Below are 57,671 nucleotides of genomic sequence, written 5' to 3'. Positions count from 1 at the left end.
AATAAATATACCCTGAAAGGGGACTCGTATGTACCGCCTTCTAATGAAACAGAAGCTGCTTTGGTGCATGTATTTCAGCAAATTCTGCAAAAAGAAAGCATAGGTATAGAAGATGACTTTTTTGCTTTGGGAGGAGATTCGATAAAAGCGATACAAATTATCTCCAAATTAAAACAACTTGGATTCGTATTAACGGTACAGGATGTTATGCAATATACTGCCATACAGGAATTAGCGCTTCATGTAAAACTGGCAAAGCAGGAGATAGATCAAAACGCAGTAGAAGGAACCATTCCGCTTACGCCAATTCAGAAGTATTTCTTTGAGGTGACTTCGCAGAATAAAAATCATTTCAACCAATCGATCTTGCTAAAATCATCGAAGTCTTTGTCGGAAAAAGGATTGACACAAATTTTTCAAAAGCTAACGGTACAGCACGATGCTTTAAGAGCGGTATTTAAAGAGGAAGGCAACGAATGGATTCAGGAAATTAAAAATGAGGGATTTGAATTTCAATTGTACGTTCACTCTGATGTTGCAGCTTCTGAATTTGAAACTATTTGTGATGCTTATCAGGCTTCTTTCGACTTAGAAAAAGGTCCCTTGTTTAAAGCAGTTTTGTTAAAAAGAGAAGATGCTGATTATTTGCTGCTGCTTTCTCATCACCTGGTGATTGACGGTGTTTCGTGGAGAATTATTTTGGAGGATTTAATGACTTTGTACGCGCAGTACGAAGCAGGAACAGCATTAGAATTGCCTCAAAAAACACATTCCTTAAAATACTGGCAGGAAAAACAATTGGAATATGCCAATTCAATGACCATGATGGAAGAGGAAGTTTATTGGTCTTCTATAAACGAAGCAACGCAGTTCAGTACCTCCGAACTCCCTAAGGATTTTGATTATGAAGGCAATAATTTTTATAAAGATTTTGAAACAAAAATATTTCAGCTCGATCAAAGCTTTACCGAAAAATTATTGACAGAAGCACACAAAGCTTATAAAACCAATATAAACGATGTTTTAATTGCAGGTTTATCGCTTGCAATTGGTAAAAATTTCGATATCGATAAGGTAGCGATTCAGCTCGAGGGTCACGGAAGAGAAGATATTAATTCAGAAATAGACATCACCAGAACGGTGGGCTGGTTTACCACAATATATCCCGTACTCATCACGCTAAAAAAGAAACAGGATAACATTGGTCAATTAATAGAAGTAAAAGAAACGCTGCATCGAATTCCGAATAAAGGCATCGGGTTCGGGATTTTGAAATACTTAAATGACTGCGATTTAAATGTAAAAGCAGATGTTTCCTTTAACTACCTGGGGGATTTTGATTTAGGACAATCGAACAAAGAAGATCAAATCTTTCAGTTCACAGATGTTGCTAAAGGAAGAGAAATAGCTGCCAATACCGAAAGAACGGGAACACTGGATGTATCGGGAATTTTAGTCAATGGCCAGTTACAGATTATGCTTTCGTTTAATACCAACTATTTCAGAAATGAAACCATAGAAAACTTAAAAGAAGCGTATCAATACGAATTGGAATCTTTGATTTCCAGTCTTTCCGAAGAAAAAGAAACCCATTTAACCCCTGTTGATTTTACCTATAAAGGTTTAGACCTAAGCAGTCTGGAAGAATTAAACAAAATGCTGTAACCGTACGACTAAAAAAGCTATGAAAATTAAAGATATATACCCGTTAACACCATTGCAGGAAGGAATTTATTTCCATTGGAAACTTTCTAAATCAATGTATTTTGAGCAGTCCTCTTATAAAATAGAAGCTGAATTGAATATCAATTATCTTAAAGAAAGTTACGATCAGCTGATTGCAAGACATGATGTGCTGAGAACTTGTTTTCGGGATAATGTGGGTGAAGATCTTTTGCAGATTGTTCAAAACGAAGTGCCTTCCAACTTTACTTTTCTGGACATTACCGGAAATACAAGCGAGACCATAGCCTCAATAAAAGAGCAGGATATTGCAAAAAGCTTTGATCTGACTGTAGGTTCACAAATGCGTCTCACCGTTGTAAAAACGAGTGAAAACCAGTATGAATTAATCTGGAGTCATCATCACATTATCATGGACGGTTGGTGTATCGGTATTTTGATTGGCGAGTTTTTTGCGCTTTATGAAGGTTTACTTCAGGGGAAAAGAAACATTTTACCTAAAGCTACTTCGTATTCAGATTATGTGAAATGGCTGATGAAAAATGACAAAGAAAAATCATTGCAATACTGGAACCATTATCTGGAAGATTTTCAGGGCTTAAGCACATTGCCCTTTCCAAAACAGCATACAGAAACCTTTACTCCCGGAGAAATTTTCTATACCATTAGTGGAAGTTTAAGAGAAAAACTAGCCGTTTTCTGTCAGGAGAATAGTAGTACTGAAAATGTCTTTTTTCAGACGATCTGGGGAATTTTATTAGCCAAATACAACAATACAAATGATGTGGTTTTTGGTGGAGTAGTATCGGGCAGACCTGCAGAAATTCACGATGTAGCCAATATTATCGGGCTTTTTATCAATACAATTCCGGTTAGGATTTCATTTGACGATCAGACAACTGTAAAGCAAATCTTGCTGCAGACACAGGAGCAGGGCATAAAAAGTCTGCCTTACCATTATCAGGCCATTAGTGACATACAGCGCAGTGTAAACAACGGTCAGTCACTGTTTGATCATATCATTGTTTTTGAAAACTATATAGCCGCCGAAGGTATAGGCGAAAGTGAAAAAACAACTATTAAACTATTAGAAACGACAGCTTATGAGGGAGAAAACTATGATTTTTCACTGGCAATTGTACCGGGAAAAGACATCAGTATCCGTTTTACGTTTAATGCCAAAAAATATGATGAAAGTGATATTGCAGCGCTTAAAAATCATTTTGAACAAGTCGTAAATACTGTAGCAGAAAATTTTGATATTCCGGTTTCCGAAATTGAACTTTTGCAAGAATCAGAAAAAGAAGCCGTATTGTCTTTGTCCGGTCATGACATGCTGAAAGAAGCTTCTCCTGAATACACTTTGGTACAGTTGTTTGAAAATGTAGCGCAGGAGAATCAGGACGATATTGCTCTGGTTTATGGAGAAGAGCAGTACAGCTTTACCGAATTAAATTCAATTGCAGATCAGTTTGCAGGCTTTCTTATTTCAGAATATAAAGTACAGTCCGGAGATTTTATTGCCATGCAGCTGGATCGAAATGATTGGCTGGTTATTGCGCTGTTGGGAATCTTAAAAGCAGGAGCCGTATACGTTCCGCTGCATATTAATTTGCCACAGGACAGAGTAGATTACATACTGAAAGATAGTAACAGTTCGATTATTATTGATGAGGACTTTATCAATCGTTTCAAAGTACATCCTAAAGTAAATACGACGATTTCATATACCACAATTTCCCCGTCCGATTTGGCCTATCTTATTTATACTTCAGGATCGACAGGAAAACCAAAAGGAGTGCTTGTCGAGCATAGAAGTATCTGTGCTTTGCTGGTCAATACAAAAAACAGTTTTGTGATTTCTCAAAAGCCCGTGCTGCCTTTGCTGGCCTCCAATTCGTTTGATATTTTTCTTTTCGAATTATTTCATCCCCTGTTGGCAGGAGGAAAAGTAGTGATGGTATCCAATGATGAAATAAAAGACATGGAGGAGCTCTCCAAAATTCTCAGACAAGCCAATAGCTTTCACGCTGTACCAACGCTGATGCGAGCGGTTATTGATCATATAAAAACGAACAATATCCAGCAATCCTACCAGCATATAGAATCGATTTTTATCGGAGGTGATAAAATACCTGTCGGGATTCTCGAAGAAATAAGAGAAGTATTTACCAATGCAGTTATAAACGTACTGTACGGTCCAACCGAAGGATCGATTTTTATTACATCTGAAAGTTATTTGCCTAACATTAAACAATTTCCAAACGCAGTAATAGGACAAAGCAATGCCTATAATGCAACTTATGTACTGGACGATCATTTAAAACTATGTCCGGTTTACAGCATAGGTGAATTGTGTATTTCCGGAAATCAGGTAACAAGAGGGTATTTGAATCAGGAAGAAATAACAGCCGAAAAGTTTGTCGTAAACCCATTTAAGACCGATGAAAAACTGTACAGAACAGGTGATATGGTCAAAAGACTTCCAAATGGTAAAATAGAATTTGTCGGACGTAAAGACAATCAGGTTAAAGTAAGAGGATATCGAATCGAATTGGAGGAAATAGAAAATGCGCTATTGTCAAATGAATACGTAGATTTCACCATTGCCAAAACCATTACAGTCTCAGGTGACGAGAAAGAAATTGTAGTCTATTTAAAGGCCACAAAACCAATGGATGCACAAGAGCTGGTACATTTTCTGAAAGGGATATTGCCATCTTTTATGATTCCGGATTATTACGTACAACTAAAAGAGATTCCATTAACGGTAAACGGAAAAGTAGATGCCAAAAAACTGCCGCATCCTTTGGATACCAATGCCGTAAGAAAAACAGATTACGTTAAGCCCGTAACAGAGACCGAAATAAAACTAGCCGAAATATGGCAGCGCATTCTGGATCGCAAAGCGGTTGGAATTCAGGACAATTTCTTCCATTTAGGCGGACATAGTTTAAAAATGATCAAGCTGTCCAATCAGATTTTTGTGAATTTCGGCATGCACCTCAACATAAAAGAAATATATATTCATCCTACTATAGAAGAACAGGCTGCTTATATTGATCGTTCTTTAAACCGCTACACCCTAACAATTCCGCGTGCAGAAATAGCACCAGGTTATCCTTTATCCTCTTCTCAGTATCGAATGTACAATATATGTTCTATAGATGCTCAGGTGAATAAAGCTTACAATATCAGAATAATAGATATTAAAAAGGAAGCTGTAAACTTAGAATTCTTTACTAAAGCAGTATACGATTTAATAGAACGACATGAAATCTTAAGAACCGCTTTTGTTACAAATGAATATGGTGAACCTGGACAGATCATTGTTCCGATCGAGAAAACGGAACCTTTAAAAATTCAATATTTGGATTTGCGTAACAGCGAAACCTTAGAAAAAGAGTTACAAAAAGTGCTTATCGAAACAGGTGATGTGTCTTTTAATTTAGAAACGCCTCCTTTGATGAAAGCAGCGCTGATAAGCGTTAAAGAAGACAAATGGATCATCAGTATTCTTTTTCATCATATCATTTTTGACGGATGGTCAACCGATGTTTTTGTGAAAGAACTTTACGCTTTATATGAAAAGCACAGCAAGAACGCAGAAATTACTTTACCACCTCTAGCCATACAGTTCAAGGATTATGCGGCTTGGGAGCAAAGTATCGTTAAAAGTGATGCTATTGAAGCAGATAAAAAGTACTGGCTGAAACAATTTGAAGGCAGTTTGCCAATCGTAAGTGAATTGGGAGATCAAAAAAGACCCAACATCAAAACACATAACGGCGCAGTACGCTCAAAAGTTTTAGAAGGCAGCATTTTGAAAGACCTGAACAGCTTATGTGAGAACGAAGAAGTTTCGCGTTTTATGGTCTTTTTAGCCGTAACCAATATTTTAATCTATAAAAATACCGGCGATCAGGATATCATCACAGGAAGTCCAATCGTAAACCGCGACTATCCGGAACTGTTTGATCAGATTGGTTTTTATGCCAATACCATTCCGTTGCGAACACATTTAAATGAAAACGCTTCTTTTACAGAAACTTTAAAACAAGTAAAAGAGAATGTAATCAATGCCAAAGAACATCAAAAATTTCCGCTTGACGAATTAATTAAACTTTTAGACATTAAATACGATGCAGGCAGAAATCCATTGTTTGATATCATCGTTACCGCCAGAGAAGAAAACAATCCAACATCAGATTTAGAGTCTTATGATGCGATTATCGACGCTGTGGGTAATGGGATCACTGCCAAATTTGATTTGACATTTGATTTTTTAGTGACCGATTCGACACTTACCCTGGCATTAGAATACAACACCGATATATTCTCTTCAGAAAAAATTACGGCATTGCTTAATCATTTAGAGCAGATACTATTGCAGGTGACCCAAAACGGAGCTCAAAAAATAAGTGCGATCGATTGTTTGACAGAAGCAGAGAAAAAACATTTACTGGAAGAATTGAGCGGTCATCAAACCGGGTATCCGAAAGATTCATCGATTATCGAATTGTTTGAAAAGCAGGTTGCCCTGACACCCGAAAAAACAGCTCTGGTATACAAAAAACAAAAGTACACTTATCACGAACTCAATAATGTTGCCAATCAGCTGGCCAATTATTTAGAAGAGAATTACAAAGTAACAGGCGAATTGGCGGCAATTTATTTGCCAAAAAATGAATGGCAGATCATAAGCATCTTAGCCTTGTTAAAATCGGGTTGTGCTTATGTACCCATTTCGGCTGATTATCCTCAGGAACGAATCAGTTACATCATTAAAGATGCTAATGCAGAATGTTTGATTGCAGTGGATCTAATCGAAGATTTTGTACAATCACAGGCCGATTATTCGTCTAAGTTTGAAAGTACTTATGCGAAAGCAAGCGATCTGGCTTATGTCATGTACACCTCAGGTTCTACCGGAGAACCAAAAGGCGTTTTAATAGAGCAGCAAAGTGTTGTCAGACTAGTAAAGAACAACAATTTCCTAAACCTCACCGGAGAAGAAGTATTACTGGCTACAGGAGCTTTTTCGTTTGATGCCAGTACTTTCGAGTATTGGGGAATGCTTTTAAACGGAGGTACTCTGGTCATTTGCGACGAAAATACACTATTGTCCGTAAGAGGAATGAACGAAGTGGTTGCAAACGAAAAAGTTACCATGATGTGGTTTACCGCAGGCTGGCTGCATCAGTTGGTAGACGAGAACCTAATCTTATTCAAAAACTTAAAAACAATACTTTGCGGAGGAGATGTTTTGTCTCCACACCATATTACGAAACTGAAAAGTACTTATCCTGAATTAGTAGTTGTCAATGGTTATGGGCCTACCGAAAACACAACATTTTCCATAACCCATACCATTGACTTACCGATAAAAACATCCGTTTCCATTGGTGTTCCTATAAGTAATAGTACTGTTTATATTTTGGATAAAAACCATCAGCTGGTACCTAAAGGAGCCATTGGTGAAATATGCGTAGGAGGTGACGGTCTGGCAAGAGGCTATCTGAACAATTCCGAACTGACTCATTCCAAATTCATCACAAACCCTTATAAAAAAGAGGAAAGACTTTACAAAACAGGTGATTTAGGCAGGTGGACTTCTAACAATACAATAGAATTTATTGGAAGAAAAGACAATCAGGTAAAATTACGAGGTTACCGAATCGAACTTGGAGAAATTGAAAATATATTATGTACGCACCAATTAATATTTTCATCATTGGTGGTCATAACAGAAGGTACGGCAGCGGAAAAGAAATTAATTGCCTATTTGGTTACTGATGAAGATCTCGAAAGTAATACTTTGAAAAACTGGCTCAGAACCCAATTGCCGAAATATATGATCCCCAATCATTTTGTCTTTTTACGAGAGTTCCCGTTAAACATCAACGGAAAAGTAGACAGAGCTAAACTTCCTGAAATAACCGATCTGGAAACAGAACGTGCAGTCTATACTGAACCCGTAACACCTACTGAAAAAACACTGGCGAAGATATGGGAAGCTGTTTTAGAAATAGAGAAAATAGGACTCGCAGACAACTTCTTTGATCTGGGCGGACACAGTTTAAAAGCAGTAAAAATGTTCAACCTGATCAACAATCAGTTAGAGGTGAGACTTACAATATCTGATTTGTTCAACAATCCAACTATAGAGAATCTGGCTAACGAAATAGACAATGTCATTTGGGCCAATAACGAAGAACTGGAAGATGTTGAAAGCGAAAACATCACAATCTAATGTAATAACAATAACAATAACAATAACAATAACAATAACAATAACAATAACAATAAAACCTAAAGCCCCCTTAAAATCGAACCGTATTTAATCTATGAAAATAAAAGAAATATATGCACTGAATCCTTTACAGGAAGGAATTTTTTTTCGCTGGCAAATATCAGAAAATGAATATTTTGAACAATCCTGTTACCACATTTATGGGAAAGTTGAGGTGGAGTTATTACAGAAAACATTTGATTTTTTGGTGTCAAGACACGATACATTAAGAACCTGTTTTAACAACACTACCGTAAATGATATTCTGCAAGTGGTTTTGGATAGTGTTCCTTCCGGTTTTTATTACCGGGATGAGAGTGCCAATGAAAATTTTTCTTTGGAGAATTTTAAAAAATCAGACAGAGATAAAGGATTTAATCTTTACAAAGGCTCACAAATAAGATTAACGGTTATCAAGCTTCGGGAAAATGTATTTGAGTTTATCTGGAGTTATCATCATATTATTTTGGATGGCTGGAGTATTGAACTCTTAATAAAAGATTTTTTCTACGTATACAAATGTTTATTGGCAGGTCAGGAGATTAAGCTGTCTGCACCGCCAAGTTATTCCGCCTACAGCAAGTGGCTTTCACAATTGGATAAAAAAAGTATAGCGGCTTATTGGGAAGAATATCTTTTCGGATTTGAAACTAATACCGGCATACCATTTTTTAACCCCGACAATCAAAATCGTCAGGAAACAGAAGCGAAAGTATTTCACACCCTGTCCGGAAAAAATAAAGGGACTGTTACAGCACTTTGTAGGGAATTGGGAATTACCGAAAATATCTTTTTTCAGACCATTTGGGGAATACTGCTTGCCAAATACAATGATACCGATGATATTGTTTTTGGGAGTGTAGTGTCAGGCAGACCTTCAGAAGTAGATCGAATAGAAGAAATGTTGGGACTTTTTATTAATACGATTCCCGTTAGGATAAAATTTAATTCAGAAGAAACCATAAAGAATATCCTGATCGATACCCAAAAAGAAGCCATAAGAAGTATTCCAAATCATTATATTCAACTGGCAGAAATACAATCAAAGAGTAACTTAGGACAGCAGTTATTTGACACTTTGGTAGTTTATGAAAATTATCCGTCACAGGAATATGCAGAAGATGAGTTGATTAATTCGGCTCAGGACACTTTAGAAGTAGTCGCGACAGAAGCATTTGAAAAAACAAATTATAATTTTTCACTGGCCATAGTTCCGGGGATTGATACCGTGTTGAGGTTTACCTATAATGCTCAAAAATACAGTTCGGAATTTATAGAAAACCTGAAAAAATCTTTTGAGTACATCTACATTCAGGTACTTGAAAACCCGGACCGTTTATTTTCTGAAATTGATTTAGTTGCAGGAGAAGAAAGAAACAGATTATTTTTTGATTTCAACAGAGAGACTTTTGATATTAAAGCAAACCATACTGTCATTGGTTATTTTTCTAAACAAGTATTTAAAAATCCAAATAAAACAGCTGTAAAGTATAAGGAAGAATCTCTTAGCTATCAGGAATTAGACGAAAAAAGTAATAAACTGGCGCATTATCTCATTCAAAATTATGATATACAAGAGAGTGATTTTGTTGCAGTAGCTTTAGAAAGATCAGAAATGTTAATCGTAACTATTTTGGCCATTTTTAAACTGGGTGCCGTTTATGTTCCAATTGACATTCATTTTCCGGAAGAAAGAAAAAAAGTCATCACAGAAAGCAGTCAATGTGTAGTAGTAGTCAATGAAGATACGATCAGAGAATTTGAAAACTCGACTCAGAAGGACACTGCGATCAACAGAGAAATAGAAGCTTCTCAAATTGCTTATGCGATCTATACCTCAGGGTCTACAGGAAAGCCCAAGGGAGTTATGGTGACACATCGCAATTTCAGTGTACTTTTGGCCAATTGCAGAAAAAAATTCGGAACAGATGTTAAAACACATTTTCCGGTTTTAGCCTCAAATTCCTTTGATATTTTTTTCTTCGAAGTTTTTTATCCTTTAACGATAGGGGGTACCATAACAATATTAAGTTCTGAGACCATACAAGATCTTGCGCTTTTGAGCAAAGAAATTGAAAAAATCAATGGCTTTCATGCCGTACCGGTTTTAATGAGACAGTTATTGGATTATAGCATTGATTTTGACCTTGCAGATCGTTTTTCACAGGTCACAAAAGTATTTATGGGAGGAGAAGCTTCTTCAAACGAAACTTTGGAAGATTTGTCAAAGATATTTCCTAATGCATCTATTCATGTACTGTACGGGCCTACTGAGGGAACCATTTTTATAACGGGACAAGCTTATGTGCAGAAACAGAAAAGTTATAATCCGCAATTGATAGGTACACCTAACAGAGGTTCAAAAATATACCTAGTGGATACCGCAAATAATCTGGTGCCAATAGGAGTTCCGGGAGAAATTTGCATTGCGGGGGAGCAAGTTGCAAATGGATATGTAAACGATGAAAGCATTGGAAGAGAAGTTTTTATGACTGATTTTTTCTCCAGAAAGAAACTCTATAAAACGGGTGATTTAGCCCGTTGGCATTTCAATGGAGTTATTGAATTCATTGGCCGAAAAGACAGTCAGATTAAATTAAACGGGTATCGTATCGAACTTGGTGAAATTGAAACGGCACTTCAGGAAGAGGAGACAATTAAGAAGGCCATCGTTTTAGTGGACAACCAAAAGGTTGATCAGAAAAGAATCGTTGCTTTTTACACCGGAGCTGAAGAACTGGACGAAAAGTCATTAAAAAAACAGCTGCAGCAAAAATTGCCGTCGTACATGATTCCTTCAAAGATCGTTTGGGTCGAGGCCTTTCCAATTCTGATCAACGGAAAAACAAATGTTAAAGCCTTATTGACTTTAGGACAACAAACGACCAAAAGTGAACAATATACGTTGCCTAAAACCGAGTTGGAAGCCAAAATACTAAACATTTGGAAAGAGATTCTGTGTAATGAGAATATTGGCATACAGGATAACTTTTTTGAAATAGGAGGTAACTCTATTTCCCTCATGAAAATGGTACGGCTCGTTAACAAAGAATTGGATATCAACTTAAAAGTACTCAATGCATTTAAGTTTAGCAATATTGAGGCACTTACCCATCATATTACGCAAGATGTAGAGCCAGGTCTTGAGCTGGTAGACGAAAAGAACTCCAAGTCTGTTGATATCGCCAATCAGACCCTGTCAATTTTAAAAAAGAAGCAGCAAATAAATTAAGAAGTATCTCAATAAAGTAAAATCAAATGGCAACAAACGATAATACAGGTTTAGAAATTGCGATAATAGGAATGTCATGTCACGTGCCGGGAGCAAATGACTGGAGAACGTTTTGGAACAACATTTCAAAAGGAGAAGAGTCTGTTTATACCTTATCAGAAGAAGAACTTCTTAAAAGAGGCTTTGTTAAGAATGAAACCGGCAAAAACAGCCACATTCCGGTCATAGCAGAAGTAGGGCATAAAGGAAGTTTTGATGCCGCTTTTTTCGGATTTACACCTTATGAGGCAGCGTTAATGAGCCCGGTACATCGCATGTTTTTACAATCAGCCTGGGAAGCTCTGGAAGATGCCGGATGCCTGTCAGAATCGGCAATTAGTATTTATGCCGGCAGTGGTGGTGATTTGCCCTGGAAAGCACATGTTGTTCTAAATAGTGACGGCAGTAAATTAGATCCTCTTACGCTTGATTTTATAACAAACAAAGATCATTTGCCTACTTTAACATCATATAAATTAAATCTGACAGGCCCTTCATTTTCAATCAATACGGCTTGTTCGACTTCACTTTCAGCCGTTCATCTGGCTTGCCGCGGACTCTTATTCGGAGAAGCAAAAGTAGCTTTGGCAGGAGGTATTTCTTTAATGCTGGAGCCCAGATCCGGTTACGAATACAAAGAAGGATCTATTTATTCAAAAGACGGACATTGCAGAGCATTTGATAAAGAAGCAACAGGAACCATCGGCAGTGAAGGCGTTGGGATCGTGATACTTAAACGACTGGAAGAAGCCATAGAAGATAAAGATCATATTTATGCCGTAATTAAAGGAAGTGCCGCCACTAACGACGGAAACAGAAAAGTAGGATATACAGCCCCAAGTATTGAAGGCGAAATGGAATGCATAAGATTGGCACATAAAATGGCCGGAATATCGCCTGATACCGTGAGTTATGTCGAAGCACACGGAACAGGTACCACTTTAGGTGATCCAATTGAAGTAGAAGCACTTAATATGGCTTTTGAAAATAATAAAGAACACAACTGTTTACTGGGGTCGGTAAAAAACAATATTGGGCATACCGATACAGCAGCCGGAGTTATAGGTTTAATAAAAACAGCTCTTAGTTTAAAATACCGCCAGATACCGGGAACCATAAATTACAGCAATCCAAACCCGAAAATCAATTTTAACGAAGGCCCTTTTTATGTTCAAAAAGAGCTTCAGAAATGGGAATCGGTAAATAATGCGCCTCTTAGAGCCGGGGTAAGTTCTTTTGGAATAGGAGGAACAAACGTGCATTTAGTTTTAGAAGAAGCTCCGCAAAAAGATAAAAATGAGACAAAAGAAACATCCCATCTTTTTCTTTTTTCGGCCAAATCAAAGAGTTCACTTCAAAATTACCTTTTAAAATTTAAAGAGTTTCTAAAAAATGAAAACGACATTGCTCTGGAGGAAGTTGCTTACACGCTGCAGACCGGAAAAAGACATTTTGATTACAGAGCCGCAATAAGCTGTACTAACAAAGAAGAGTTATTACTGTATACCGATATTTTAAGCAATGAAGAAAATATTGGGAAGGTTGACGAAAAGAAAAAAACGATACTCTTATTTTTTCCTCATACCAACGATACTGATATTCAATTCTATAGTAAGCTTTATAAAGAAAATGCAGGCTTTAGGAATAAAATAGATCAAAGCATTGCAACACTGGAGCTTGGCAGTCATGATCTTAAAAAATGGATCAATGAGACAGCGGTTAGCGGTAAATCAACAGATAAAGTACTTGACAAAGTGTTTGTGGTATTATCCGGTTATACTTTGGCCAATTTACTGAAAGGATATGGAATCCGTATCAATTTTACTTCAGGTGTTGGAACAGGAGAATATACCGCAGCCTGTGTTTCCGGAATATTGCAGCTGAAAGAAGTAATCGGGATGATACTGTATGATGAAAAGGAACTAAGCATACAACCCGCCCAGATTCCTTTTGTACAAGCAGCCAAAGACATCATTATAAAAGAAGGAATTCTAACTCCTCAAAAATATTGGGTAAATGGCAGAAGTCTCGAAATTAACGCGTTGAAATCCTTCAGTGATATTGTGCAAAACAATTCAGCGGTTCTTTTGGAAATGGGTGACAGCACAAATCTGACACAGTTTTTAAGTACCACTTTGGCTGAAATTTTCGAGGAAAATAGCCATGTCTCTATTTCCTTATCACAAACGGAGAAAGTAATTCATGCGGATGAAATCTTAAAAAATACTTTAAGAAAATTATGGCTTGCAGGAGAAAATATAAACTGGGAAGAAACGTATGAGGACAATCATCCTGCAAAAACCACCCTGCCGGTTTATGAATTCGATAAAAACGAATACCCGCATGTGGTCAGTTTGACCCCTGGAAATTTTGAATTTTTCACTAAAAAAGAGGAAAAAATCAAGATTGAAGAGAAACCGAATATTCCACAGAAAAAAAAGGAAACTACTTCAGAAATTATTCAGTCCGTGTTTGTGGAATTTCTTGGAGAGGAAAAATTTGATTTGGATAAAGACCTTTTCGAAATAGGCTGTGATTCTCTGAAAGGAATGTTAATCCTCAACAAAATTAAAAATGAATTGCAGGTCGAGTTGTCTCTGATGGATTTTATGGAGAATAGTTCCGTAAGAGAAGTAATCGAAACTGTTGAGGAAATTAAGAACAAATCCCACCAACAAGTAAAAACAATTACCATTTAGCCCCATTATTCTGAATCAAAGAATCGTAAAATATTCTTAGAACCATTTACTCTACTTACTTAAATCGAATTGATTATGGATACACTACAGTTTTTGAGTTATTTAACGGAAGAAAATATTATTATTCAGTTATCTGAAGATAATCTTAAAATTTCTTATACAAGTGAAGAGATTTCAGAGGCCGTTATGGAAGAAATAAAAGTGCGAAAATCTGAAATCGTAGAATTTTTAAAACAGCAGCAGGAAACCAGGATTGAAGCAAGCATACCATTGGCACCAGCAGACCTGACGTACTATCCGCTAACACCTTCTCAGACAAGATCATGGATTGTAAGTCATAACTGGGGTGATAATTATGCTTACAACATGTCAAAAAGCTTTCGGTTTGAAGGAGAATTAGACATCGCGGCACTTGAAAATGCCAGTCAGGAATTGATTTCCAGACACGAAAGCCTTCGAACTGTTTTTGCCGAAAATGAAAGCGGTGAAATATGCCAGTGGATCAAAAGCCCGGAAGCCTTAAATTTTAAGATCAGTCACATCGATTTTAGAGGACAGGATACCTCTGAAGAAAGATTAAGCAAGTTCATTAAAGAGGAAAGAGGAATACCTTTTGACCTGCAGACCGGTCCTTTATTGAAATTTTACTTAATTCGTTTAGAGGCAGATAAATGGTTGTTTTATATCATCATTCATCATATCATTTGCGACAGCAGATCATTCAACATTCTGATACGCGATTTATTCTTTTTCTATAAAGCCGGAGTAATGCAAATTGATGCTTCACTACCGGAGCTCAGAATACAGTATAAAGATGTGGCGGTATGGAAAAGCAAACGTTTTGAGGATATAAATTTTAGTAAAGAAAAAGAATATTGGATCAATCAGCTGGGAGGTGAATTACCTCTGTTGCAATTGCCTGAAGATTATACCAGACCGGTGATTAGAAATTCTGAAGTTGGGATGCTAAGACGCACTATTAAAGCCGAGTCAGTAAAAGAGTTTAAGACGTATTGCAGAAACGAAGGCGGAACCTTGTTTACAGGACTGATGACTTTGTTTAATTTATTGTTCTATAAGTTTAGTGAGCAGAAAGATATTATTTTAGGATTTCCTGTATATGGGAGAGATTTTTCCGAATTGGAAGATCAGATCGGTTTTTACGCAGATACAATTGCTTTGCGAACCCGTTTTGAAGCGGAGAATACCTTTAAAGAACTTTTTAATATTGTAAACACCAATGCTTTCAATGCCTATGAAAACAGAGAGTATCCCTTTGAAGAGATCGTAAATCAGCTTCAGGTAGAAAGAAATCCGGGCAGAAATACCATATTTGATGTATTTGTTGTATTGCAAAATTTTGACGCCGATTCTTTAGAAAACGATTCTCTTCCGGGAGGATTGAAAGTGGCTGAATTTGCAGAGCTTAAGGAAGGGTATTCAGCTTATGATCTTACATTTAATTTTGCGGAATCAAAAGACGGAAGCCTTTTTTACGAAATCGAATACAACTCAGCAATCTATCGTGAGGAAACTATAAAACGTCTGACCGATCATTTAGAGTATTTAATGACGGAAACGATCATAAACGATAGAATTGCTATAAGCACTCTGGAGAGTATCGATTCTAATGAGCGCAAAAGAATTACAGACTGGAGCAGAAATCAATCTAATGTTATTCTTTCCGATAAATCACTAGGAGATAGTCCTCAAACGTTAGATTTCGGTCTTTATTATTTCGGAAATACCGGAACAGAAGAAAATCAGTATGAAATACTAATGATTGGAGCGGCCTATGCAGATTTAAATGGCTATAGTGCAATCTGGACACCTGAACGACATTTTAATGAATTTGGCGGGCCTTTTCCAAATCCAAGTGTCTTAGGAGCAGCGGTAGCAGCAAGAACCAAAAATATAGGCATCAGATCAGGAAGCGTTGTTGCAGGACTTCATCATCCCATCAGAATAGCCGAAGAATGGTCGGTGGTTGATAATATTTCAGGAGGAAGAGCAGGTATCTGTTTTGCTTCGGGATGGAATGCTAATGATTTTGTTTTTTATCCTGAAAATTACAAAGACAGAAAGGATATTTTAATTCAGACCATAAAAGATGTCCGTTCTCTTTGGATCGGAAATTCGGTCAATTTTAAAGGAATTGATTCGATAGAGAAACCTTTTAAAATATTACCAAAGCCCGTTCAGAAAGAAGTGTCTGTTTGGATTGCCTGTACCGGAAATATAGAAACCTATAAAAGAGCAGGAGAAATAGGAGCAGGAATTTTGACAGGATTGTTAAATCTTAGTTTTGATGAACTGGAAGAAAAAATTGCGGTATACAGAAAGGCCTACAAAGAAAATAATCATAAAGAAGGCGGTGACAGAGTAGTACTCATGTTGCACACCTATCTGGATGAAACGGTAGAAAAAGCGCAGAAAAAAGCAAGACCATCCATGAAGAAATACTTGCTAAAATCTCTTGAAATGAATGGAAAAGAAGCTTTGGAACAGAGCAATGATCCCTCACTTCAAAAAATAACAGAAAAGTCAGTTGACGAAATGCTGGATTTTTCGGTTAGCAAATATTTTAAAGAAGGCAGCCTTATCGGAAATGTAGAAAGCAGTTTACCGATCTTAAATAAAGTGGTAAAAGCAGGAGTAAATGAGATTGCCTGTTTAATCGATTTTGGCATTGATAAAACAAGTGTGCTGGAAGGGTTACCTTATATCACAAAATTAAAAGATTCTTTCAACGCGGTACAAAAAGAGATTGGTGCAACTAAAAAGGAGGACAGCGGTAAGCGTATAGAGACTTCGGTACTAAAACTTTTTAAAGAACAATATCTTTTACATTCAAATAAAACCGCAGTTTCAGACGGTACTGATTCGCTAACCTATGAAGCGCTTTACCGGAAATCAGAGAATCTGGCCCGATACTTACAATCCAAAGGAGCTAAAAAAGGAATGATCATCCCGTTGTGCATCAATCGTTCTGTTGATCAATTAGTGGGGATTTTAGGCATCCTGTTAACCGGAGCCGCTTTTTTACCAATTGATTCCGGTTTTCCTAACAAAAGAATTACTCAGATTATAGATGAGGTAAATCCAGAACTACTGGTTACTCAGAAAGAAAATAGCAGTCTTTTTTCTTCCGAAACAGAAAAAATAGATATCCATGAAGTTCCCAATGTAACCGACGGTATTTTCGAAGCTGTAGAAATAAATCCTACTGATTTAGCTTATGTCATTTTTACTTCAGGGTCAACAGGAAAGCCAAAAGGAGTAATGATCAGTCATCATTCGCTTGAGAATGTAATCGTTTCATTGTCTGAGAAATTAGAATTGGATCAAACCATAAAATTTGTGGCAGTAACTCCTCTGATATTTGATATTTCGTTACTGGAAATTTTCCTTCCCTTAATTACCGGAGGACAGGTTGTAATGACAAACGAAAAGGAAGGAAAAGACATTTATCATCTGAATAATTTTCTAAAAGAGAATACAGTGACTCACATGCTTACAACGCCAACAAGATGGAAAATGCTTTTGGATACCGGTTGGAAAAATACAGAAAATCTGGTGGTTATGGCTGCCGGAGAAGATCTGGATCAACAACTGAAAAATGATTTGGCAGCACTTACCGGTACTGGTATCTGGAACCTTTATGGACCAACAGAAACGGCGATCATCTCCAGTTTGCAATTTTTGAAACAAGACGATATCGTAAACATCGGAAAACCAATTGACAAAACGGGACTGTATGTTTTGTCTGAAGAAAAAATGTTAATGCCACTGGGCGCTGTAGGAGAGCTTCACATTGCAGGAAGCGGACTTGCTTTGGGTTATTTTAAGGATAAAGCACTTTCAGACGAGGCGTTTGTTGCCAATACTATTGATCCGGAAATGGGTGATTTGTTGTACAAAACAGGTGATTTAGTCAAATGGCTTCCGGATGGGACTTTGAAATATATGGGACGAAAAAATAGTCAGATAAAAATCAGAGGCTATCGCATTGATTTAAAAGAAATCGAAAATGTCCTGGAACAATACCAATCCGTAAAAAAAGCAATACTGTCGCTGAATGAAGCTGAAAATGGTGAAAAAGAACTGACAGCCTATCTGCACAGCAATGAAAAAATAGATTATGTGTCACTAAGAATATTTCTGAAAGGCTATTTACCGGATTATATGATTCCCGAAAAATTTATGACTGTAAAGGAAATCCCGGTAACCGTAAACGGGAAAGCAGATCTCAAAAAATTACACCTTCTTAAAAACAATTATAACATAAGCAATCAAAAGACTTTTGTATTAGCAAGAAATGAGACGGAAAAGCAGTTAACGGAGATTTGGAAAGACTTACTAAAATTGGAAGAAATAAGCGTAAACGATAATTTCTTTTTTCTGGGAGGAAGCAGTTTGAAACTTGCAAAAATGAAGAATGAAATCTATAAACGATTCGGTATACCGCCAGTTTCTTTAACCTTATTGCATCAGCTTACCATAGCCTCTTTCTCGGTTGAGGTAGAAAAATTAGTCAGACAGACGGAGGAAGTTGACGAAGTGGAATACGAGAAATTCAATATTTAAGATACTCTTTTACTTTTCTAAAATTAAAACCAAATAACCCTTTAAAAATTCAGAAATGATCGAAAAAATAATTTCGCAACCGTCAATTGATGTTGTAAACCCATTATTATTTTCTATGGGCGAAGATGTAATGGGATTTCTAAACGAAGTTCAGTTGCAATATCCTGAGGCAATTTCATTTGCATCTGGCAGACCAGACGCTAAATATTTTAATATGGAGCAATTTTCTGAATGTTTGGACTATTTTGTACAGAATAATGTTCGTGAAAAAGGGATTGACGAAAATATAGTTTTAGAAAATCTGGGGCAGTACAACCGAACCAAAGGAATTATAAATACAGAAGTTGCAAAATATCTGTTTATTGATGAGTTTATAAAAGTAAATCCGGAAGATATCCTTATCACAGTAGGTGCGCAAGAAGCCATCGCCATTGGAATAACAACGCTTTGCGATCGGGAAAATGATGTTATTCTGGTAGAAGATCCCGCTTATATTGGGATCACACATTTTGCAAAAATCAATGATTACAAAATTGAAAGTATTCCGGTTATTGCAAATGAATCTTCCATAAAAGCAATTGAAGATAAAATTTTGGAGTATCAGGAGAAGGGTAAAAAAGTAAAAGTGGTTTACGTAATTCCCGATTTCCAAAATCCAACCGGAAACAGCATGTCTTTGTCCAATCGGCATAAACTTCTGGCATTAGCACGTTTGTATGATTTTGTGATATTTGAAGACAATGCTTATGGTGATTTTTATTATGAAAACGAAAAAATGCCTACCCTAAAATCATTGGATGAAGATGATAATGTAATCTACTTGCGATCCCTTTCAAAAACGATATATCCTTCTTTACGACTTTGCTTAATGGTGGTTACACAAAAAGTAAAAGTGCAGGATAAAATTTTCGCACTGAGCGATTTAATGGCCAAAACGAAAGGATATGTCACTGTAAACACCCCATCAATAATGCAGGCCATGTTTGGCGGTTTATTACTGAAGAACAAATTTTCACTCGAATCTTTAAATGCTGAAAAAAGGGCAGGAATGAAAGAAAAAAGAGATCAGCTTTTAGAAAGTCTGAATCATTTCTTTAATAAGGAAACACAATCCTGGGCAGAAAATATCAGTTGGAATTTACCTGCAGGAGGTTTTTTTCTGATCCTCAAAGTGCCTTTTAAAGTGACCAGGGAAGACGTTATAAGATGCGCAGAAGTCAATAAAGTAATTTTTACCCCCATGTCTTTTTTCTATATGAATGAGGGAGGAGAAAATGAGCTGAGACTGGCTTTTAGTAATGTCACCAAAGAAGAAATTATAAACGGAGTGGAAAGATTGTCCGAGTTTATAAAATCAAAAGTAAAAAACCAATAAAAACTATAAAAATGGAAAACAACAATGAAATAATCGTATCCGATTTTTTTAATATGGAGTACGATTTTGTCGAGTATTATGTGGGTATGGCCAAAATGGTAGTATTCTGGCATGTTAAAGCATTAGGTTTTGAAGTGATAGCTTACGCCGGACCGGAAACAGGTGTTTTAGACAGATGCTCATATTACATCGTAAAAAATGATATAAAACTGGTGATCACCTCAGCATCACAGCCTAGTTCGTATAAGATTGTTTCTTTTGTAGATCTTCACGGGAATGGTATCAAGAGACTGGCCATAAACGTTGATAATGTTAAGGACTTCTTTGAAAGAGCCATGAAAAACGGGGCAATACCGGTTGAACATCCGCATCTAACCTCAGATGAAAATGGATTTGTAGAACAGGCATCTTTAAAAATGTTTGACGATAATGAAATTGTACTCATCAACTACGATAATTACAATGGAGATTTTCTTCCGGGATATAAAAATGTACAGAGTGAATGGAACTTTGAAGGAGAAGATACAGGTTTACAAAAAATTGACCACGTAGCCTGTGCTTTAAGACTTAACGAAATCAATTTATGGGAGAAGTATTTTAACAACATCTTCCTTTCTAAAACCGTGGTTGAATTTGACGAGAGAAAAGTAAAAGGCGAAAAGAAAATCGGGATGTTATTGAAAGTACTTCAATCCGGTAATAAAAGCATTAATAACGTTTTGGTTGAACCGGAACACGGGGTAAAAAATCAGGTACAATTGTTTATCGATCAAAACTACGGAACCGGAATACAGCATATCGCTTTTGAATCAAACAACATTATTAAATCAGTAAAAGCATTGAGAGAGTCCGGGGTGAAATTTACCAGATATCCGGATTCTTATTATGAAAAATTAGCTTCGAAATATCCAGAATTGGATGTAGAACCTTTAAAAAAGCACGGGATATTGTGTGATGTTTTAGAGGGAGCCTTACTCTTTCAAATTTTTACCACACCTATAGGAGACAGAGCTACATTTTTCTATGAAATTGTACAAAGAGTAAATGATTATCAGGGCTTTGGTCTGGATAATATCTACGCTCTGTTTGAAGCAATGGAAGAAGAACTAACACTTTCCAATAAAATTTAACGAGAATGACAGGCTGCAAGACCGATATTATAAATGCTATAATTGAAATAGTGGGGCATGACTATGTAGTAACGAATGCAGAGTTATTGTACAATTATTCCAGAGACTGTACCTCTGATGAAGAGATTATACCCTCGGCGGTAATCTTACCTAAAGATGAAAAAGAGATTTCGAAAATTCTTAAAATCTGTAATGAAACCAAGACTAGTATCACCGTGAGAGGCGGTGGTACCGGAGTCAGCAGAGGAGCATTATCTCATACAAACGGTCTGATACTTTCACTGGAACGGTTGAATAAAATCATCGAGATTAATAAAATCGACAGAATTGTTACAGCAGAGTCGGGAGTGATCACTCAGGATTTGCGTGCTGCCGTTTTAAAAGAAGGTTTAAATTTTCCGCAAAACATCAGCAGTGCCAATGCATGCTTTATAGGCGGAAATATAGCAGTATCGAGCGGCAGCCCAAAATCATTGAAATATGGTACGACTAAAGATTATGTCATCAATTTAGAAATTGTTTTACCTGATGGAAGTATCATATGGACAGGGAAAAATGTAACTAAAAATGCAACCGGTTATAATCTTACCCAATTGTTTACCGGAAGCGAAGGAACACTGGGCATTATTACTAAAGTAGTATTAAAACTAGTTCCTCCCGTAAAAGAACTGCTTCTCATGATTCCCTTTACTAAAATAGAGAAGCTGTTTGAAGGCGTACAGCAATTTTTTGTAAAAGGATATGACGCTTCAAGTATTGAATTTATTGATCAGAAAGGAGTAGAGCTGGCCTCGAAATTTCTGGATAAAAAACAATGGAATTCTAAATTTATTGAAGGGATTTTATGGATTGAACTTGAAGGAACAGATTCAGAAAAACTAATGCAGCAAGCGATTGAAATCAGTGAATTTATCAGTGCTTATACACCGGAAGAAATTAGCATAGCAGATACCCAAAATGAAGTTAAAGTATTGTGGGAAATGCGGTCTAAAATTGGAGAAGCGGTGATTCATCATGTATTTTTTAGAGACATCGACATTGTAGTACCCCGTTCTAAAATTGATGAAATGTACCAATCAATTGCTGGGATAGCCCAAAAATATGATTTTGAATACACGGTTTTTGGACATGTTGGGAATGGAAATTTTCATGTCAATATTTTTCAGGACAAACAAAGCAGTAAAAAGCAGTGGGAAGACCATCTGGCAATTTGGGTGAAAGCCATTTTCCTGAAAGCATTAGAACTGGGAGGAACCATTTCAGGAGAACACGGAGTCGGTAAAATTAATCTTCCCTATTTAGAAGATGCTATGACCAACCATCAGATCACTATAATGAACGGCATCAGGGAGCTATTCGATAAAAACAGAATCATAAATTAGTCCGTTGGGTGAAATTGTTTTAACACATAGATACATAGGTTATTATGTGCAGAAAAGAATGTCTAGAAGAAATATATTTCCTTCACATAGGCTATACGTTTTATTAGAAGTGAAACGCCTTATTTAGACCAGAAAATCTATGTTTCTATGTGTTTAAAAAAATAAATACTACGGATCAATCAACTAAAATCTTTACACAGGACCATTTAACTAACATACACTAAGCCGTTTAGTGTACACGAAAAAATATTATTATGGGTTACGATTTATTTACAAAGCTGAAAAAACTTAAAGTTACTGTCAAAGTAATAAACAATAATCTGGATGTTAAAGCTCCCAAAGGTGTTTTAAATGAAGAACTCTTAAAGGAAATCAAATCAAAAAAGGAAGAATTAATTGATCTGGTTAATAAGTATGCCAAAGATCAGGTTAATGAAAACCATGCTATTCCCGTCGCACGAAAAAGCGAACATTACCCGTTATCTTCTTCTCAGCTTCGATTATGGGTACTAAGTCAGATTGATAAAGCAAACTTCTCTTATAATATTCCCGGAATTCAGGTTATTGATGAAGCGTTGGACACTAATGCTTTTATGCTGGCCATTCGTGATTTGATCCATCGTCATGAAGTTTTAAGAACTGTTTTTAAAACTGTAGAAGAGGAAGAAGTACGACAGTTTATTATAGCTGCGGAAGACTTTGAATTTCCTTTTCAGCAAATAGAGGTAAATGGTGATGAAGAAAAATTAAATGAAATCCTGACCGATATAAGTAATACTTTTTTTGATCTTGAAAAAGGTCCTTTATTCAAGGGAGCCCTAGTAAAGGTTACTGATGACCGATTCGTTTTTGGATATAACATGCACCATATTATCAGTGATGGCTGGTCTATTGGTATCATGATTAATGAGTTGCTTAAAAACTATGATGCCAGACGAAAAGGAGAAACAGTACAGAGTCATCCTTTGCAAATACATTATAAAGATTATGCTGTGTGGCAGCAAAAGCAATTAGCAGACGAAGTGTTCAATAAAGAGAGAAACTATTGGCTGACTCATTTGGAAGGCGATTTACCAATACTATCGCATTTTGGAGATCACCCCCGTCCGGCAATTATGAGTTACAACGGAAATGTAACAAGACAGGATATACCTGCAGCTTTGTATCAAAAGTTTAAATCTTTTTGCAGAGAAAATTCAGGCACTTTGTTTACAGGCTGTCTCAGTCTTATCAATGTACTATTGCACAAATACACCGAACAGGAAGATTTTATTGTTGGGAGTCCGGTTTCAGGCAGAACACATAAGGATATGGCCGACCAGATTGGGTTTTATGTAAATACCCTGGCACTTCGAACACAATTCGGAGCCGCTAATTCTTTTGAAGAGGTTTTCCAGAAAAATAAAAATGTAACCTTAAATGCAATTGAAAATCAGAATTATCCTTTTGATGAATTAGTGAATCACCTTAATCTCAAAAGAGATCTTAGCCGCAGTGCTTTATTTGATGTTATGATTGATATTCAGAATGAAAATCAGGGTGACAATCAAAAAGCAGGTGCGTCCTATAACGAATTATTAAACGGAGGGGTTAGTAAGTATGATTTAACTTTTACGTTCATAGAAAAGTCTGATTCACTAACGGTTGAATTGGAATACAATACAGACATTTTTACTGGAGAAACAGCAGTCGGATTCTTAAAAGATTTAGAAAATATAGTAGAAGCAGTAGTTCAAAATCCGGTGCAGAAAATTGGCTCTCTTCCTTTGAATATAAGCAAAAGAACAGCTCATTCTAAATTAGAATCTCCTGAAGAAATTGTGACAAACGAAGAGATAACCTATACGCTTCCGTCAACGCCGCTTGAAAAAGCATTGGCCGGGTTATGGGAGGAAGTTTTAGGAATTTCGCACATCAGTATGGAAGATAACTTTTTTGATTTGGGAGGACACAGTTTAAAAGCTTCCAGGTTAATTAGTAAAATTCATAAAGAGTTTCGTGTAAAACTACAGCTAAAAGATTTGTTCATTCACACAAGTTTAGCTTCTCAATACGATTTAATAACCAAAGAACAAGAGGTTGATTATAGTGAAATTCCTGTATTAGAGAAACAAAATGGTTACCCGCTTTCAATAATGCAGCGTCGTTTGTGGATCCTGAGCCAGCATGAAGCAGCCAATATCGCCTACAACATGTCCGGGGCTTATGTATTTGAAGGTGAGCTGGATTTTGATGCTTTAGAGAATGCATTCGTACAACTCATAGAGCGTCATGAAATTTTAAGAACCAGCTTTAAAGAAAACGATCAAAAAGAAGTGCTGCAGTACGTTACACCAATTGAAGACATTCTGTTTACAATAAAAAATACAGATCTGAGCCATACCAACGAAACAGTTCTCGAAAAACATTTGTTTGAAGATTTGTCAGCTCCTTTTGATTTGTCTTCAGGAACTTTGTTAAAAGCCAGTATCTACAAACAATCTCAAAATCGTTGGGTATTCAGTACCGTAATTCATCATATTATTAGTGATGCCTGGTCTATAGAAATCATTGTCAATGAGTTGTTGCAGCTTTACAACAGTCTGGTAACCGGAGTTCCGTCAGCATTAACACAGTTGCCTATTCAATACAAAGACTATTCCTCATGGCAGCTTACTGAGCTAAGCGGTTTTAGACTGGAATTACATAAAAACTATTGGCTGAATCAGTTTAAAGGGGATTTACCTACTTTAGATTTATCAGCAGGAAAGCAGCGTCCGCTTATAAAAACATATAATGGAGGACTGTATACTAAGATGATTCCCCGTTCTTTAAGTGACAGATTTGAGGAACTTCTTAAAAATCAGGAAACTACTCTGTTCATGGGATTATTAAGTGTAGTCAATGTACTGTTCTATCACTATACACATCAGGAAGACATTGTGATCGGAAGCCCTGTTGCAGGGAGAGACCACGCAGATTTGGAAAATCAGATTGGTTTTTATGTAAATACGTTGGCACTTAGAACTCAGTTTTCGAAAAAGGACAGTTTCAATGATATCCTGGCTAATGTGAAAAAAGTAGTTCTGGGAGCACATGAACATCAGTTATATCCATTTGATGATCTGGTTTCTTCACTGGATATTCCAAGAGACATGAGCCGCAATCCTTTGTTTGATGTACAGGTTATTGTTCAAAACCAACAAGTGTCAAACTCCAAAGGAATGGAGAATTTATCGGTTAACGAATATCAGGGAAAATTACCGGATTCCAGTGTGTTCGATTTGGTTTTTAATTTTGCTGATTCAGGAAATGGTTTAGCGACAAGTATCATTTACAATAGCGATGTTTTTGACTCAGAGAGAATAGAACAATTTGGAAATCATCTGGAAAATTTATTAGAAGCCTTATTGCAAAATGCAGAATTGCCGGTACAGGAATTGAAATGGTTGCCAAAAGAAGAAGAACAGTTTTTACTTGATTTCAATTCAGAAACATTGGACTATGATCAGTCTAAGAACGTCTTAGATATGATTAGAGAGCAGGTTGAAAAAAATCCGAAAGCCATCGCGGTATCTTTTGAAGGAAATCAATTGACTTACTCCGAATTGGATAAACGTTCCAATCAACTGGCTCATTATTTATTAGAAGAGTATCAGATACAACCTGATGATTTTGTTGGAATGATGCTGGATCGTTCCGAAGCGATCTTCATAGGTATTTTAGGAATATTAAAGACAGGAGCTGCTTATGTTCCTATCGATCCTGATTATCCGGTTTCGCGAAAAGAATACATCCTGAAAGATACAAAGGTAAAGACCCTGCTCACACAATCTGATTATATGTTTGATCTGTCGTATTATGAGGGTGGAATATTTGCCATGGATGTACAGTTAGACAGTTTGACAAATCCAACAACTGCCCCTGAAATAATAGTTTTACCGGATCATTTGGTTTATATCATTTATACTTCGGGATCTACAGGAAATCCGAAAGGGGTTATGGTAACTCATGGCAACCTTCAGCATTCTTTGGCACCACGAGGCAATACTTACTCCCCAATAAAATGCTTTTTGTTACTGTCTTCAGTTGCTTTTGATAGTTCAGTGGCGGGAATATTCAGTACGTTGACTACGGGAGGAACATTATGTATCACCGGCAGCTCAGATATTGCTAATGTTAGTTTGATCGCAGATCTTATTGTTACTCAAAAAGTAAGTCATTTGTTAACCGTGCCTTCATACTATAAGCTGCTTTTGAATGCTTTAGCAGATAAAGAATCTTCTATTGAACAGGTTACTGTCGCAGGAGAAACTTGTCCTATAAGTTTGATCGAAGACCATTTTAAAAGCAAAATAGGTCAATCAGGCTGTGATTTGTTTAACGAGTATGGTCCAACAGAATGTTCGGTTTGGAGCAGCGTTCACCAATATGAAGAAGGAAAACCGGTAACCGCTACTATCGGGAAACCTATTGCCAACAGCCGTATTTACATCTTAAACGAAAAAGAAGATTTAGTTCCGCTTGGTGTAATTGGTGAATTGCACATTGGAGGTAATGGCGTAACCAAAGGATACCTGAACAATCCGGAATTGACTGCCCAAAAGTTTGTCAAAGATCCTTTTACTGAAACAGGTTTAATGTATAAAACAGGTGATTTAGGGAGATGGAATGCAGCCGGGGAAATCGAATTTTTAGGCAGAAAAGACAATCAGGTAAAAGTTAGAGGATATCGTATCGAACTGGGCGAAATACAATATGCGGTTGAACAGTACAACCTTGTAGAAGCAGCGGTCGTTTTAGTAAAAGAAAACAAAACTGGTGATAACGAACTGTATGCTTATTTGTTAGAAAAAGAAGTAATCAACACTTCAGACTTAAAACACCATTTAAAAGATTTGCTGCCTTCTTATGCCGTACCTGCTCATTTTATTACTCTGGATGCATTTCCGTTAACACCAAACGGGAAAATAGATACCAGGGCATTACTAGAAATTGGCGGTTCAGAAACAGGAAGAGGAGCAGAATATGCAGCTCCGCAAACAGCAGAAGAAATAGCCTTAGTAAACATATGGGAAACCGTTCTGGACAAGAAAAAAATTGGTATAAACGATCGATTTTTTGATTTAGGAGGAGACTCTATTAAAGTGTTGAAAATTGTGAATGGTATTTATAATGAAATGCAGTTGGAAATTACAATTTCAGATATCTATACCCATGATTGTATCTCGCAATTATCAGATTTTATAAGAAACAACAGGGCATCAATTGATGTTAAAAAAGCCGCTTTTACAGGAACCGGGAATCAGGGATTACAAGCTATTGATTTCATAAAGAACAGCGTTTTAGCCTCTTTAAACGAAAACAATGCCGATGCTGTTGAAGACGTTTACCCAATGAGCGACATTCAAAAAGGAATGATCTATGAGTCATTGAAATATGAAGGAGCGAGCATATATCACGATCAGATGATCAATCACCGTGAATTTAAAGATTTTGATGTTTCGCTTTTCAGAAAAGCCATTCAATTAATGACTGAAAAGCATGAAATTCTAAGAACAGGATTTAATTTACAGGATTACGATCAGGAAGTTCAAATCCTATACAAACAAGCTGAAATACCTGTTGTGTATGAAGATTTGTCTCAGTTACCGTCCTTAAAAGAACAGGAAAAAGTTATCGCAGCCTTTCTTCAGTCAGAATTGCTCAATCCGTTTGATGTGACTCAGGCACCATTATTTCGTATGGCTGCTTTCAATCTGGGCAACGATACAATCGTTTTTGTTTCGCAATGTCACCACGCCATTATAGACGGCTGGAGTGATTCATTATTACTGACGGAAATCAATAATGTATACCTTAAATTGCTTGAAAATCCTTCATTTAAACCTGCTAAATTACAATCAAGTCATAAAGATTATATGCTGTATCAATTGCAGGACAAACGAAAGGAAGAGACTGCAGCATTTTGGACTAATGAATTAAACGATTACAACAGACTGGATCTATTTGCCGAAAAAGAAACCGATGATTTTAAATTGTTCAGCTTTGAAAAAGAAGAGTTAGCAAAAATTGAAAGTCTAAAAAAGGCGTATGGTGTCCGATTAAAAGAACTGGCGCTGAGTGCCTTTGTGTATACTTTAAAATTATACTCGTACAGCAACGACATCACAATTGGTCTGGTGGTAAATACAAGACCTGCCTTACCGGATGCTGATGAAATGTTAGGCTGTTTTCTGAATACGATACCTTTCAGATTGGAAGTAAACAGAGATTTAAGCGGCGAAGATTTACTGTTGTTAGTAAAGCAAAAACTGATCGAAGTAAGTAATTTTTCGGATATGAGTTTGGCCAGTATCGCTTCTGTAACGAATGAGATTAAAGGCATGAACAATCCTTTCTTTGATATCATTTTCAATTATGTTGATTTTTATTCTTATGATGCGTTAGAAGAACAATCTAAGGAAAAAGAAGAATCCTATCTGGAGAATCAGGAATTAACCTTAAACGGAAAAGGAGTTACCAATACGTATCTCGATTTTACAGTTAACAATACTAATAGCGCAGCATTGTTTGACTTTGCACAAACGAGAGAGTTCGTTAACCAAATCGAATTGTCTGAAATAGAGTCTGTTTATAAAAAAGTTTTCAGATACATTGTGGAACATCCGGAATCTTCTTTAAAAGAACTGGATCATTTATCCGATGAAGAAAAGAAAATCTATGAGAATAAAAAAGAGAATGGCGCTGTAACCGAAAAAGAAGATCAGACCGTATTGGATTTATTTAACAGACAGGTTCTTTTAAACCCAGACTATCCGGCGCTGCATCACAATGGTATAAATATCAGTTATGCAGAATTAGATCAGAAATCAAATCAATTAGGAAACTATCTTAAAAAACAAGGTATAGGTAATGAAGATTTTGTTGCAATACTGCTGGATCGTTCAGTAGAAATGCTGATTTCAATTTTTGGAATATTTAAAGCAGGTGCAGCTTATGTTCCTTTAGACGAAGGCTATCCGCAGCAACGAATTGATTTTATTTTAAAAGATACAGCCGCAAAAGCTATAATCTCAAAATCGTATCTCTTAGAAAACTTTTCAGAAGAAGCTTTTCCAAAAACGATATTAATCGACACAGACTGGAATACAATCTCTCAGGAAAATGGAGCAGAAACGGATCATAATCTTACTCCAAATTCTCTAATATACAGTATATATACTTCCGGAACAACCGGAAACCCAAAAGGGGTTTTTATTGAACACAAGGGAGTAGTAAATCTGGCAAAATCGTTAATTAAAAGATATAAAATACAGAAAGAAGAGAAAGTTTTAGCCTTTTCTAATTATGTATTTGATGCTTCAGTAGAGCAAATTTTTATTGCACTAACCAGTGGGGCAACTCTGGTGTTATGTGATAAAGAGGATTTACTGGATAATGAAAAATTTGCGGACCTATTGATGGAAAAGGAGATCACACATATAGATGTAACACCAACCTACCTCGAAAATGTGATCCCAAATAAATACCATCTGAACAGAGTTGTGGTTGGAGGTGAAGAGTGCTCCATAAGTCTAGCCAGGAAATGGGCAGCTCACACTGACTTCTACAACTCTTATGGTCCTACCGAAACCACAGTATCTTCGACGATATATGCCTATGACAAAGAGAAGGATAAAGATCTAAATCGCCTGCCAATTGGAAAACCAATTGATAATACTACGATTTATATTTTAGACAATGCTTTGCAAATTGCAAAAAACGGAGTAGTCGGTGAAATGTATATTGGAGGTATCGGAGTTTCCAGAGGATATATCAATCAGGAAGCACTTACCAAAGAGCGTTTTGTGACCAATCCTTTTGCCAAAGAAGAAACCTTATATCGAACTGGTGATTTGTGCTGCAGGTTATCAGACGGGAATATTCAGTTTTTTGGCAGAGCCGATGATCAGGTAAAAATCAGAGGCTACAGAATTGAGTTGGGCGAGATCGAAAATGCATTTCTTCAGCAAAAAATAACAACTTCTGTTGCGGTACTGGCCAAAGAAAACAAGTTAGGAGAAAAAGAAATTGTAGCTTATCTGGTACCTGATGAACATTATGATGTAAAAAATATCCGAACCAGGCTAAAAAGCATTTTGCCTTATTTCATGATTCCGTCCTATTTTGTTCCGATAGAAGAAATTCCGTTAACAAAAAGTAGAAAAGTAGACCGAAATAAATTATTAGCCATAGAAATACACAAAACAGACAGTCTGAAATCACTTGTTCCGCCGGAAAATGAAACCGAAAATACGATCCTTCAAATATGGCAGGACATCTTAGAAAAAAGAGACATCAGCGTTACTGACAATTTTTTTGAAATTGGAGGTTATAGTCTGAAGGCGATTAAGCTAAAAGCAATGCTAAGACGAAAATTAGGCTTAAATATTTCGATAAAAGATCTTTATAATGCCCCAACGATCAGAGAATTGGCTCAGGGTAAAAAAACATCCGATGCGGCGGTGATCCATTTACATGCAGGAGATCCTCAAAATACAATTTACTTCATACCGCCAATTTTAGGTAATTCTATAATGTATCATTCTTTGGCAAAAGTATTAGGGGATGCGTTTAATTCGATTGGTTTGCAATACAAAGGATTAGAACCTGATGAAGAACTTTCTCAGTCTGTTCAACAAATGGCCAGTTATTTCAGCGAAGAAATTAAAAAACGTCAAAGCAATCAGCCGTTTGTGGTTTTGGGATATTCAATGGGCGCTTCGATTGCTTTTGAAGTAGTAAAAGAACTGGAAAAACACTATGATGCTATTGAACTGGTTTTGGTAGACAGACCAACGTCTCTAAATGAAATTAGCGATACGAAGAATATTGACGAACAAGCCAATTGGCTGCTCAATGAATATCAGAAGATTACGGATTTAAGTAAAGACCAGCAAAAAAGTGTTTTGTCTTTTATGAAAAACAATCTACAGATAGACAATCAATATACACTTCAGGGTAAAATTTCCAGTACGATACAGGTTCTTGAATCTTCTGAAAATGAATTGAAAAGCAATATGAAAGACTGGCAGGATTATACCAATGGGGAGTTAGTGCACCATTACCTGTCAGGGACGCACTGGGAAGCTTTCGATGAGAGCAATTTTGACAAGTACGTAGAAATTTTTAAAAGTATCATTCAAAAAACAAGTATAGAAACCAACTAAAACTATAAAACTAAATAATCAAACAGAATGGAAAACACAGAAAAGTATTATTTTAAACCAAATGTAATTATCGGACCATTAGTAGATAAATGGTATGCATGGACACACTTAATTTCTCCTGCCACAGCAGCAATGAACATTGTCGAAAGACATTTAAAAATAATGAACTCCTATATTCAGGCTCCTGCAATTCATGAGGCTGCCGTAAAAAATCCTAAAATGTTAGGAGGCCCTTTTATGGATTATGAAACCAGAAGAGTAGAAGAAGTAAAAGAATTAAAAGCTGAAATTCTCGAAAAACAGGCAAACGCAATACAATTATCAGATGCAATAAAAGAATTGGATCAGTTGCTGAAAACCAAAGCAAAAGGAGCATCTTTAGAGCCTTTGTACAAAGAAGTTCCGGAAATATTAAAAGGATATGTAGAATTGGTTTACGATTTAAACAACCATCCGTCGTATCGTTTTTTTGAGTCCTTATTGTACAACAGCCCTTTTTATTCCAAACATTCTCAATCCATTTCTCTGTGGGAAACACTAAATGATGAGCGTCCTTTTTGTTTGAGTACCCCACAATTAGAAGATCCTAAAGTATTACAATTGGATATTCCGTTTGACCATAAAGGAATCGATACTTTGAGTAGAATGAAGAGAAACCCAGGATCTATTGAAGCCGTTGCCGAAGAATTGGGAGTGCGCGAAGATCAAATGGAACTGTTTAAAACTTTCTTCACCAAAAAAGAACATCCCGTTTATCAAAAGTATACGGGAGACAAAGCCAGAATGCGTTATTTGGGACATGCCTGTATTTTAATTGAAACCAAAGACGTTAGTATTCTTGTAGATCCTTTAATCAGTTATTACGGCTACGAATCTACAGTAGAGCATTTCTCAGATATTGACCTTCCGGACGTTATCGATTATGTATTGATTACACACAATCATCAGGACCATATTGTATTAGAAACTTTATTGCCGTTAAGACATAAAATCAAAAATCTAATAGTTCCTGTGACCACCAGCGGAGCACTTCAGGATCCAAGTATCAAATTGGCATTTCAAAGTATGGGATTTAACAATGTCGTAGAAATTGATGAAATGGAAGAAATAAAATTTGAAAATTGTACCATTACCGGACTTCCGTTTACAGGAGAACACAGTGATCTTAATATCAGAGCAAAATCATGTTTCCATGTTGCGATCAATGAGCTAAGCTTCTTGTTTGTTGCCGATTCCAGAGTAATGGAACCTAGATTGTACGAACATATTCATAGAGTTAAAGGCGACGTAGATGTATTGTTTTTAGGAATGGAATGTGCCGGAGCACCATTAAGCTGGTTATACGGTTGTTTAATGACGGAAGCGATTAACAGAGAAGACGATCAGTCTAGACGACTGGCGGGCTGCGATAGCGAAAGAGGGTTATCGTTAGTTGACATTTTTAATCCGAAAGAAGCCTATGTCTATGCCATGGGGATGGAGCCTTGGTTAGAATTCATCAGCAGTATCAAATACACCGAAGAATCTCTTGCCATTATTGAATCTAACCGATTGATAAACCACTGTGCAGCTAAAGGAATCATCGCCGAAAGATTATTTGGAGAGAAAGAATTGTTATACGATTATGAATTAAAAAATGAATTAGTGACCAGTTAATTTTAAATGGAAATCTAACAGCATAACCCATGTGAGACCTTCTTTGGATTTTTTTAAAGAAGGCTCTCACTAACCAAATTATAATAAGCAGATGAATAAAAAGCAACTATTCTTATTACACTTCGCCGGTGGCAGTATATACTCCTTTGAGTTTCTGAGATCATTGTGCACCGATTTTGAAATGATTCCACTGGAACTTCCCGGAAGAGGAAAAAGAATCAAAGAAAAACTATTGACTTCCTATCCGGACGCTATTAAGGACCTGTTTTTACAGATAACCGATAAGCTTAACGGGAGTCCGTTTATCGTTTACGGGCACAGTTTAGGTTCGTCTCTGGGTTTGGGAGTAACCGATTTATTAGAGAAAAACAACACTCCGCCTCAATGTCTGATTGTAAGCGGTAATGCCGGACCCGGAATTGCAACAGAAAACAACAGGTCTGACCTGGAGCGTGACGATTTCATCAGCATGCTTACCGAATTAGGCGGGATACCGGATGAGTTATTAAAAAGCAAAGAACTGCTCGATTTTGTATTACCCATACTTAAGGCCGATTTTAAAATAGTAGAAGAAGATTTTTTCATTGAAAATACCATTGTAAAAGCTCCGATTGTGGCCGTAATGGGGAACTCAGAGAAATATGTAGACCGGATAAACAATTGGAGAAAGCACACGTTTTCCGGTTTTAACTCCTACGTACTAAAAGGAAATCATTTTTTTATACTCGATCATGGTGATAAATTGAAAGAAATTTTTGATATTAGTTTTAAGGAATGTACGAGTCTTAATTATAATAATGTACAATAGCCTTGCTAAAAACCAAATCAATTATGAAAACAACCAAAACCCTGATTACCGCTGTGATGATACTATTAATTTCAATTGGCAGTATGGCACAAAACAAGAAAAAAGAACAGACGGAAAATCAATTAACGATTACAGGAATTACCGGACAATCTATCAAAGAATCTGCTGATGTGAACAATGTTGAAAAGCTAATAGCGGCAATCAGCAATCAAATAGTAAAAGAAAAGCTGGCGCCGGCCAATACGACCGGTTTGTCTTATATGCTCAACAGCAAAGATTTTATAATAAACGGAGTGAAGCAGAAGCCGGATGTACAGTTGAAATATAAAAATAAATATATCGGAAACAATACCAAGTGGAATATTTGTAAAAACTTCAAAGCAAAATAAAATTTATCACTAGCTGAGTTTCTGTTTTAGTATGCGCTCTCATTTTACAAGTCAGAGCGATTATCCTATTCTTCAAATATTGCTATTCTTTAAATTTCTTAAATTTTATCAATTCAAAAGAGCTTGAGTTTACATATTGTATTCCTCACAGGCAATCTTATTTAATACATAAAAAAAATAATGAAGTATAATTATATGCATTTAAATTATATCGCTTTACTATGTGTGTTTGTTTTTCTGGGTAATTCAGTATACGGACAAGGTTCAAAAGTAGCGGGTAATGAAATATACAACCAAGTATCAACAGCATCCATTTCAGGAACCATTATTGATGCTGAAAATAAAGAGCCTGTTATTTTTGCAACCATTCTTTTGCTGAACGAGGAGCAGGGAACATTAGTAAAAAGCGAATTGTCTGAAACGAAAGGAGAATTTAATTTTAAAAACCTGAAAAGCGGGAACTATAAAATTAAAATTACCCATGACGACTATAAAACGTTTAGTACAGGAATTATAACCATTAAAACAGACAATCAAAAAGAAGTACTGCCGATAGAATTGTTTAAAATCACAAAAAAGGAGAGTTTAAAAGAAGTCGTAATACTTAAAAAGAAAAAGTTCGTTGAGACTAAAATCGATCGTACCATTTTAAATGTTGACGCTTTAGAATCTAACACGGGAATTACCGCTTTAGAATTGTTAAAGAAAGCTCCGGGAACCAGTATAAGCGATCAGGGAGTGGTAAGTCTGAATGGAAAAGCAAATGCGACTATTTTTATCGATGACCGTCCAACCTATCTGTCAGGCGCCCAATTGGAAAGCTATTTAAGCGGATTAGCTTCAGATAATGTAGACAAAATTGAAATCATGACCAATCCGCCTGCGAAATATGAAGCAGCAGGAAATGGAGGAGTGATAAACATCAAACTAAAAAAGAGCAAAAAAGAAGGAGAAAACGGAAGTGTTATTTTGGGCTTAAGACAGCATAAATTTACAGAATACAATGCCACTTTTGCTCTGAACAAAAAAAAGGAGAATTACAATATCTTTCTGAATGGAAATGCAGGTTACAAAAAACGCTTTCAGGATCTTTATATCAGCAGAAACTATACCGATACAGGCAGCTACAGCAAACAGGAAAACAATAATGTAGGAGATGCTATTGCAACAAATCTTAGATTTGGTGCAGACTATAATCTGTCAAAAAATACGGTGATCGGAGTATCCGCAGACGGTTCAATCTGGAATGGAAATGATCTTGATAATAGTCTGAATTACCTTTATAACAGAAACCAAACGACAGATTCTATTGTAAAAACATTGGGCAGCTCAGATGCTAAATCTGTAAACAGCGGAATAAATCTGAACATTAATCACAAGCTTAACGAAAAAAGCGATGTGAGTGCCAATTTAGATTATTTGCTATACGATTCTTTTCCCTATCAGGAGTTTAAAAATTCGATCATTTTTTCGGATGCAAGTAAAAATTATTCCGACATGCTGGTAGGAGGAGCGGCTTCTAAGGTGTATATTTATTCAGGAAAAGCAGATTATTCCAATCAGTTGACCAAAAAAACAAACCTGCAGACCGGATTCAAATACAGTAATATCAAGACCAACAATAAGAGTGAGTATTTCGATATTGTAAATGATATTTCGACTCCAAACTTAAATCAGAATAATAAGTTCTTATACAATGAGAAAATAACAGCTTTATACGTAAGCTCCAATACAACCTTAGACCGACTTTCTGTGCAGTTAGGACTCCGCTATGAAAGTGTAAAAATTATCGGAGATCAGTTAGGAAACGAAATAAAACCGAGAACAAAAAATACGACTAAGTACGATAATTTATTTCCAACCTTATACCTGTCGTATAAACTGGACTCTTTAGCAAACAATACGGTAGGAATCAATTACGGGAAAAGAATTGACAGGCCATTCTATCAGGATCTTAACCCTATTGTTATTCAGGTTGATAAGTTGACATTTTACAAAGGAAATCCCTATCTGCAGCCTTCCATTACAAATTCCGTTGAAGCTTCTTACGCACATAAAAACTTGTTGAATTTTACTCTTGCGTACAGTAAAATTGACGATCAGATTATGGAAACCATAGAAATTATAAACAATGTCTATTACAGTATGCCCGGAAACATAGGGAATACTCAGGTAACCAATCTTAGTCTTAGTTCCACATTTAATCTTGCCTCATGGCTAACTTTTACCGGAAACGCACAATTGTCTTATACCGATACCAAAAGTGATTTCTTTGGAGGTAAACTGCACACGTACGGCTATAATTTTAGAATCGATCCAGTACTGCAGGTAAAACTGAAAAAAGATTACAACATCGAACTTTTTGGACGATATGTTGGGAAAGCTTATGTTGCTCAATTTACGTTGGATCCTTACTGGTTTTTGGATGTGACAATAAGTAAAAAACTTTCAAACAGAAGTTCACTTAAGTTAATAGGGATGGACATCTTCAGAACCTATATCACCAAAGGACAAATTAATAATCTGGTCAATGCAAATGCAGACTTCCGAACATTATCGAATACGAGACAGGTCAGACTATCGTTTACCTATAATTTTGGAGATAAGATGACTACTCAGGAGAGAGAAAATAACAGTATCGATACCGAAAAGAACAGAATCAAGTAAATCATAATCGTTTATCTTTTCTAGTTGCTGATTCTTACCCGGCATCTAAAAACAGCATTTAATTTTCAGGTTAATTTCAGAATCCGAATTTAAAAAGGGTTACAATCTCTATTAGACTTTATCAACCACAACAAAAACTTTTAAGATGTTTAAAATATCACTAAAAAATTCAATTCTTCTGGCAGCCTATGCTTTACCAAATACAATTCTTAGTTTCGGAATAGTGTACATTATAAACAATACTTTGTCAGGCAACAAGTCGTTTATGACGGATTATACCGGAATGGTTTTTTTTGCAATTGTTGTATATACGTATCTGCTAAACATCATTTTTCAGAAAGGACTCAATGAGTTTTCCTTTAAAATGTTGTACGACAACGAGAAAACAATATTCTCAAAAATACTTCAAACTTCACTTATAAAACTAGAAAATTTAGGTTCTCAGCGTTTTTTTACCGTCGTAGAAGATTTACGGGTGTTTGGGCTTTTGCCTTATACCGTAACTCATACCGTAAATTCCGTTTTAATGTTAGTGCTTTGTTTGATCTATATGTTTACCATTTCGGTAAGTTCTGCTCTTATTGTGGTAGTATTAATTATAGCCGTTGCCGCTTCCTATTTTGTTGTAATCAACTCTATGTCTAAAAAAGTAACCAGTCTCAGAGAATACAACGACGACTATTACAAGTACGTGGACGATGTTATGAAAGGGTTTAAAAAATTAAAACTAAGCTTTTTCAGAGCTGAAAATCTAATGAATAGATTCTTAATTCCGAATCGGGACCAGGCAGGTGAATTAGATTTTAAAATCAGTTATATCTTCTTGTCCATTAATCTTATTAGTCAGTATGGTTTATATGCCATTATTGCGACCATTTTGTTTGTATTACCGTCATGGGGATTATTGAGTCAGTCTGATGTGATAGCCTATGTGGTGATTGTTTTATTCATCTCAGGACCAATAAATAACCTGATAAACTTACAGCAAACCTATACACGTTTTATCGTGGCCAATAAAAGAATTAAGGATTTCTTAAAAGATTTTGAAGTAGATGAAGAGGTAAAAAAACAATTGCCAATTGCTAATACTTCTTTTGAAAGTATCGAATTCAAAGACATACATTTTTCATACAATAGCGATTCCAACGACAGCGCTTTTGCATTAGGACCAATAAACTTAGCCATTAATGAAGGAGAGACCATCTTTATTGTAGGTGGAAACGGTTCGGGAAAAAGTACTTTTATCAATACCTTCACCGGATTGTACACCCCTTCTAAAGGAGAAATCCTTTTAAACGGAAAAGAAACAGAGTCCGGTCAGGAAAATCAAAATTTAATTGCAGCCGTGTTCACAGACGATCATATATTTTCTCATAATTATGAAGAGTACACCGTTGAAAACAATCCCGAATACAAACAGTTATTAGAAATGATGAAGCTGGACAAAGTCATTTTGGATGATAAAGAGAGCTCTGCCAGAAGAAAATTCTCCAAAGGACAAAGTAAAAGAATGTCCCTGATTTTTGCCTTAATGGAGAAAAAACCAATTCTCGTTTTAGATGAATGGGCTGCTGATCAGGATCCGTATTTCAGAAAGTTTTTCTACGAAGAGCTTATCCCAAAGTTAAAAGCAGAAGGCAAAACAATCATTGCAGTAACACACGATGACGCCTATTTCCATCTGGCAGACCGAATTATAAAATTCAATTACGGTAAAATAGAGACAGAGGTAAAAGTCGATAAATCAAAAGAATACAGTAAAGAGCTATTCTGGGCATAATTAAGGTGTGCAAACTTAGCATACGGATTAAACAGATTCGCTAAAGCGAAAACGCGGATCAACACGGATTTTTTTATTTATGTTTTATTCTGAAAATAAAATTTTAAATTAAGCTCCGAAGGAGCGATATATGTATAGCGAAATATCCATAACGATATATTTATAAAGCGAAATACCTATGGCATCCTATTTTTCAAAAGAAATAAATCTTTGATTATTACAAGGCAAATACATTTCCTTACACCAGCCCCACGTTAAATAATTCTTCTTTTTTTAAGTTCCAGATTGGAAAAATCAATTTGTTTAGTTCCTGAAAATTAAACGAAACAAGATATCATTTAGTTCTAATTGCGTAAAAATATTTTAAAATGAAACTTACCCTTCCTCAGCAAGATGTTTATTTCGAGCAGTTATTATATCCCAATGAACCCATCTATAACATTGGAGCTAAGATTAAAATTAAAGGACAAATAAACCATGATGCATTTCAAAAAGCATACGTGGCCTTAATTGATCAGCATGATTCGTATAGAAGTATACTTACCAGTAAACATGAAAATGTTCGGATTAAAATTGTTGAAGGTCATAATTCAACTCTGGGATTTGTTGATTTTTCTCAATCTGTAGAGCCTTTTGAGGCTGCAAATGTGTACATGCAGGAAGAGTTTGCAAAGCCTTTTGATTTATTTGGAGAGCACCTTCTGCATGTTTTTACACTTGTTAAAGTTCAGGAAAATTTTCATTATTTATTTTCTGTTTACCATCATATCATAACCGATGGCTGGGGCACGTCGTTAATGTTCCAGAGATTGGTACAGAATTACAATGAGATTCTCGAACATGGGAAAATTCAAACCATATATCCGTTTAGCTACAAAGACTTTGCAGCTGATGATGCCGCTTATCAGCAATCAGAATCGTACCATCAGGACAAAATCTATTGGACAAAAAAGTTTGAGTCCTTACCTCAGAACTTGTTTGATAAATTAGAAGATAACATTCAAATCAACGAGAGTGATCGAAAAGAATTAGTGATCAAAAGAGAAGTGTACAATCAGTTAAATTCGTTAGCAGTACGTTATAAGTGTTCTACTTTTAACGTCATTCTGGCTATTTTGTACGCCTATTTTGGCAGAAAACACCAGAATAATGATTTTGCCATCGGACTACCAGTTTTAAACAGAAGCAAAGCCAGTTACAAAAAAACAGTTGGTCTTTTTATGGGCGTATCCCCACTAAGAATTTCGATCGATTTTGAAGCTTCTTTTGAAGAATTAATTGCAGAAATAAAAACTACCCTAAGACATGATTATCGCCATCAGCGTTTCCCGTTAGGCAAGTTAATTCAGGAACTTCAGGTTTTTAACGAAAAGGAAAGACTGTTCAATATTACACTTTCTTATGAAAAACAGAATTATTCTAATGATTTTTTTCATACCCATACACAAGTAATTCCACTCACACATAAATCCGAACGGGTAGCTTTAGCCATTTATATCAGAGAATTTGATGAAGACGAAGACGTAAAAATTGACTTCGATTACAATTTAAATTATTTTACAGAGGCACAAATCACACAGGTCGTTCATCAATTTGAGAATTTAATTCACGCTATTTTAGATGCTCCTGATCAGGTTTTAAAAGAATTAAACTATTTGGGAGAAGACGAAAAGCGGCAGGTTGTAGAAACCTTTAATACCACAAAAGCTGACTATCAAAAAGAGAATACCATTCTGGATGTGTTTCAGGATCAGGTGATAAAGTTTGGCACAAAAGGAGCCCTGAAAGACGATCACAAAAATTATACCTACGCCGAACTGGACCAATTATCAGGTCAAATTGCGGAATACTTAATAACTAATTATGGACAAGAGGACAAATCACCAATAGCAGTTTTATTAGGACGTTCGGCAAATATTGTCATTGTTTTATTAGGAATACTAAAAGCAGGCAGAGCTTATATTCCGCTAGATCCGTCCTTCCCTGAGGACCGATTGAATTACATTATTGAAAACAGTCAGGTTAAATTGCTTGTCAATGAAAAAGGTTATGTGCTGAATACAAACGATGAGGTGCAGGTACTATCTTTAGAGACGATCCTGGAAAAGACAGCGGGACTAGAAGGAAAGCTGCCTTTGAAGGTTTCCCCTGAAGATACCGCTTACATTCTTTACACATCAGGTTCAACAGGCAATCCGAAAGGAGTTGAAATAGGACATCAGTCCCTGTTGAATTTCCTAACCAGTATGCTGCAGGAGCCAGGTGTGAGGCCGAACGATGTATTGTTTTCGGTTACAACTTATTCCTTTGATATTTCAATTTTAGAGTTTTTTGTACCGTTATTGTCGGGAGCCTCTTTATACATTGCTAATCAGAAAATTTTAGCAGATCCAACAGTTGTTATCCAAAAAATAGAGGAGATTCAACCCACCATAATTCAGGCAACACCAAGTTTTTACCAAATGCTCTTCAATGCCGATTGGAACGGAGACAAACGATTAAAAGTACTTTGCGGCGGAGATTTGTTAAGCGAAGCATTGGCCGAAAAGCTAATCAGTCATTGTTTAGAAGTTTGGAACATGTATGGTCCGACAGAAACCACCATTTGGTCAAGTTTAAAAAAACTGGAACATCCAAAAGAAGCATCGAACATTGGAAAACCAATCCACAACACACAAATTTACATACTCGATTCATTTTTAAGTCCAAAACCAATTGGAACTCCCGGAGCAATTTATATTGCCGGAGATGGATTGGCAAAAGGATATTATAAAAATGCCATATTAACTCAGGAAAAATTCATAAAAAATCCGTTTCAGACGAATGGTTTATTATACGAAACAGGAGATGTGGGTCGATGGAACGATAAAGGAGAAATTGAATTTTTAGGACGAAACGACAATCAGGTCAAAATTAGAGGTTATCGAATCGAACTGGGAGATATCGAATCGCATTTGAATCAGATTTCCGGAATAAAAGAATCGGTTGTAATTGAAAAAAAAGAGAACCATCAGGAAGCTTTTTTAGTAGCGTATATTGTAAAAACGGAAGAGATAACGGATACAAGAGAAATTTTAGCCATATTAAAAATGCATCTTCCATACTATATGATTCCAAATACAATTGTTCTTTTGAAAGAATTTCCGCTGACACCGAATCAAAAAATAGACAGGAAAAATTTAGCGCAAAGAGCCATCGAACATGATACAATAGACGATGATTTTAAAGCGCCGGATTCCGATTTAGAGAAAAAACTGGCAGCTTATTGGAAAGAAATTTTAAACAGTAAAAATGAAATCAGTACCAATGACAATTTCTTTGCACTTGGAGGACATTCCCTAAACGCAGTTAGATTGGCGGGGGCAATAGCAAAAAATCTTGGGTACGACGTTAACCTGAAAATGATTTTCGATTATCCAACAATCAGACAAATGGCAGATCATTTGGTGGCTTTAAAACCCAATGGCAAATCGGGTATACCATTTACAACCCTTAAAAGTGATTTTGCAATAACAGCTTCACAGCAAGAATTATGGGTAGCCAGTCAGGATCAGCAAAAATCGATTGCTTATAACATGGTAGCCGTTTTTGAGATTAATGGGACCGTATTTCCGGATAAAATCAATCATGCGATGTCTCAGTTAATTTTTGAAAATGAAATCCTTCGAACCAATTTTGTAGAAAGTAAAGGAGCCGTGTTTCAAAAAATAGCGAAACAAGAGGATATCGCTTTTAAAATCACTCAGCTACAGGTTGATAACGAGCAAAAAGAGCCGACTATTCAGCGATATATAGAAACACCGTTTGATTTAGAGCATGATTTATTGGTAAGAATGCTGCTTGTACAAACGGGAGAGACAACATCATCGTTGGTTTTTTGTACCCATCATATTATTATGGATGGAGTTTCATTAGAATTTTTTACCAAAGAGTTTATTCAAAAATACAATCATCCTGACTCCTTAATTAAAAATTCAGGTATTCAGTTTAAAGACTATACAGCTTGGTTAACTTCTGAAAAAGACGACAAAACCACTTTCGATTTTTGGCAAAGATATTTGGATGGATACAGTATCAAAGAAACGATCAATAGAGATTTTGATCAAAACGGGCCATTGCAAAACGGAGCGTATTATGATGATGAGTTTACCATTGAGGATACAAAAGCGTTGAAAAATTTCGCTCAGGAACAAAAAAGTACGCTTTATAATACGATTGTTTCGCTTTTGAATGTGCTCATTTATAAAATTAACGATCACAAAGATATTGTAATTGGAACCGTTAATGCCGGAAGAAACAATGCAGATATCGCAACAATGATAGGAATGTTTGTAAAAACGCTGCCCCTTCGTGTTCGGTTAAACGAAGACATCAGTTTTTTAGCACTCTTAAAACAAGTTCAGGAAGACGTTCTCTTAATCAATGCACATCAGGATTTTCCATCACAACTCAAAAAAGAAACGCTGTTTGATGTTTTAGTAAGCTATCAGAATCCCGATTTCTCCTTTCAGGAAACGATTAAAATGGATCATGCTGAATTAAAATACGTGACTGCCGATACCAATTACAGCAGATTTCCTTTGTTGTTTAATTTTTTTGAAAGTGGCAATACTCTAAAAATCAGCGTTTCATACGATAAGAATAAATATGAAGAAATCAGCATACAATTTCTTCTCGCTACGTTTAAAAATTTGTGGTCTCAAATAATAGAAAACCCTTCGGTTAAAGTATCAGAAATTGAATATCCTTTAGTGAATACAGCGAAACTTCAGGAAACCGATTTTGACTTTAATTTTTAAACGTTTTTAACGACTAAAACCCCAGTACTTTTGATACATATTTATTACTCTTACCTGTCTGAAGAAAAACATCAGAGTTTGCTGCAGAATGATTTGCCGAAATTTCCGGCCGATTATCAGGATAAAATTATGCGTTATCGAAGATGGCAGGATGCACAATTATCGCTTTTAGGACGGATACTCCTGTTTAAAGGAATCGAAGAAACCTATAAGCAGAAGCCTGATGCTAAAGAGATCATGCAAACCCTTTATAACAAACCTTATTTTGAAGATAATCCGGTTCTTTTTAATATTTCACATTCAGGAGATATCGTGGTTTGCGCCTTAAGCGATCAGCATGAAGTTGGGATTGATGTTGAGATTATAACTGATATTGAAACAGCTGATTTTAAATCGCAAATGACAGAAATAGAATGGAACAAGATTGTCCTGTCTGACAATAAAAAAGAAGCCTTTTTTGAGTATTGGACACAGAAAGAAGCTGTTCTGAAAGCTCAGGGACATGGTCTGATCGTTCCGTTGAAATCATTTGAAGTTTTAGATAATATAACCGAAATCAACGGAGAAAAATATTATTTAAGCGAAGTAAAAATAGATAAAAACTACAAATGCCACATCTCTTTAAAAACAGATGCCACAAAAATTTACCTGAAAAGAATCATACTATAAACCTAACAATTTAATTCAACCAAAATGAAAAAAATAATAAGTCTGTTTTTATTACTATTGATTGTACCAAACTTTGCATTTGCTCAAGCGAAAGCTTTTACGTTAGAGAGAGTAAAGACCTTTTTTCCTGAAGATCAAAATCTCTCTAAGGAAAATATAGAATGGGCATTTTTAACCGTTCCTGAAAACTGGGAGAAACCAACAGGGAAAACAGTTAAAATTGCAGTGGCAGTTTTAAAAAGCATTTCAAAAAGCAAAGATTCAAACCCGGTGGTATACATCGATGGAGGACCGGGATCAGGTGGTATCGAAGGAATATGGGCCTGGTTAGATCATCCGTTAAGAAAAAACAGCGACATTGTCTTGTTTGATGTGAGAGGAACGGGTCGCTCCCTGCCAAAATTCTGTCCGGACCTGGGTAAAAAATTCTTAGAAATATTAGCAAAAAATCAAAACAGCACACAGGACGAACAGCAAAAAACAATGGTATCATTAGAGTGCAAACAAGATTTATTGAGCAGAGATATTGACATAAGTGCCTATAATAGCAAGTCTATAGTTAAAGATTTAAACGCCTTAAAAAATGCTCTGAAATATGACAAATGGAATGTTTATGGGGTTTCGTACGGTACTTATACTGCACAGGTTTATGCAAATGATTTCCCTGAAGATATTAAATCATTAACACTGGATTCTTCCATTTCAGATATTTCTCAATATTACAATCGCAATACAGAGAATTATATGAGCAGTCTTAAAAAGGTTTTTAGTGCCTGCGAAAATGATCCTAATTGCAACCAGCAATACCCTAATTTGCAAGCCGCCTATTATGAAACCATTAAAAAACTGGAAAAAAAACCTATCACCGTTAAGGTCGATCAAAGAATAATTCCAAGTGGGACGTTTACTTATAATGCTGAAGATTTTAAAATTGCAATTCAACAGTCATTGTATCAAAAAAGACTGATAGAAGTAATTCCATTATTAATTACCGAATTTAATAAAGGAAACAAAAGTACTTTAAGTTCATTGGTAGCAGCTTTTTCAGGAGCTTTAGGCTTAGATTATGGACAGTATTATTGTGTGAGCTGTAATGAAGCTGTTCCAAACAATTCAATTTCAGAGTTTAATAAGAACGCACGTAATTACAAAGAACTGAAAGGAGGACTTTCCTTTTACAAATCAGATTTTGTAGTTTGTGATAAATGGAATCTGGGAGTAAATAAACAGCCTGCCTTGGTAAATTTATCCAACCTGTCCAAATTAACAATCCCGGTATTAGTATTTGCAGGAGCGTTTGATCCGATAACACCGGCCTTAAATGGTAAAATTACCGTAGACAGATTTAAAAATGCATTTTTGGTAAACGCCCCAATTTCGGGCCATACACCGGGATTTTCGTTAGTAGGAGTGCAAATCGCTGAAGAATTTATAAAGAATCCGCTTCAAAGACCTAATACAAAGGAATTTGATACAGATAATAAAGTTCATTTTGTGACCAATATAAAAATCAGTGGTGGAATTTCGAATTTTGCCAATAGTCTAAACGAGTTTAATCTGCTCTTTTTTGCGCCTTTTTTCACCGCTTTGATTATCGCCCTGATCTCCATTTTTATTTTTGCTTATGTGCTCATTAGAAAAAGAGAAGAGAAAACACCGGATAAAATTTTGAAATCATTAATCATAATCACCTCTTTATTAGGTTTGTTTACTTTCATTGGATTTGTTTTAGCGATAAACCAGACAGCCGAGAATAACTTCTATATACTTGCATTCGGAATTCCAAATCAGTTTAATTACCTATTTTTAATACAATGGATCTTTATTGTGTTTACCCTGATTTCGATACTTTATTTTATTCTTAAATTGAAGTTCATCTCAAATACTGGAATTATGGCGACAATTTTGTTTTCGCTGCTGCTAGTAGGCATTTATTTCCAGTATTGGGGATTCCTATTTTAAAAAGATATTAAAATTCCAAAGAGCTTCAGCAGATAATGAAGCAAAAAAAATCTGCAAAATCTGCAGACCCGGGCGATAGCGAACAGGCGAAGCAATCTAAAAAAGAGAGAGGTTGTCAGATACAATTTGACAGCCTCTCTCTTTTTATTTAATTATATACTCAAAATAATTTTTAGTAGAATAATGATATTTTATGTTTAGTACTTTAGTATCCGTTTACGATCCTTCATACCAGCCGAATTTATCTTTCACTATACTGTCTTTTTCCTGTTTCATATATTCCAGAAGCGACGCAGAAACAGGAGAATGTCCTTTTCCTTTCAGCCATATTAAACTCCATGTCGTTTTAATAGGCAACCCTTTAAACGGAATAATTTGCAGCTGATGCTGATGCAATTCATTCTTGATTCCGATTAAAGGCATAACAGAGCAGCCTAAGCCCGCAATTACAGCCTGTTTAACCGCTTCATTAGAGGTGAGTTCCATTTTTTTCTCGACAACAATAGCATTTCGGTCAATAAAACGCTCCATCGTTTGACGTGTACCCGATCCTTTTTCCCTAAAAATCAAAGGCATATTTTTAAATACCTCCTGTGAGTTTTTAGTGTTCCCGAATTTCGTTTGAGTGTTGCTTACCAGATACAGTTTGTTTTGCAGTAAATCTAATTTTTCGATATTTAAGTTCGAAGGAAGAATAGACACCAAAGCAAAATCCACTTCGTTTTTTTCTAAACTGCTAATCACTTTACTTTTATTGGTCACATCCATTTGCAGTTCAATTCCCGGATGTTCCTTAATGAAATCGGTTAAAAAATAAGGCATCACATATTTGCCCGTTGACACAACAGAAATTTTTAGTTTTCCCGTCAATTGTCCTTTGTAAGCCATTGTTTTGAAGTTGATAGCCTCGACCTGACTTACTATTTTCTCTGCAATTTCTGCAATCTCCCTTCCAAAATCGGTAATGCACAACCGTCGGCTCACTACTTCAGTTAAAGGAATATCAAACTGATCCTGAAGATTCTTAAGCTGAATAGAAACTGCAGGCTGCGTCAAATGGAGCTCTTCTGCCGCTTTGGTGACACTCTCTGTTTGAACAACTTTTAGAAAAATCTGAAGCTGATGTAAAGTATAATTCATAAAAATATTTGATGTAAGTCATTACAAATATAAATAAAAACTTATGAATATAAATAATCAACTTTGCCAACGTTTAAAAGCCGGATTTTTTAGGAATAGGAATGGGTAAGAAGTATTAAGAATTGCCTAACGTAAAAAATACCTTTTTTTTAAAGCAACATTAAATAACATAGAAAAATGAAGAAAAAATTAGCTGTTTTTAAGATTCTGTTTTGTACAGTTAGTCTGATGACTGCAATAATGGGAGCTGTATTTTTTGAAAATCTGATATTAAGAAGACTTTCAGATGCCATAATCATTTTAGCGTTGCTAAATCTTATTCGGTTATTAACCTGTAACAACATTATAAATTTAATTCTCATACATGAAAAACACACAAAAAATTCAATTAATTAAAGGAGACTTCACTAACGAAGAAGCAAAAGAAATTTTACTCAACCTGATCAACGCGAAAATTAATTTTCACAATCTTAAAAACTTCAGTGATGACGAGCGTTCAGGAGAGCAGGATGAGTTTAGTTTGAAGAGAATAGCCGAACTCACAGAAAGTAAAGAAGCAATTTCCGAAATGATACATCACGCAATTGAAAAGAATCTAAAAATTAAAGTAGAAAGCGACATCTTTTTAACGGTTGAAGTTCCATACACAATAAGTGAAAATTAAGTACAATCACCTGAACGGAACTAAAAAATATGATAAGCAAAGATATTGAACTCGCAGCCGAAATAGTAAAAAATGATGGTGTTATTGGTTTTCCAACCGAAACCGTTTATGGTCTGGCCGGAAACATTTATAGTACGAAGGCGGTTAACAAAATATACAGTATCAAACAAAGGCCATTACATAATCCACTAATTGTGCACATCAAAGAAGTTGGAGATTTAGATCAAATTGCCATCGAAATTCCGGAGATTGCTGGAATTATGGCACAGAAATTTTGGCCAGGGCCTCTGACACTTGTATTAAAAAAGCATCCCAATATTTCAGAACTCATCACAGCAGGACATCAGACAGTTGCTGTTAGAGTTCCAAATCATCCAATAGCATTAGCACTGTTACGGCAATTAGATTTTCCCTTAGCGGCTCCCAGTGCTAATCCATTTGGATCCATTAGCCCAACTACTCCTGAGCATGTTGAGGCTTATTTTAAAGAAAAGGTTCCGGTGGTTTTAGATGGAGGTAACTGTAAAGAAGGAATAGAATCAACTATTGTGGGGTTTAAGGGAGAAAGCGCAGTAATCTACCGTCTGGGATCACTTTCTAAAGAAGAAATAGAGAAAGTTACAGGACCGGCAATCTTGTTTAATAAAGCAGAAGAGGCTCCCGAAGCTCCAGGCATGCTGTCAAAACATTATGCTCCACAATCAACTTTGTATGTAACCGATAATCTTTCGGAATCTATCAGTAAATTTTCGGATAAAAAAATAGGTTTGCTGACGTTCAGGCAGCACAGGGAAGAACAAAACAGTAAACATCAGGTCATTCTTTCTCCTATTGGCAGCCTGAAAGAAGCAGCTTCAAAGCTATATACCGCACTTCATGAATTAGATGCTATGAAAGTAGACATCATAATTGCAGAGCGTTTTCCGGATCATGATCTCGGACGAACCATTAACGATCGTCTTGAAAGAGCCTCAAAACAATAAATAAAACAATTTTTAATGAAAGACACCTCTCGCATGAAACTCAGATAACAATATCGCTTTTTTTTTAGAGAGAGGCTAATCACAGTAAAAAATACAAAAGTCCAAACATATGAATCTAAATTTATTGCTTGAAAACCTAACCAATCCCGCACTGCTTTTTTTTGTACTAGGAATTATAGCGGTCTATTTAAAGAGTGATCTCGAAATCCCTAAAAACTCTTCGAAGTTTATTTCGCTCTATTTATTATTTGCTATTGGTTTTAAAGGAGGTCAGGAGCTCTCGCATGAAGCTTTTACAAGTGAAATTGTCTGGTCAATGTTATTCGGGATTTTTATTTCAGGAATAATTCCGGTCTATACCTTTTTTATTCTCAAAAGAAAATTAAATGTTTACGATGCCGGTGCTATCGCTGCGGCGTATGGTTCAGTCAGTGCTGTTACTTTTGTCACAGCCGTTTCGTTCCTGGAAAGCCAGCAATTGGCGCTACACGGACATATGGTTGCTATTATGGCTTTAATGGAATCTCCGGCGATCATCATTGGATTGGTTTTAATCTCCTTTTTCAATAAAGACAAAACGAGTTCTATTCAAAAACGTTCCGCACTCAAACATTCTTTAACTAATGGGAGTGTCCTTCTTATTTTAGGAAGTTTGATTATAGGGTATCTTGCAAGTGAAAAACAGGCACAAGGTATAGAACCCTTTACAAATGATTTATTTAAAGGATTCTTAGCTATATTTTTACTGGATATGGGAATAACAAGCGGACAAAAAATGAAATCCTTCTTCTCTTTCGGATGGTTTCCTTTTCTTTTCGCTATTTTGATTCCTTTGCTTAATGGCTGTGTTTTTGCAGTATTGAGTTCGTTTGTGACTGTAGATATAACCAATCGTTTCGTTTTTGCGATACTGGCAGCAAGCGCTTCTTATATTGCAGTTCCGGCGGCAATGAAGATTACAGTTCCTCAGGCAAACCCGGGACTGTTTCTGCCCATGGCACTGGCTGTTACTTTTCCAATAAATATAACCATCGGATTGCCTCTTTATTTTCTTATTGTGCAAAATTTTTAAAAGTGTTCCATGATTTGGTTTGATGGGAATTAAAGGGAGAAAGAGTCAGCAAGCTTTAAATAAGTAATTTTACTTGTAAACAGTACGCATTGTGTCTATAAGTATTGATTATCATTAAAGGACCACCTCCCTTTAGTTTCCTATTAGTATGTTCAGTTAGGTTGTTTTGAAATTCTCAAAAACAAAATAAAAAGAGAGGATTAAGTTTGATATGGAATGATTTCTTAGATTTGTATAGCACCATAAAACTATTTAATCATGCCATTAATTGAACAATCAGAATATAATCTGCCTTCTGTTATGCATCGCAACAGGCATATTTCTACCATTTATGCTGCTTTGTTTAAAAAGTATGAAGTTCCCGAATATACAAGAGAAAAGCATGAATTAAGTGACGGAGATTTTATAAACATCGACTTTATTATAAATGATTCTAAAAAAGCAGTCATTTTATGTCATGGTCTAGAAGGGGATTCGCGCAGAACCTATAATAATAGTTGTGCTGATTATTTTCGAGAGAGAGGTTTCTCTGTTTTTGCATGGAACAATCGTACCTGCGGAGGCGAGATGAATCGTCTTCCCAGACTTTACCATCATGGTGCTGTAGATGATCTTGATGAAGTAGTCCGTTTTGTTTTTCAAAAAGAATTCGAAGATGTCTATTTGATTGGATATTCAATGGGAGGAGTACAGCTTCTGAATTATTTAGGCTGGACTAAAATTGATGAACGTATTAAGGCTGCGGTTTCAATTTCGGTACCTACTCATATTGCTACAAGTGCCGCTGTACTCAAACAAGGTTTTAACAGAGTTTATTTAAAGAACTTTACAATTGATATCAAAAGAAAGCTGAAATACAAAGCAGCTCAGTTTCCGGATTTCATAAACCGGGATCAGATAGATAAAATTACGTCGTTTGATGAAGTTGATCAATACTTTACAGCACCGCTGCATGGCTTTGCAAGTCGCGATGATTATTATCAGCGTGTATCTCCGGAATTCTCCCTTCAAAATATTACCACCCCCGTTTTAATTATTAACTCATTAGACGATCCTTTTTTGGGAGAAAGATGTTATCCCAGAGCGATAGCAAAGGAGAGTGCCTATGTGTATTTGGAAACACCAAGATATGGTGGGCACTGCGCTTTCCCATTACGTAATTCAGAGTATTCTTATGCAGAAAAAAGAGCTTACGAATTTTTTGAGTCCTGTAAAAACTTCGCATAAAGTTTATTAAGTTATGTAATTGAATAATTATCATAAAAGCAGTAATTGACAGTTTAAATTAGTATATATATTAATGAAGAATACGGCTCTACAACCCGACAGTTTTTCAGAACCTGTCGGGTTTGCTTTTTACTTATTCTATGATATAAGAGTAGTTTTTGTCTAATAGAGACAAATGCCCGGCTGGGGCGAATGTCCGGCTGAGCGAAGTCGAAGCCTTCAGGTTTGTAATTTAAGTATTGGGGAGCTTTATCCCGCTATCCGTTTGTATCTTTTGTGTCGAACCCCGCCACAAAAGGATGTCCACTTCTATCGGGGCTAGGAGGTGAGGTTATGATAAAGAGTCAAACCCGACAGTTTTTCAGAACCTGTCGGGTTTACTATTTACAACAACAAAAAAAAGATTGTTTGTAAAAAACGCCAAACCAGCCATTTAAGAAAAACTTTAAAAATAAGTGTAGAAAAAGCTTGTAAAAGCGGATAAAGTGGCTACTTTTGCACCCGCAACAGCGATAAACGTTCACAGAAATACTGATAAGTAAAACGAATCAAAACGAAAATTTATTTTCAAAAAAGATTCCAAAAAGCTTGTGAGTAAAGAAAGAAAGTTTTAAGTTTGCACCCCGCAAAACATGGGAAGTTCATTGAAAAATTGGTAAGGAGAGAGGTTGAAAAGGAAAAGAAATTTTCTAAAAAAAACTTCAAAAATCTTTTGCCAGTTTGAAATAAGTTTTCTACTTTTGCACCCGCTTTGAGAAACAAGCGATAATAAGAAAAAAGAATACGTTCGTAGACATATTGAATTGACAGCCGTCCCGATTAATCGGGACAAAAGAATAAGAGTAATAGAGTCGTAAGATTCGAAAAGAACCGATAAATATTCATCGCGATATAATATAAAAAATATACGATGAAGAGTTTGATCCTGGCTCAGGATGAACGCTAGCGGCAGGCTTAACACATGCAAGTCGAGGGGTATATGTCTTCGGATATAGAGACCGGCGCACGGGTGCGTAACGCGTATGCAATCTACCTTTTACAGAGGGATAGCCCAGAGAAATTTGGATTAATACCTCATAGTATAACACAATCGCATGATTGAGTTATTAAAGTCACAACGGTAAAAGATGAGCATGCGTCCCATTAGCTAGTTGGTAAGGTAACGGCTTACCAAGGCTACGATGGGTAGGGGTCCTGAGAGGGAGATCCCCCACACTGGTACTGAGACACGGACCAGACTCCTACGGGAGGCAGCAGTGAGGAATATTGGACAATGGGCGCAAGCCTGATCCAGCCATGCCGCGTGCAGGATGACGGTCCTATGGATTGTAAACTGCTTTTGTACGAGAAGAAACACCTCTACGTGTAGAGGCTTGACGGTATCGTAAGAATAAGGATCGGCTAACTCCGTGCCAGCAGCCGCGGTAATACGGAGGATCCAAGCGTTATCCGGAATCATTGGGTTTAAAGGGTCCGTAGGCGGTTTAGTAAGTCAGTGGTGAAAGCCCATCGCTCAACGGTGGAACGGCCATTGATACTGCTGAACTTGAATTATTAGGAAGTAACTAGAATATGTAGTGTAGCGGTGAAATGCTTAGAGATTACATGGAATACCAATTGCGAAGGCAGGTTACTACTAATGGATTGACGCTGATGGACGAAAGCGTGGGTAGCGAACAGGATTAGATACCCTGGTAGTCCACGCCGTAAACGATGGATACTAGCTGTTGGGAGCAATTTCAGTGGCTAAGCGAAAGTGATAAGTATCCCACCTGGGGAGTACGTTCGCAAGAATGAAACTCAAAGGAATTGACGGGGGCCCGCACAAGCGGTGGAGCATGTGGTTTAATTCGATGATACGCGAGGAACCTTACCAAGGCTTAAATGTAGTTTGACCGATTTGGAAACAGATCTTTCGCAAGACAAATTACAAGGTGCTGCATGGTTGTCGTCAGCTCGTGCCGTGAGGTGTCAGGTTAAGTCCTATAACGAGCGCAACCCCTGTTGTTAGTTGCCAGCGAGTAGTGTCGGGAACTCTAACAAGACTGCCAGTGCAAACTGTGAGGAAGGTGGGGATGACGTCAAATCATCACGGCCCTTACGCCTTGGGCTACACACGTGCTACAATGGCCGGTACAGAGAGCAGCCACTGTGTGAGCAGGAGCGAATCTATAAAGCCGGTCACAGTTCGGATCGGAGTCTGCAACTCGACTCCGTGAAGCTGGAATCGCTAGTAATCGGATATCAGCCATGATCCGGTGAATACGTTCCCGGGCCTTGTACACACCGCCCGTCAAGCCATGGAAGCTGGGGGTGCCTGAAGTCGGTGACCGCAAGGAGCTGCCTAGGGTAAAACTGGTAACTAGGGCTAAGTCGTAACAAGGTAGCCGTACCGGAAGGTGCGGCTGGAACACCTCCTTTCTAGAGCCTTAGTGTTAGTTTTCGGACACGCTAAGGAAAAAAGATGATTATTTATAGGATTCTGAATTGAAGATTGTATTACTCTTGCTGTTAATTTAAAAAATGAAAAAAGAATTAAGTAAAAACAGAGTCTCGTAGCTCAGCTGGTTAGAGTACTACACTGATAATGTAGGGGTCGGCAGTTCGAGTCTGCCCGGGACTACTTTTTTAAAGAGTTATAAGTTATGAATTATAAGTTATAAGTTTAAAAAGGCTGAAAAACTTGATTTAAAAGGAAATTTTAGAGGTTGAGTAACCGTTTTAAGTAGTGTTAACTGAAAACTGTTAACTGACAACTAAAAAATGGGGGATTAGCTCAGCTGGCTAGAGCGCCTGCCTTGCACGCAGGAGGTCAACGGTTCGACTCCGTTATTCTCCACAAGGCCTAAAGCTTTAAGCTATAGGCAAAGGCTAAGAAAGCTTAAAGTGTATTGCTTAAAGCCTAAAGCGAAACAAAGTTCATTGACATATTGAGATAAGAAAATAATAAGAAAGTAGAAAGCGTTTTTTATTAGCAATAATAAGAAACAAAAAAAACGGTCTTGTTTTAAATAACAAGATTGGTACAATAAGCAAAATAAGGGCGTATGGGGGATGCCTAGGCTCTCAGAGGCGAAGAAGGACGTGATAAGCTGCGAAAAGCTACGGGGACGAGCACACATCGATTGATCCGTAGATATCCGAATGGGGCAACCCACTATGTTGAAGACATAGTACACCGATAGGTGGGCAAACCCGCTGAACTGAAACATCTAAGTAGGCGGAGGAGAAGAAAACAAAAGTGATTCCGTAAGTAGTGGCGAGCGAACGCGGATTAGCCCAAACCAATGATGTTACGGCATTGTTGGGGTTGTAGGACCACGACATTTCATGTACAAGGAACCGGAATTGACTGGAAAGTCGAGCCATAGAGAGTGATAGCCTCGTATGGGTAACAAGTATAATGGATAGTGGTATCCTGAGTAGGGCGGGGCACGTGAAACCCTGTCTGAATTTGGCGGGACCATCCGCTAAGGCTAAATACTCCTGAGAGACCGATAGTGAACCAGTACCGTGAGGGAAAGGTGAAAAGAACCGTGAATAACGGAGTGAAATAGATCCTGAAACCATACGCTTACAAGCGGTCGGAGCCCTTTAGTGGGGTGACGGCGTGCCTTTTGCATAATGAGCCTACGAGTTAACGTTGCTGGCAAGGTTAAGTGATTAAGTCACGGATCCGTAGCGAAAGCGAGTCTGAATAGGGCGCTTTAGTCAGTAGTGTTAGACGCGAAACCGTGTGATCTACCCATGGGCAGGATGAAGCGCTGGTAACACAGTGTGGAGGTCCGAACCGGTTGACGTTGAAAAGTCTTCGGATGACCTGTGGGTAGGGGTGAAAGGCCAATCAAACTCGGAAATAGCTCGTACTCCCCGAAATGCATTTAGGTGCAGCGCTGATAATAGTTATATAGAGGTAGAGCTACTGATTGGATGCGGGGGCTTCACCGCCTACCAATTCCTGACAAACTCCGAATGCTATATAATGTTTTACAGCAGTGAGGGCTTGGGTGCTAAGGTCCAAGTCCGAGAGGGAAAGAACCCAGACCATCAGCTAAGGTCCCCAAATATATGCTAAGTTGAAAGAACGAGGTTTGTCTGCCCAGACAGCTAGGATGTTGGCTTGGAAGCAGCCATTCATTTAAAGAGTGCGTAACAGCTCACTAGTCGAGCGGACGAGCATGGATAATAATCGGGCATAAGCATATTACCGAAGCTATGGATTTTGCAGCAATGCAAAGTGGTAGGGGAGCATTCCAGCAGGGTTGAAGGTGTATCGTAAGGTATGCTGGACTGGCTGGAAAAGAAAATGTAGGCATAAGTAACGATAATGCGGGCGAGAAACCCGCACACCGAAAAACTAAGGTTTCCACAGCTATGCTAATCAGCTGTGGGTTAGTCTGGTCCTAAGGCGAACCCGAAAGGGACAGTCGATGGCCAACGGGTTAATATTCCCGTACTACTAATTACTGTGATGGGGTGACGGAGTGATGAAAGCGCCGCGAACTGACGGAATAGTTCGTTGAAGTACCTAGCTATATTCTCTATAGGCAAATCCGTAGAGAATGGTGAAATACGATAGTACTCGGAGTCTTCGGACAAAGAGATAGTGCGCCTAAGGGCTTCCAAGAAAAACCTCTAAACTTCAGGTAATTAGTACCAGTACCGTAAACCGACACAGGTAGTTGAGGAGAGAATCCTAAGGTGCTCGAGAGATTCATGGCTAAGGAATTAGGCAAAATAGACCTGTAACTTCGGGAGAAAGGTCGCCCCGAGCAATCGGGGCCGCAGTGAAGAGGTCCAGGCGACTGTTTATCAAAAACACAGGGCTCTGCAAAATCGTAAGATGACGTATAGGGCCTGACACCTGCCCGGTGCTGGAAGGTTAAGAGGAGATGTTATCTTCGGAGAAGCATTGAATTGAAGCCCCAGTAAACGGCGGCCGTAACTATAACGGTCCTAAGGTAGCGAAATTCCTTGTCGGGTAAGTTCCGACCTGCACGAATGGTGTAACGATCTGGACACTGTCTCAGCCATGAGCTCGGTGAAATTGTAGTAACGGTGAAGATGCCGTTTACCCGCAGTGGGACGAAAAGACCCTGTGCACCTTTACTATAGCTTAGTATTGACCTTGGATAAATGATGTGTAGGATAGGTTGGAGACTGTGAAGTGGCGTCGCCAGGCGTTGTGGAGTCATTGTTGAAATACAACCCTTTGTTTATCTGAGGCCTAACCCCGTGTTGCGGGGGACAGTGCTTGGTGGGTAGTTTGACTGGGGTGGTCGCCTCCAAAAGAGTAACGGAGGCTTCTAAAGGTTCCCTCAGTACGCTTGGTAACCGTGCGTAGAGTGCAATGGCATAAGGGAGCTTGACTGAGAGACATACAGGTCGATCAGGTACGAAAGTAGAGCATAGTGATCCGGTGGTTCCGCATGGAAGGGCCATCGCTCAAAGGATAAAAGGTACGCCGGGGATAACAGGCTGATCTCCCCCAAGAGCTCATATCGACGGGGGGGTTTGGCACCTCGATGTCGGCTCGTCACATCCTGGGGCTGGAGAAGGTCCCAAGGGTTGGGCTGTTCGCCCATTAAAGTGGCACGCGAGCTGGGTTCAGAACGTCGTGAGACAGTTCGGTCTCTATCTACTGTGGGCGTTAGAAATTTGAGTGGATCTGATTCTAGTACGAGAGGACCGAATTGGACAAACCTCTAGTGTATCTGTTGTCCCGCCAGGGGCACCGCAGAGTAGCTACGTTTGGAAGGGATAAGCGCTGAAAGCATATAAGCGCGAAACCCACCACAAGATGAGATTTCTTTTAAGGATCGTGGAAGATGACCACGTTGATAGGCTATAGATGTAAAGGCAGTAATGTCATAGTCGAGTAGTACTAATAATCCGTAAGCTTATGTACGCACTTTTCCCTCCGAGCAATCGGAGGGAGGAAACTTTCTAAAACTTAAAATACTTATTTGTTTCTTTATCTCAGTATGTTAAAATATTTGCAGCGAAGCTGCAGTTGAAAGTTGAAGGTTGGTAGTTGATGGAAACACCAACAACCATAAACCAACAACCGCCAACAATAATCTTAAGGTGGTTATTGCGGCGGGGCTCACCTCTTCCCATCCCGAACAGAGAAGTTAAGCCCGCCTGCGCAGATGGTACTGCAGTTATGTGGGAGAGTATGTCGTCGCCTTTCTTTTGAAAACCCTATCCAAATCGGATAGGGTTTTTTGTTTTTATATCTTTTT

General features: G+C 37.0%; 22 protein-coding genes, 2 tRNA genes and 3 rRNA genes (1 of these 27 running past the window's edge). 26 read left to right on the top strand and 1 reads right to left on the bottom strand.

Features of this window, described 5'->3' with window-relative positions:
• From ACAM30_RS00135 to ACAM30_RS00055, 17 genes are all read left to right on the top strand, one after another.
• Window positions 1-1,665 carry the 3' end of an amino acid adenylation domain-containing protein gene (locus tag ACAM30_RS00135; RefSeq protein ID WP_369616664.1) on the top strand. It extends 3,072 nt beyond the left edge of the window, so 1,665 of the gene's 4,737 nt are visible here — the last part of the coding sequence; its start codon lies beyond the left edge, outside the window; its stop codon occupies window positions 1,663-1,665.
• 19 nt (window positions 1,666-1,684) lie between these two features.
• Window positions 1,685-7,936, top strand: a complete 6,252-nt coding sequence (locus ACAM30_RS00130; protein WP_369616663.1) for an amino acid adenylation domain-containing protein — start codon at window positions 1,685-1,687, stop codon at window positions 7,934-7,936.
• Window positions 7,937-8,030: 94 nt separating this feature from the next.
• Window positions 8,031-11,207 carry an amino acid adenylation domain-containing protein gene (locus tag ACAM30_RS00125; protein WP_369616662.1) on the top strand — a complete coding sequence of 1,059 codons (3,177 nt, stop codon included), beginning with the start codon at window positions 8,031-8,033 and terminating at the stop codon, window positions 11,205-11,207.
• Between the two features lie 26 nt (window positions 11,208-11,233).
• Window positions 11,234-13,945 (top strand): beta-ketoacyl synthase N-terminal-like domain-containing protein, encoded by a 2,712-nt coding sequence (locus ACAM30_RS00120; RefSeq protein ID WP_369616661.1) that lies wholly within the window; start codon window positions 11,234-11,236, stop codon window positions 13,943-13,945.
• Window positions 13,946-14,020: 75 nt separating this feature from the next.
• Window positions 14,021-18,532 (top strand): MupA/Atu3671 family FMN-dependent luciferase-like monooxygenase, encoded by a 4,512-nt coding sequence (locus ACAM30_RS00115; RefSeq protein WP_369616660.1) that lies wholly within the window; start codon window positions 14,021-14,023, stop codon window positions 18,530-18,532.
• 55 nt (window positions 18,533-18,587) lie between these two features.
• Complete coding sequence (locus ACAM30_RS00110) at window positions 18,588-19,907, top strand: PLP-dependent aminotransferase family protein (protein WP_369616659.1); 1,320 nt, start codon at window positions 18,588-18,590, stop codon at window positions 19,905-19,907.
• A gap of 11 nt (window positions 19,908-19,918) precedes the next feature.
• Complete coding sequence (locus tag ACAM30_RS00105) at window positions 19,919-21,037, top strand: VOC family protein (RefSeq protein WP_017496625.1); 1,119 nt, start codon at window positions 19,919-19,921, stop codon at window positions 21,035-21,037.
• Window positions 21,038-21,042: 5 nt separating this feature from the next.
• Window positions 21,043-22,419, top strand: a complete 1,377-nt coding sequence (locus ACAM30_RS00100) for an FAD-binding oxidoreductase (RefSeq protein WP_369616658.1) — start codon at window positions 21,043-21,045, stop codon at window positions 22,417-22,419.
• A 254-nt stretch (window positions 22,420-22,673) separates the two neighbouring features.
• A complete protein-coding gene (locus tag ACAM30_RS00095; RefSeq protein WP_369616657.1) occupies window positions 22,674-31,610 on the top strand; it encodes an amino acid adenylation domain-containing protein in 8,937 nt (2,978 codons plus the stop codon).
• A gap of 27 nt (window positions 31,611-31,637) precedes the next feature.
• A complete protein-coding gene (locus ACAM30_RS00090) occupies window positions 31,638-33,266 on the top strand; it encodes an MBL fold metallo-hydrolase (protein WP_369616656.1) in 1,629 nt (542 codons plus the stop codon).
• 91 nt (window positions 33,267-33,357) lie between these two features.
• Window positions 33,358-34,074 carry a thioesterase II family protein gene (locus tag ACAM30_RS00085; RefSeq protein WP_369616655.1) on the top strand — a complete coding sequence of 239 codons (717 nt, stop codon included), beginning with the start codon at window positions 33,358-33,360 and terminating at the stop codon, window positions 34,072-34,074.
• A 23-nt stretch (window positions 34,075-34,097) separates the two neighbouring features.
• A complete protein-coding gene (locus tag ACAM30_RS00080) occupies window positions 34,098-34,463 on the top strand; it encodes a hypothetical protein (RefSeq protein WP_369616654.1) in 366 nt (121 codons plus the stop codon).
• 180 nt (window positions 34,464-34,643) lie between these two features.
• Window positions 34,644-37,130, top strand: a complete 2,487-nt coding sequence (locus ACAM30_RS00075; protein ID WP_369616653.1) for an outer membrane beta-barrel protein — start codon at window positions 34,644-34,646, stop codon at window positions 37,128-37,130.
• 145 nt (window positions 37,131-37,275) lie between these two features.
• Window positions 37,276-38,910 carry a cyclic peptide export ABC transporter gene (locus ACAM30_RS00070; protein ID WP_369616652.1) on the top strand — a complete coding sequence of 545 codons (1,635 nt, stop codon included), beginning with the start codon at window positions 37,276-37,278 and terminating at the stop codon, window positions 38,908-38,910.
• A 368-nt stretch (window positions 38,911-39,278) separates the two neighbouring features.
• The gene (locus ACAM30_RS00065) at window positions 39,279-43,709 is read left to right on the top strand and encodes an amino acid adenylation domain-containing protein (RefSeq protein ID WP_369616651.1); all 4,431 of its coding nucleotides are present in this window, start codon (window positions 39,279-39,281) and stop codon (window positions 43,707-43,709) included.
• A gap of 30 nt (window positions 43,710-43,739) precedes the next feature.
• Entirely contained in the window at window positions 43,740-44,378 is a 639-nt protein-coding gene (locus ACAM30_RS00060) for a 4'-phosphopantetheinyl transferase superfamily protein (RefSeq protein WP_369616650.1), read from the top strand.
• Window positions 44,379-44,402: 24 nt separating this feature from the next.
• The gene (locus ACAM30_RS00055) at window positions 44,403-46,340 is read left to right on the top strand and encodes an alpha/beta fold hydrolase (RefSeq protein ID WP_369616649.1); all 1,938 of its coding nucleotides are present in this window, start codon (window positions 44,403-44,405) and stop codon (window positions 46,338-46,340) included.
• 216 nt (window positions 46,341-46,556) lie between these two features.
• Here the strand turns inward: ACAM30_RS00055 and ACAM30_RS00050 are convergent, their stop codons facing one another.
• A complete protein-coding gene (locus tag ACAM30_RS00050) occupies window positions 46,557-47,480 on the bottom strand; it encodes a LysR family transcriptional regulator (protein WP_369616648.1) in 924 nt (307 codons plus the stop codon).
• Between the two features lie 364 nt (window positions 47,481-47,844).
• Here ACAM30_RS00050 and ACAM30_RS00045 point away from each other — a divergent pair, with 364 nt between their 5' ends.
• The 9 genes from ACAM30_RS00045 to rrf all read left to right on the top strand — a co-directional run bounded on the left by ACAM30_RS00045 (window position 47,845) and on the right by rrf (window position 57,619).
• Complete coding sequence (locus tag ACAM30_RS00045) at window positions 47,845-48,144, top strand: hypothetical protein (RefSeq protein WP_369616647.1); 300 nt, start codon at window positions 47,845-47,847, stop codon at window positions 48,142-48,144.
• A 29-nt stretch (window positions 48,145-48,173) separates the two neighbouring features.
• Window positions 48,174-49,127, top strand: a complete 954-nt coding sequence (locus tag ACAM30_RS00040; protein ID WP_369616646.1) for an L-threonylcarbamoyladenylate synthase — start codon at window positions 48,174-48,176, stop codon at window positions 49,125-49,127.
• A 109-nt stretch (window positions 49,128-49,236) separates the two neighbouring features.
• Window positions 49,237-50,199 (top strand): sodium-dependent bicarbonate transport family permease, encoded by a 963-nt coding sequence (locus ACAM30_RS00035; protein ID WP_369616645.1) that lies wholly within the window; start codon window positions 49,237-49,239, stop codon window positions 50,197-50,199.
• A 258-nt stretch (window positions 50,200-50,457) separates the two neighbouring features.
• Window positions 50,458-51,426, top strand: coding sequence for a YheT family hydrolase (locus ACAM30_RS00030; protein WP_369616644.1), 969 nt, complete (start codon window positions 50,458-50,460; stop codon window positions 51,424-51,426).
• 907 nt (window positions 51,427-52,333) lie between these two features.
• Window positions 52,334-53,847, top strand: a 16S ribosomal RNA gene (locus ACAM30_RS00025).
• A gap of 128 nt (window positions 53,848-53,975) precedes the next feature.
• Window positions 53,976-54,049, top strand: a tRNA-Ile gene (locus tag ACAM30_RS00020).
• 142 nt (window positions 54,050-54,191) lie between these two features.
• Window positions 54,192-54,265 (top strand) — tRNA-Ala (locus ACAM30_RS00015).
• Window positions 54,266-54,452: 187 nt separating this feature from the next.
• Window positions 54,453-57,334: ribosomal RNA gene (locus tag ACAM30_RS00010) — 23S ribosomal RNA — on the top strand.
• Between the two features lie 175 nt (window positions 57,335-57,509).
• A 5S ribosomal RNA gene (gene rrf / locus ACAM30_RS00005) occupies window positions 57,510-57,619 on the top strand.
• The 16S, 23S and 5S rRNA genes sit together here with 2 tRNA genes alongside, the layout of an rRNA operon.
• Window positions 57,620-57,671: the final 52 nt, after the last annotated feature.

The organism is Flavobacterium sp. CFS9 (assembly GCF_041154745.1).
Lineage (GTDB): Bacteria > Bacteroidota > Bacteroidia > Flavobacteriales > Flavobacteriaceae > Flavobacterium.
This window is presented reverse-complemented; position numbering and strand designations above follow the sequence as displayed.

Bases quoted from the DNA above. Each gene is read 5' to 3' on its own strand.
- ACAM30_RS00090 (WP_369616656.1), top strand. From the start codon at position 31,638: ATGGAAAACACAGAAAAGTATTATTTTAAACCAAATGTAATTATCGGA.
- ACAM30_RS00110 (WP_369616659.1), top strand. From the start codon at position 18,588: ATGATCGAAAAAATAATTTCGCAACCGTCAATTGATGTTGTAAACCCA.
- ACAM30_RS00070 (WP_369616652.1), top strand. From the start codon at position 37,276: ATGTTTAAAATATCACTAAAAAATTCAATTCTTCTGGCAGCCTATGCT.
- ACAM30_RS00100 (WP_369616658.1), top strand. From the start codon at position 21,043: ATGACAGGCTGCAAGACCGATATTATAAATGCTATAATTGAAATAGTG.
- ACAM30_RS00130 (WP_369616663.1), top strand. From the start codon at position 1,685: ATGAAAATTAAAGATATATACCCGTTAACACCATTGCAGGAAGGAATT.
- ACAM30_RS00105 (WP_017496625.1), top strand. From the start codon at position 19,919: ATGGAAAACAACAATGAAATAATCGTATCCGATTTTTTTAATATGGAG.
- ACAM30_RS00030 (WP_369616644.1), top strand. From the start codon at position 50,458: ATGCCATTAATTGAACAATCAGAATATAATCTGCCTTCTGTTATGCAT.
- ACAM30_RS00080 (WP_369616654.1), top strand. From the start codon at position 34,098: ATGAAAACAACCAAAACCCTGATTACCGCTGTGATGATACTATTAATT.
- ACAM30_RS00120 (WP_369616661.1), top strand. From the start codon at position 11,234: ATGGCAACAAACGATAATACAGGTTTAGAAATTGCGATAATAGGAATG.
- ACAM30_RS00035 (WP_369616645.1), top strand. From the start codon at position 49,237: ATGAATCTAAATTTATTGCTTGAAAACCTAACCAATCCCGCACTGCTT.
- ACAM30_RS00050 (WP_369616648.1), bottom strand. From the start codon at position 47,480: ATGAATTATACTTTACATCAGCTTCAGATTTTTCTAAAAGTTGTTCAA.
- ACAM30_RS00115 (WP_369616660.1), top strand. From the start codon at position 14,021: ATGGATACACTACAGTTTTTGAGTTATTTAACGGAAGAAAATATTATT.
- ACAM30_RS00085 (WP_369616655.1), top strand. From the start codon at position 33,358: ATGAATAAAAAGCAACTATTCTTATTACACTTCGCCGGTGGCAGTATA.
- ACAM30_RS00065 (WP_369616651.1), top strand. From the start codon at position 39,279: ATGAAACTTACCCTTCCTCAGCAAGATGTTTATTTCGAGCAGTTATTA.
- ACAM30_RS00075 (WP_369616653.1), top strand. From the start codon at position 34,644: ATGAAGTATAATTATATGCATTTAAATTATATCGCTTTACTATGTGTG.
- ACAM30_RS00055 (WP_369616649.1), top strand. From the start codon at position 44,403: ATGAAAAAAATAATAAGTCTGTTTTTATTACTATTGATTGTACCAAAC.
- ACAM30_RS00040 (WP_369616646.1), top strand. From the start codon at position 48,174: ATGATAAGCAAAGATATTGAACTCGCAGCCGAAATAGTAAAAAATGAT.
- ACAM30_RS00045 (WP_369616647.1), top strand. From the start codon at position 47,845: ATGAAAAACACACAAAAAATTCAATTAATTAAAGGAGACTTCACTAAC.
- ACAM30_RS00095 (WP_369616657.1), top strand. From the start codon at position 22,674: ATGGGTTACGATTTATTTACAAAGCTGAAAAAACTTAAAGTTACTGTC.
- ACAM30_RS00125 (WP_369616662.1), top strand. From the start codon at position 8,031: ATGAAAATAAAAGAAATATATGCACTGAATCCTTTACAGGAAGGAATT.